This window comes from Streptomyces sp. NPDC090106, from assembly GCF_044747265.1.
Lineage (GTDB): Bacteria > Actinomycetota > Actinomycetes > Streptomycetales > Streptomycetaceae > Streptomyces.
Genome location: NZ_JBIVDS010000006.1, coordinates 459,591 through 516,240 on the forward strand (window position 1 = coordinate 459,591; position 56,650 = coordinate 516,240).

Consider the following 56,650-nt stretch of genomic DNA (forward strand, 5'->3'; position numbering starts at 1 on the left):
GTCCCCGGTCGTCGTACCGGCGAACGGAGTCGGCACTGCGTCGCCCGGGCGGGGCGGGGCCCCGGACTACTACGGCGGGAGTAGCCGGGGAGTTGTCCACAGGGCTGACGCGGCGGTCGGCGCCGCCGTCTACTGTGCCGACATGAGCAGGCGGCCCGTCCTCACCCGCAAGGGACTGGCCGACGCGGCCCTGGCGGTCGTCGTCGGCGCCCTGGTGCTGCCCCTGTCCGTCCTCGGCGGGCACGCCACGGCCGTCGACCACCTGCTCCTGGCGCTGAGCGCCGCCGCCCTCGGCTGCTACCGCCTCCTCCCGCGCGCGGTACTGGCCACCGTCACCGGCCTCGGCGCCGCCTACGTCCTGCACGCCCACGCGGAGCCACTGGTGGCGTTCCCCGTCATCGGCGCCGTCCACACCGCCGCCCGGGTCGGGCACCGGGCCCTCGCCGGCGCGGCGAGCGCCCTGTACCTCGGTGTGTACGTGTCGACGGACCCCGCCGCGGTGGACCTCCTCAAGGAGGCCGCGCTGCTCGCGGGCTGGTTCCTGGCCGCGGTCGTCACCGGCCTCGCCGACCGCAACTGGCAGGCGTATCTGCGCCAGACCGAACAGCGCGCCCTGGAGGCGGAACGCACCCGCGAGGAGGCCGCGCTGCGCCGCGCGGGCGAGGAACGCCTGCGCATAGCAAGGGAGTTGCACGACTCCCTCACCCACAGCATCTCCATCGTCAAGCTCCAGGCGGGCGTCGCCGTCCACCTCGCCCGCAAACGCGGCGAGGAGGTCCCCGCGGCCCTGCTCGCCATCCAGGAGGCGAGCGGTGAGGCGATGCGCGAACTGCGCTCCACCCTGGAGGTGCTGCGCAGCGACGAACCCACCGGCACCCCCGCCCTCCTCGTCGAGCGCGCCCGCTCCGCCGGACTGCCGGTCGAACTGACCGTGACGGGACAGGAACGCCCGCTGGCCGCGCCCGTCGACCGCGCGGTGTACCGCATCGTCCAGGAGGCGCTGACGAACGCGGCACGGCACGCGGGCGCGGCCAAGGTCAGCGTGCGCCTCGCGTACGCCGACGCCGGCCTGACCGTCTCCGTGGACGACGACGGCACCGCCGACCCGGCCCGCCCCGTGGTGCCCGGGATCGGCCTGACCGGGATGCGCGAGCGGGTCACCGCGCTCGGCGGCGACCTGCACGCCGCACCCCGCGAGGAGGGCGGCTTCTCCGTACGGGCACGGCTGCCCCGGGAGGTGCCCGCGTGATCCGGGTGGCCCTCGTCGACGACCAGGCGCTGATGCGCGCCGGGTTCCGCGCGCTCCTCGACGCCGAGGACGGCATCGAGGTCGTCGGCGAGGCCCCGGACGGCGAACAGGGCGTCGCCCTCGTCCGCGCGCAGGTGCCCGACATCGCCCTGATCGACGTGCAGATGCCGGTGATGACCGGCATCGAGGCGACCCGCAGGATCGCGACGGACCCGGCGCTGCGCACCGTCCGCGTGGTGATCCTCACCAACTACGGCCTCGACGCGTACGTCTTCGAGGCGCTGCGGGCGGGCGCCAGCGGCTTCCTCCTCAAGGACACCGAACCGGCCGACCTGCTCCAGGCGATCCAGGTCGTGGTCCGCGGCGAGGCCCTGCTCTCCCCGTCCGTCACCCGCACCCTCATCGGCGAGTTCGTCGCCCGGCCCCCCGACCGCGCCACCGCCCCCGGCCTCGAAGCCCTCACCCGCCGCGAACGCGAGGTCACCGCGCTGGCCGCGCGCGGGCTGAGCAACGAGGAGATCGCCGGGCACATGGTCATCAGCCCCTTCACCGCCAAGACCCATGTGAGCCGGGCCATGACGAAGCTGGGCGCCCGCGACCGCGCCCAACTGGTCGTGTTCGCCTACGAGTCGGGGCTGGTGACGGCACGCGGCGGATGACCGGGGCGCCGGCCGCGGCCCGAACGAGCGCCGCACCCCGCCCCCTCCGCGCCGGCACATCCGATCGATAACCTGACCGGCGGCCGGAGAGACGACCGGCCCGAAGACCGACCGGACGCGCGCGGACTCAGCGAGGTGCCACTTGCCGTTCACCACCCGACCCACCCTCCAGGGCACCTTCGGCATGGTGTCCTCCACACACTGGCTCGCCTCGCAGTCCGCGATGGCCGTGCTGGAGGACGGCGGCAACGCCTACGACGCCGCCGTGGCGGGCGCGTTCGTCCTGCACGTCGTCGAACCGCACCTCAACGGACCCGCGGGGGAGGTGCCGATCCTGCTCGCACCGGCGGGCGGCGAGGTCCGCGTGCTGTGCGGCCAGGGCGTCGCACCGGCCGGGGCGACCGTGGCGCACTACAAGGCGCTCGGCCTCGACCTCGTCCCCGGCACCGGACCCCTCGCCGCCGCCGTCCCCGGCGCCTTCGACGCGTGGATGCTGCTGCTCCGCGACCACGGCACCAAGTCCCTCGCCGACGTCCTGAAGTACGCCGTCGGGTACGCCGAGGACGGGCACGCGCCCGTGGAGAACCTCGGCGCGACCGTCGAGGCCGTACGGGAACTCTTCGAGACCGAGTGGACCTCCTCGGCGGAGGTCTATCTGCCCGGCGGCAAGGCCCCGCGGCCCGGCGAGCTGTTCCGCAACCCCGCCCTCGCCGCCACCTGGAGGCGCCTGCTCGACGAGGTCGCCCCCGCCGGGGACCGCGTCGCGCAGATCGAGGCCGCGCGCGAGGTGTGGCGCACCGGCTTCGTCGCCGAGGCCCTCGTGCGCCAGGCCGCGCGGCCCACCCTGGACACCAGCGGCGCACGGCACACCGGCACCCTGACCGCCGCCGACCTCGCCGGCTGGTCGGCGTCCTACGAGGAACCGGCGACGTACGACTGGAACGGCTGGACCCTGTGCAAGGCCGGGCCCTGGAGCCAGGGGCCCGTGCTGTTGCAGCAGCTCGCGCTGCTCCCCGACGAACTGCCCGCGTACGGGTCCGCCGCGTACGTGCACCTGCTCGTCGAGGGGTGCAAGCTCGCCATGGCCGACCGGGAGGCCTGGTACGGGGACGCCGCCGACGTGCCGCTCGGGGAGCTGCTCGCGGACGGCTACAACGCCGGGCGGCGCGCCCTCGTCGGCGAGCGGGCCTCGCACGAACTGCGCCCCGGCAGCCCCGGAGGGCGCGCGCCGCGCCTGTGCGCCCACGCGCGCGTGGTGGCCACCGACGACCCCGGGTCCGACCCGATGGGCGCGGGCGAACCGACCGTGGCCCGGCACCCGCACCCGGTGCCGGGCGAGCCGGAGACCGGCGCCGACGGGCTGACCCGGGGCGACACCTGCCACCTGGACGTCGTCGACCGCTGGGGCAACATGGTCGCGGCCACCCCGAGCGGCGGCTGGCTCCAGTCGAACCCCGTCGTGCCCGAGCTGGGCTTCCCGCTCGGCACCCGGCTCCAGATGACCTGGCTGGAGGAGGGGCTGCCGACCACGCTCACCCCGGGCCGCCGCCCCCGCACCACCCTCACCCCGTCGCTCGCCCTGCGCGACGGCGTGCCCGTCCTCGCCTTCGGCACCCCCGGCGGCGACCAGCAGGACCAGTGGCAGCTGCACTTCTTCCTCGCCGTCGCCCTGCGCCCGCCCGTGCGCGGCGGCCTCGACCTCCAGGGCGCGATCGACGCCCCGAACTGGCACAACGACAGCTTCCCCGGCTCCTTCTACCCGCGCGGCATGCGGCCGGGCAGCGTCACGGTCGAGGCGCGCACGGACGAGGGCGTGATCCGGGAGCTGCGGCGGCGCGGGCACGACGTGACCGTCGGGGACGCCTGGTCGGAGGGGCGGCTGTGCGCCGTCGCGCGGGACCCGGAGACGGGTGTCCTGTCCGCCGCCGCCAACCCGAGGGGAGCACAGGGGTACGCGGTGGGCCGCTGACCCCGCACCCGGGAGTTCACGCCGATTCCATCCGGTATCCATCCCGCCGGTAGGGATTGTCAGTGGCGCGTGCTCTCATGGAGGCATGATCGAACACACGGAAACCATCGACGAGTTTCTCGCACACCGCTTCGACGACGTGGAAGCAGCCGTGCGTGAAGCCGCCGCGGCCGAGATCCTGCCCCGCTTCCGGCGTCTGGCCGCGCACGAGATCGACCAGAAGAGCGGACCGCACGACCTGGTGACGGACGCCGACCGGCTGGCCGAGCAGCGTCTGACCCGCGCGCTCCCCGCGCTGCTGCCCGGCTCCGTCGTCGTCGGCGAGGAGGCCGTGGCCGCCGACCCGACGCTGTACGAGGCGATACGCGGCGACGCCCCCGTCTGGATCGTCGACCCCGTCGACGGCACCCGGCAGTTCGTGCACGGCGACCCCGGTTTCTGCACCCTGGTCGCGCTCGCCCACCGCGGCGTCCTCCTCGCCTCCTGGACCTATCTGCCCGCCCACGACCGGCTCGCCACCGCCGTCCGCGGCCAGGGCGCCTTCCTGGACGGCGAGAAGCTGCACGCGGGAGCCCCCGACCCCGGCCGCAGCCTCTCCGTGGCCACCTCCCACCCCGACTACACGACCGACGCCCAGAAGCGCGCCCTGCTCGGCCTGTGGACCGAGGGCGTGGCCCCGCGCCCCTGCGGCTCGGCCGGCCTGGAGTATCTGAACGTCGCCACGGGCGAGTTGGACGCCACCGCCTTCTCCTGGGAGCTGGCCTGGGACCACGCGGCCGGACTGCTCCTCGTCGAGGAGGCCGGCGGCACCCATCTGACCGCGACCGGCGACCCCTTCCGCGTCACGGGCGGGAACACCCTCCCGTTCACCGCGGCCCGCGACGAGGCGACGGCCCGCCGCGTGGCGGGGCTCCTGGCGGGGGCGGAGCCGGCGGAGGGGGAGGAGCGGGCCGCCTGAACCCGGTGTCGACCCGGCGCCCCTGCTCCGTCGGTGCCCCGGCATATCCTGACCCCCGGTGGCCGTCCGGCTGACAAAGGGGTCCGAAGGTGTCGTCGATGCTCGATGCGGTCGTGGTGGGAGCGGGGCCGAACGGACTGACGGCCGCCGTGGAACTGGCGCGGCGCGGCTTCTCCGTGGCCGTGTTCGAAGCCCGCGACACCGTGGGCGGGGGAGCCCGCACCGAGGAACTCACCCTCCCCGGCTTCCGGCACGACCCGTGCTCCGCCGCCCACCCGCTCGGCGTCAACTCGCCCGCCTTCCGGGCCCTGCCGCTCCAGCGGTACGGACTGGAGTGGCTGCACGCCGGGCTGCCCATGGCGCACCCGTTCCCCGACGGCACCGCCGCCGTGCTGTCCCGCTCGGTCGCCGAGACGGCCGCCTCCTTCGGACCGCACGACGCGGGCGCCTACCGCAGGCTCGTCGAACCGTTCCTGCCCAAGTGGGACACGCTCGCAGGGGACTTCATGGCGCTGCCGCTGACCGCGCTGCCCCGCGACCCGGTCACCCTCGCCCGCTTCGGCCTCGTCGGACTGCCCCCGTCGAGCCTGCTCATGCGCCGCTTCCGCGACGAGCGGGCCAAGGCCCTGTTCGCCGGTCTCGTCGGCCATGTGATGGCCCCCCTGTCCGGCCTCGCCACCGGGGCGATCGGCCTGGTCTTCGCGCTCGCCGCGCACGCGCGCGGGTGGCCCGTCGCCAAGGGCGGCTCCCAGGCGATCTCGGACGCCCTCACGGCCCACCTCAAGGACCTGGGCGGCGCCGTCCACACCGACTACGAGGTCAAGCGGCTCGACGACCTGCCGCCCGCCCGCGCCTACGTCTTCGACACCTCACCGACCGCCCTCGCCCGGATCGCCGGCTTCGGCGACCACTACGCCGGATACCGGTACGGCGCGGGCGTCTTCAAGGTCGACTACGCGCTCGACGGCCCCGTGCCCTGGACGGCGCCCGAGGCGAGGATCGCGGGCACCGTCCAGATCGGCGCGAGCAGCCGCGAGATCGACACCGCCCTGCGCGCCGTCTCCCGGGAGGGCCGCGCCCCCGACAAGCCGTTCATGATCACCGTCCAGCCCAGTGTCGTGGACCCCACCCGCGCCCCCGAGGGCAAGCACGTCTTCTGGGCGTACGGCCATGTCCCGAGCGGCTGGACCGGTGACCTCACCGACGCCCTGGAGCGTCAACTGGAACGCTTCGCACCGGGGTTCCGCGACCGGGTCCTGGCGCGCGCCACCGCGGGCCCGCCCGAACTCGCCGCCCGCAACGCCAACTACGTCGGCGGAGACATCGGCTCCGGCGCGTTCACCGGCCTCCAGGCCCTGCTCCGCCCGAGGCTCTCCCTGCACCCGTACGCCACCCCGCACCCGGCCGTGTTCATCTGCTCCTCGGCCACCCCGCCCGGCCCCGGTGTGCACGGCATGTCGGGCCACAACGCGGCGAAGGCGGTGTGGCGTCGGCTGCGCGAGCAACGGAGCTGAACCCCTGCCGGACGTGCTGCTATACAGACCGGCATGACCACCATCACCCTCGTCCTCGGGGACATCACCCGCGAGAGCGCCGACGCGATCGTCAACGCGGCCAACTCCTCGCTGCTCGGCGGCGGAGGAGTGGACGGAGCGATCCACCGGCGCGGCGGCCCGGAGATCCTGGAGGAGTGCCGGCGGCTGCGCGCCGCCCATCTCGGCGGCGGGCTGCCGACGGGACAGGCGGTCGTCACCACGGCGGGACGGCTCGACGCCCGCTGGGTCGTCCACACCGTGGGCCCCGTCTTCAGCGCGAGCGAGGACCGCTCCGGCCTCCTCGCCTCCTGCTACCGGGAGTCCCTGAAGGCCGCCGACGGACTCGGCGCCCGCACGGTCGCCTTCCCGGCGATCTCGACGGGCGTTTACCGCTGGCCCATGGACGACGCGGCCCGCATCGCCCTGGAGACGGTGCGGGCCGCGCGGACCTCCGTCGAGGAGGTCAGGTTCGTGCTCTTCGACCAGCGGGCGTACGACGTGTTCGCCGCGCGGATCGGCTGATCAGCCCGTCGGGACGGGCAGCGAGGGCAGCGAGGGCAGCGCGGGCACGGACGGCGCCTCCGGGAGCGAGGGCACCGCGGGCAGGTCCGGCAGCCCGCTGCCCAGCAGGTCGGTCACCGCGCCGGTCACGGAACCGAGCAGATCGGTCACCGCGCCGAGCACCCCGCCGAGATCCAGCGAGGTCAGCGAGGCGAGCAGATCCTGGACGGCCGACTGGACCGTGGCGAGCAGATCGGCGACCGGGTCGGCCGCGCCCGGCGCCGCCGCGCGGTCCGTGTCCGAGGAGCGCAGCCGCTCCTCGACGGCCGCCTCCCAGGCCCTCACCTCCCCGGCGTACGCGGAGGCGGCGGCCGGGTCGAGCCGGCCGGCGTGCGTCTCGTCGCGGAGGGAGTCGAGCAGCGTGTCCGCCCCGGCGACGGCCCGCGCGGCGGCCTCGGCGGCACGGACTCCGGGCGCCTGGGCGCCCGCGTCACCGACGGCGGCTGCGGTGCCGACCGGCCCGAGGAGCAGGGCGGCACAGACCAGGGACGGCACTATGAGGCCGCGGGAGACAAGGGCGCGCATGGTGTTTCCTTTCGAAGCGCCAGAGGCCGCACGAAACCGCGGCCCCTGCCGCCCACGGTGGGAAGCGCCCCGGCGCCCCGCAACCGGTTCCGGGCCCGGCGCCCGCCCTCTCGCCCCTCCCCGCCGACCCTGACCAGGACGTTCCCCCACCGCCCCGCCCCGCGCGGCGAGAGGCGGCCGTTGGTCCGTCAGGGTGTGTCACCCTCGCCGGGCGATCGCGGGCCCGTCGTAGGACGGGTGTGGGCGCGGCCCGTGTGAGGTGCACGTGCCGCGCTTCCACCGGATCATGGGAATCCGGTCCGAGCGCGGGAGGTGCCTGTGGGGCCAGCCCCGCCGTTGCCCTGGGGCCTGCTGCGGGACGTCCTGGAGGGCGGCGCCGCCGTCGTCGCCGTGCTCGACACCCGGCTGCGCCATCTGTACGTCAACCCCCACATGGCCCGTGTCACCGGCCTGCCCGCCGAGGCGCACCTCGGGCGCACCCTCGCCGAGATCGTCCCCGGCGTCGAGCGGCCCGACGAGGTCCTGCGGGCGGTTCTGCGCGACGGCAGACCGCGCGACCTGCTCGTCTCCGCCCGCATCCGCGGCCGGCAGCGGGAATGGCAGAGCACCTACCACCGGCTCGCCGACGAGCGCGGCACGATCATCGGGCTCGCGGGCATCGGCGTCGAGGTCACCGAGCGGCGCCGTTACCTGAGCGAGCTGGAACGGGCGCACGGCCGGATGGCGATGGTCCACGAGGCGACCCTGCGGATCGGGACGACGCTGGACCTGGAGACCACCTGCCGGGAACTCGTCGAGTTCGTCACCCGCGACCTCTCCGACGCCGCCGCCGTCGAACTGGTGGTCGACAACGATCCGGCCCGGCCCACACCCCCGGGCGTCACCCGGCTGCGCCGCGCCGCCGGAAGCGCCCGGCCGGCCGTCGCCGCCGGTCTCGGTGACTGGGTCACCCGGCACACCGTCAGCGACCACGTCCCCGACTCCCCGGTCCGCCGCTGCCTGGACAGCGGACGCCCCCGGCTGACGTCGGCCTCCCGCGAGGCCACGGCACCCCCCGGCGCGCCGCTCACCGAACGGCACGCCCTCTACCGCGCCGCCGGCGTCCACTCCGCCCTGCTCGTGCCCCTGACCACCGACTCCCGCACCGTCGGCGTGCTCGGCATGCTCCGCACCGGGACGTCCCCGCCGTTCACCGCCGAGGACGCCTCCGTCGCCCAGGAACTCGCCGACCGCGCCTCCCGCGCCATGGAACGCGCCCGCCGCTACGACCGCGAGCACACCATGGCCCTGGAGCTCCAGCGGGCCCTGCTCAGCGAACCGACCCTCCCGCACCCCGACCTGGAGACCGCCTCCCGCTACCTCCCCGCCGACGACAGCACCGTCGTCGGCGGCGACTGGTACGACTCCCTCGCCCTCCCGCAGGGCCGCAACCTCCTCGTCATCGGCGACGTCATGGGCCATGGCGTCGAGGCCGCCGTAGCCATGAGCCACTACCGGTCCATGCTGCGTGCCCTCGCCTCCTCCGGGCCGCCCCTGCACGAGCTGCTCGCCCAGGCCGACCGCATGATCGCCGGCTCCGGCTTCGACCGCGTCGCCACCTGCCTGCTCGCCCTCGGCGACCCCGAGGCGGGCACGATGAGCTACGCCAACGCCGGGCACCTGCCGCCCCTGAAGGTCCTCCCGGACGGCGTCGTCGAACTGGTCCCGCTGACCGTGGGCCCGCCGCTGGGCACCGGACTGGGCGCCTACGAGACCGTCACCCGCCCCGGCCTGCCCGGCGCCACCCTGCTGCTCTACACCGACGGCCTCGTCGAACGCCGGGGCGAGGACATCGACGTCTCCCTGCGCCGGCTGACCTCCCTCAGACTGCCGCCCGGCGGCACCCTCGACGAGATCCTCGACGGCGTCCTCGCCCACGCCGCGGCCGGCGCCACCCACGACGACATCGCCCTCCTGGCCGCCCGGCCGCGCACCAGGTGATCCGGACCGGCGCGGCGAGCGGCACGTCCATGTCGGATTCCCGCCAGCCGAGCCCCCGGGGCTGCCGCATGCTGGACGCATGCAGATGGGGATGCACACCGACACCGAGCGCTGCGTGCGCGCCGTCCGGTCGAAGGACGCCCGCTTCGACGGCTGGTTCTTCACCGCCGTCCTGACGACCCGCATCTACTGCCGCCCCAGTTGCCCCGTCGTCCCGCCCAAGCCCCGGAACATGACGTTCTACCCGAGCGCCGCCGCCTGCCAGCAGGCCGGGTTCCGGGCCTGCAAGCGCTGCCGGCCCGACACCAGCCCCGGCTCCCCGGAGTGGAACCAGCGCGCCGACCTCGTCGCCCGCGCGATGCGGCTCGTCGCCGACGGCGTCGTCGACCGCGAGGGCGTGCCCGGCCTCGCCGCCCGGCTCGGCTACAGCACCCGGCAGGTCGAACGCCAGCTCCTCGCCGAACTCGGCGCCGGACCGCTCGCCCTGGCCCGGGCCCAACGAGCCCAGACGGCACGGCTGCTGATCGAGACGACCCCGCTGCCCATGGCGGAGATCGCCTTCGCCGCCGGGTTCTCCTCCATCCGCACCTTCAACGACACGGTCCGCGAGGTCTTCGCGCTGTCCCCGAGCGAACTGCGCGCCAAGGCCCCGCGCGGTTCGCTCGGGGCCGGCGGCGGACCCGCGGCGGGCACCCCGGGGGCGATCACCCTCCGGCTGCCGTTCCGCACCCCCCTCAACCCCGACAACCTCTTCGGCCACCTCGCCGCCACCGCCGTACCCGGCGTGGAGGAGTGGCGCGACGGCGCCTACCGGCGCACCCTGCGCCTCCCGTACGGCCACGGCATCGTCGCCCTCACCCCGCGCCCCGACCACATCGCCTGCCGGCTCACCCTCGGCGACCCGCGGGACCTGACCGTCGCCATCAGCCGGTGCCGTCGGCTGCTCGACCTCGACGCCGACCCGGTCGCCGTCGACGACCAGTTGCGCACGGACCCGGTGCTCGCGCCCCTCGTCGACAAGGCCCCCGGGCGGCGGGTGCCGCGCACGGTCGACGAGGCGGAGTTCGCCGTCCGGGCCGTCCTCGGCCAGCAGGTCTCCACGGCCGCGGCCCGCACCCACGCGGCCCGGCTGGTCCGGGCGCACGGCGACCCGGTGGACGACCCCGAGGGCGGACTCACCCACCTCTTCCCGTCCCCGGAGGCGCTGGCCGCCGTCGACCCGGACACCCTCGCGATGCCCCGTACCCGCCGCGCGACCCTCACCACGCTCGTCACCCGACTCGCCGACGGGGAACTGCGGCTGGGCGTGGAGAGCGACTGGCCGCAGGCCCGCGCCCGGCTGCTCGCCCTGCCCGGCTTCGGCCCCTGGACCGTCGACGTCATCGCCATGCGCGCCCTCGGCGACCCCGACGCGTTCCTCCCCACCGACCTCGGAGTCCGCAAGGCCGCAAGGGAGTTGGGCCTGCCGTCCACGCCGGCCGCGCTCACCGCCCGCGCGGCGGCCTGGCGGCCCTGGCGGGCGTACGCCGTGCAGTATCTGTGGGCGACCGACAGCCACCCGATCAACTTCCTTCCCGCATAAGGACGTTCCATGAACCCGCGCAAGACCCACACCGTGGTCGACAGCCCGTACGGCCCGCTGACCCTCGTCGCGACCGACGGCACCCTGAGCAGCCTCTACATGACGGACCAGCGCCACCGCCCACCCGAGGAGACCTTCGGCGACCGCGACGACGACGGCCCCTTCCCCGAGGCCGACCACCAGCTGAAGGCCTATTTCGCAGGTGAGCTGACGGAGTTCACCCTCGAACTCGACCTCCAGGGAACCGAGTTCCAGCGCAGCGTCTGGCGCCGGCTGCTCCGCATTCCCTACGGCGAGACCCGCTCCTACGGCGAACTCGCCGAAGCCCTCGGCAGTCCCGGCGCCTCCCGCGCGGTAGGCCTCGCCAACGGCAAGAACCCGATCGGCATCATCGTCCCCTGCCACCGCGTCGTCGGCTCCGACGGCAGCCTCACCGGCTACGGCGGCGGCCTGGACCGCAAGCGCCGCCTCCTCGACTTCGAACGCGGCACGGCGCTGTTCTGACCGGGGCTACCCGGCGTCCTCCTCCCGGAGCCGGCGCAGCAGCTTCGGCAGCGCCGTCCCGATGGGCTCGCGGATCACCTCGTCGGCGGCCTCGTCGTACGGCGTGGGCTCGGCGTTGACGATGACCAGGCGGGCGCCGTGACCGGTGGCGACGTCGACGAGCCCGGCGGCCGGATGGACCTGGAGGCTGCTGCCGACGGCCACGAAGACCTGGCAGGCCTTGGTGACGGCCACCGCGTCGCCGAGGACGACCGGGTCGAGCCGCTCGCCGAACATCACGGTCGCGGACTTCAGGATGCCCCCGCACGTCCGGCACGCCGGGTCGTCCTCCCCGGCCGCCACCCGCGCCAGGGCGTCCTCCATCGGCCCGCGCGCGTGGCACCGCGTACAGACCACCTCCCGCGCGGTGCCGTGGAGTTCGAGCACCTTGCGGGCGGGCAGCCCGGCGAGCTGGTGCAGCCCGTCCACGTTCTGTGTGATCACCCGCACCGGCACCCCGGCCCGCTCCAGCTCCGCCACGGCGAGATGCGCGGCGTTCGGCCCGGCCCCCAGCTCCTGGAGCGCCTGCCGCATCCGCCACGAACGGCGCCGGATCTCCGGATCGCCCATGTAGTACGTGTACGTGACGAGCTTCTCGGCGTCGGGTTCCGCACGCCACAGGCCGTGGGGACCGCGGTAGTCGGGAATGCCGGAATCGGTGGAGACGCCCGCCCCGGTGAGGAGCGCGACAAGGGGCTTGGCCATGGGGCGAGCGTAGGGCGGCGGACCGCGCCGGACCAGCGGATATTCGCGCGTTCGCCGCCCCCGGGCAGGCCCTAACCGTCCTTGTCGTCCTTGTCGTCCGCCTCCTGCACCGGGCCGAACGGTTCGATCCTCGGGTTCTCGTAGGGCCCCCGGTAGGCGCCCCGCGCGCCCGGGGCGCCCTGGACGCGCGCCCCGGCGGCCTCGGTCACCAGGAGCGCGTACGTACCGTGGGCCGGGTCGACGGGCACCAGGCCGTACGCCGTGTCGACCTCGTCGTCCGCGAGGCCCAGACGGCGCACGGCGTCGTCCAGCGTCGCCCCCGGCGGCAGGGTCACGGTGACGAGGACGGTGGGGCTCTGGGGAGCCATGGGTCTCCTACAGCTTCGCGTCGGTCTTGCCCAGGCGGCGCAACGCCTCGACGATCGAGGGCGTGTTGATGATGCCGTACCCGTAGTCGAAGTCGTAGCCCCGTCCGCCCGAGTCGTGCGCGGTCCGGCGCAGGAGCGTCCGCATCAGGGACGGGGAGAGGTCCCGGGCCGACAGTCTGGTGCGAATCGCCGCGACGACCCCCGCGGCCACCGGACAGGCCGCCGACGTACCGGAGTCGGGGCTGGCCGGGCCGAACGCCCTGGAGCCGCTGAAGTGCGTGTACGTCGCGATGTCGGGCTTGCGCTCGGTGAGCCGGCCGGGCCCCTGGGAGGAGTAGCCGACCCGGGCGTCGCGGGTGTCCACCCCGGCCACGGACAGCGCCTTGGGGTGCGAGTTCGCCCCGTTGACGGGACGGCTCGGGAAGCCGCAGCGGCCGTCGGGACACTCCGTGCCGCAGTTGCCCGCGGCGAACACGATGTCCGCGCCCGACTGCTCCAGGGCGGCCAGGATCAGGTTGAAGGGGTGCGCCTTGTTGTCGGAGTAGTTGCCGGGATGCCCCGGCGGGAAGTCCCAGCTCGGTTTGAACGAGCCCCAGCTGTTGCTGACGACGAGCCTGCGCCGCTCGCGCGGCATCTGCTCCAGGAGCGACCACAGATGCGCGTAGGCGGAGATCGCGTCGGACAGCACGCCCTCCATCACCGTCGCGCCGGGCCGCTGGGAGAGCAGCACCGGGATGTCGAGGAGGGAGACCTTGCGGGCGACGATCAGCGAGTCGAAGGCGCACATCGTGCCGTGGTGCACGGCGAACTGGCCGAAGGTGCCGTTCACGTCCGGCGGCTTCCAGCTGCGCGTGGCGTCGACCGTGACGGCCGAGCCGAGGGCCTGCGTGAGGTGCGCGACGTTGATGCCGGTGTCGACGATCGCGAGCGGCACCCCGGACCCGTCGAGCCCGTCACCGGCCAGCGCGTCCGTGACGGCCCGCTGGACGTCGTGCCAGTCGCCCACCGGGGCGTCGCCGCCGCACGTGGGCATCGTCCCGACCTGGGGGTCGGAGGAGATCCCGACGATGTCGGGGCGCCTCCCGGCGAGCAAGGCGAGCCGGCTCGCGGCGTCCCGGTCCTCGATCTCGCCGCGCACCAGCACACTGGCGTCGTCCGGGGCCAGCGAGAACGTGAGCGGCTGGTCGAGCGAGAGGGGGTCGCCGTCGGAGTACCTCGGGACCGGCTGCGGCACGGGCACCGGCTCGAAGGAGGTGTCCAGGACGACGCCGGGGAGCGCGCCGGCGACGTCACCGGCCGGCGGGGTGGAGACGGAAGGATCGACGACCGCCTGGACGATGTCGCGTTCTGGTCGCATCTGAACGAGTACCCGCATGATTCCCCCTGTCATGGAACCCGGCGCGTGCGCCTCGGCCCGTCGCCGGCGGCTGCGGACACGGCGAGAGGAGACGCACGCTATTGGGGTGGGTGTAGGGGGTCCGTACGCGCAAGGGCGTAGCTTTCACAGGGGTGTCGGCCGATGTCGCCGCAGGTGGGGGCGGTTCTGGAGAAAGTCCGGGGAATTCTGGAGATTCTGGTAATTCGGGGAGTTCGGAGAATTCTGGGAGTTCGGAGAATTCGGGGAGCCCTGAATTCCCCCAGTCCTCGCGGGTGTTCAGGAAACCCGTCGGCCGTTCTCCAGTTCAGCCGTTCCGGTGCCCTCGTCGAGAACGTCCAGCGCGGCGAGAACCCGGTGACCCAGGGAGCCCAGCAGATATCCCGCCAATTCCTCGCGCGGCACCAGCTTCCACGACAGCAGCTCCTCCTCCTGGAGCCGGATCGCCTCGAAGTCCTCAGCGCCCAGCACTCCGCCGTCGTAGAGGTACGCCACCAGCGGCGGCCAGCCCGCGCGGTAGACCCAGTCCACCGCGAGCAGCGGGCCCAGTTCACGGTCGAGGCCGATCTCCTCCAGGGTCTCGCGGCGGGCGCCCTGCCGGGGCGTCTCCCCGTCGTCGGACTCGATGGTGCCGCCCGGAAGCGCCCAGCCCTCACGGTAGTTGGGCTCGACGAGCAGCACCCGGCCCTCGGCGTCACGGAAGAGAGCGGCGGAGCCGGAGAGGATGCGGGGGAGCCCGGCGATGTACGTGGCGAAGTCCTGAGCAGCGGTCATTCAGGAAGGGTAACCAGCCGCACCGGCCGCTCGGCGAGTTCACTGATCCGCACCCCGTCGAACCCGGACACCGCGCTGCGCATCGTGCCCTCCAGCGGGTCCTTCCACCGCGCCGGGATCGCCGTCAGCGCCCGGTCCAGCGCCTCGCGCTCGGTGCCGGCCGTGAACGCCGCCGAGACCAGCGCCGCCGCCCACATCGCCCCGTACACCCCGTTCGGCCCGGATCAGCGCCCCGATCCACTCCTGGCAGGGGTTCTCGTACGTCGCTGTCAGCGGCGGCTTCAGCCCGTTCACGAGACTGCGGTGGACGGGCCGCTCGGCGGTGTACGTCCGGAGGTACGGCAGCCGCAGCCGAGGACGGCGTGGTCCACGTCGTCGTCCACAGGGGGCATACGCCCGGTCCACCCGATTCCGGCCACCGGCACAGCGGGGACCCAGCGGCTTCTCAAGCTCCGGGCAGGGCATGACGGGGAGGGCGGGCTCCGGTTATGGTCACAGCGGCGCGACTGGCCCTGACATGCGTCGGGCCTGGAGAGCAAGGGGACAGCAAGTGGCTGACGCTGCAGGCAAGAGTGCTCAGAAGGTGCTCATCGCCGCGGACAAGTTCAAGGGATCACTGACGGCCGTCGAGGTCGCCGAGCGTGTGACGGCCGGGCTGCGCCGGGTCGTGCCCGACCTCCAGGTCGAGGCGCTGCCGGTGGCCGACGGCGGTGACGGCACCGTCGACGCGGCCGTCGCAGCCGGGTTCACCCGGCACGAGGCCCGGGTCGCCGGACCGCTCGGTCAGGAGGTGACGGCGGCCTTCGCGCTGCGCGGCGACACCGCCGTGGTCGAGATGGCCGAGGCCAGCGGGCTCCAGCGGCTGCCCAAGGGCGTCTTCGCCCCGCTCACCTCCTCCACCTACGGCTCCGGCGAGCTGCTGCGGGCCGCGCTCGACGCGGGCGCCCGCACGATCGTCTTCGGCGTCGGCGGCAGCGCCACCACCGACGGCGGCGCGGGCATGCTCACCGCGCTCGGCGCCCGCTTCCTCGACAAGGACGGCGAACCGGTCGCCCCGGGCGGCGGCGGCCTCGCCGAGCTCGCCACGGCCGACCTGTCCGGCCTCGACCCGCGCCTCGCCGACGTGGAACTCGTCCTCGCCAGCGACGTCGACAACCCGCTCACCGGCCCCAAGGGCGCCCCCGCCGTCTACGGCCCCCAGAAGGGCGCCTCACCGGACGACGTCGAGGCCCTGGACGAGGCCCTCGCGCACTACGCGCGCGTGCTCGCCGACACCGTCGGTCCGCGGGCCGACGCGTTCGCGGCCTCGCCCGGCGCGGGCGCCGCCGGCGGCATCGGCTACGGCGCCCTGCTGATCGGCGCCCGCTTCCGCGCCGGCATCGAGGTCATGCTGGACGTACTGGGCTTCGCCCCCGCCCTCGACCGGGCCACCCTGGTCATCACCGGCGAGGGCTCCCTCGACGAGCAGACCCTGCACGGCAAGGCCCCCGCCGGTGTCGCCGCCGCGGCCCGCGCCGCCGACAAGGAGGTCGTCGCCGTCTGTGGCCGCCTCGCCCTGCGCCCCGAGGCCCTCGGCCGCGCCGGCATCCGCCGCGCCTACCCCCTCACCGAGGCCGAACCCGACATCGCGAAGTGCATCGCGGAGGCGGGCCCGATCCTGGAACGAGTGGCGGAACAGATCGGCCGCGACTTCCTGAACTGACCGGATGCCTGCGGGGCCGGGGTGGACGGGATCGGGCGGCGCTGAGCGGGCAGATCCCGGCTCGCCCGAGCCGTCCCGAGCCGAGCCGTCCCGAGCCGAGCCGTCCCGTCCCGAGCCGTCCCGAGCCGGCTGTGCAGAGTCCGGCGGGTCGAGCTGAATTCAGCCGGGCTGAGCCGAGACGTTCGCGTCGAGCCGATTCCGGCTGGCCCGAGCTCAGTGGATCCGGGCCGAGCCGTCAGTCGTCCCGAGACCGGTCGCGACGGCCTCGCGCCAGGTCCCGTGGCCGCCCGGCGCCGTGTTCATCTGCGGTTGCCCGACAGGCGGTAGGCGTCCAGGGCCAGTGTCATCTCGATCAGGTCCCGGGGGCGGGCCAGTGAGCGTGAGGTGAGCTGTTCCAGGCGGCGCAGGCGGTTGAAGACCGTGTTGCGGTGGCAGTACAGGCGCGCGGCGGCCCGGCCCGCCGAGCCCTCGCAGGTCAGCCAGACGTCGAGGGTCTCCAGGAGGACGGCCCGGTCGGCCGGTTCCAGCTCCAGCAGCGGGCCCAGGACGTCCGACACCAGCCGGTCGGCCAGCTCCGGCTGGCTCACCACGAGCGCCGTCGGCATCCGCTGGTCCAGGCGCACGACGGACGCGGCGTCCGGCGGGCAGGTGCGCAGCGCCAGTTCCGCGAGCCGCCGGGCCTGGCCCAGCTCGGCCAGGCCCGGCACCACCGGGCTGATCCCACCGGGGCCCGAGCAGCGCCCGTCCAGCGCCCGCGCCACCCCGTCGAGCCCCTGGCCGGGGGAGAGGGCCACCACCCCGATCTCGCCGTCGGCCCGCATCCGCCAGATGAACCGGAACCCGGCCCCGCGCAGCGGACGCTCGGCCGCCTCCCGCCGCTCGGCCCGTAACACCACGACCGCGTACGGCCCGTGCTCCGGCAGGTCGAGCCCCGCGGCGGCCCGTGCCGCGAGCCCCGGGGTCGCCTTGCCCTCCAGCAGCGCGTCCAGGAGCGCCTGCAACTGCTCGTCGGTACGGCGGCGCAGCTCCGCCTCCGTCGCCCGGTACGCCTCCGACGCCGCCTGGGCCTGCGCGTCCACCGCCGACCACACCATCGTCGCCGACCGCATCAGCGCCGCGAGCCGGTCCGGTTTCTGTCCGGCGGTGCCCGCCACGAGCGCGTCCCACACGAGATAGCCCGCGTTGCGGTACGCGTGCACCAGCAGGTCCAGCGGCAGCCCCTGCCGGGCCCGGCGCCGGCCCGCGTCCTCGGCGCACTCCAGGTCGCGGCGCGGCGAGTCCCGGGGCGCCGAGATCGTCTCGATGCCGATCCGTATCGCCTCCTCCGCCTCCCGCCACTGCTGGTCGTAGGGCAGCACCCGCGCGTAGACGGGGGAGTGGTCGAACAGTTGTCCTAGGTGCTCGTCGACCAGCTCCGGCACCCGTTCCAGCAGAGTCGTGCAGGACTCCGCGAGCAGCTTCCAGTCATGACCGGTCGGCGGCCGTCGAGCTCCCATGGCCGGAGGATGCCACCCCGGCCGGGCCGCGCACAGGCCCCTGACACGCGACGTTGTGCTCACGCACAACGTCCGGCCCGTCCCGCTGGGCACCCGCAGCGATTCCGCCGCGGGCCGTGGACGGACGCCTCCGCCGGTGCTGGGGTGAGCGTCACGTCGCCGGTGACAGAGGGGAAGTCCATGGGTGGAGCCGGACTAGTCGTACGAGATCTGTCCGTCGGCTACGGGCCCGTACGAGCGCTGCGCGGGGTGTCCCTCCAGGTGCCGGAGGGGGCCGTGGTGACGGTGCTCGGCGCCAACGGCGCGGGCAAGTCCACCCTGCTGCGGGCGATCAGCCGCACCCTGTCCTTCCACGGCGGCACCGTCGCCGAGGGCGAGATCCGACTGGACGACCGCCGCCTCGACCGGCTCGCGCCGGACCGGGTGGTCGCCGCCGGGGTGTCCCAAGTCCCCGAAGGACGGCAGGTGTTCGCCCGGATGACCGTCGCCGACAACCTGCGCGCGGGCGCCCTCGGCGGGGACCGCGCGGACCGGACCGGGGCACTGGCCCGGGTCCACCAGCTGTTCCCCGTCCTCGCCGAACGCGCCCGGCAGCGCGCCGGGCTGCTCTCCGGCGGCGAACAGCAGATGCTCGCCGTCGCCCGCGCCCTGATGGCCGCGCCGAAGGTCCTCCTCCTCGACGAACCCTCCCTCGGCCTGGCCCCGCTCATGGCCGAGCGGATCGCCGACACCATCCGCCAGATCAACACCCAGGGCACCTCGGTCCTGCTCGTCGAGCAGAACGCCGCGCTCGCCCTGCGCCTGGCGACCCACGCGTACGTCCTCGAGGTCGGCGAGGTCACCCTCTCCGGCCCGGCCGCGGAACTCGCCGCCTCCGACGAGGTCCGCCGCCGCTACCTGGGCGTGGTCGACGAGGACGCCGCCGCCGACGCGGCCCAGCGCACCACGCGGACCCTCACGAGATGGGAGGGATGACGACCGTGGACGCACCGCAGACGCAGGAAGCGCTCGAAGTGCGCGGGCTGACCGTCCGGTTCGCCGGGCTCACCGCCCTCGACGACGTCGGCTTCACCGTCCGCCCCGGCACCGTGCACGCCCTCATCGGCCCCAACGGGGCGGGAAAATCGACCTGCTTCAACGTCCTGTCCGGGGTCTACCGGGCCACCGCCGGCAGCGTCCGCTTCGGCGCACACGAACTCGTCGGCATGCCCCCGCACCGCATCGCCGCGCTCGGCGTCGCCCGCATCTTCCAGAACCTCGCGCTGCCGCCCCGCGCCACCGTCGAGGACAGCCTGCTCCTCGGCCGCCACCGGCTGACCCGGACCGGCTTCCTGGCGGCCGGACTCCGGCTGCCGTCCGCGGCCCGCGAGGAGCGCCGGCACCGTGAACGCGTGCGCGAGATAGCCGAGTTCGTCGGCATCGCGGACTGTCTCGGCCACCCGGCGGGCTCCCTGCCCTACGGGCGGCAGAAACTCGCCGAACTCGCCCGCGCCCTGTGCATGGAGCCGCGCCTGCTGCTCCTGGACGAGCCGGTGGCGGGCATGACGGCCGACGAACGGCGGCGCACCGCCGCCGTGATCGCAGGGGTCCGCGACGGCCTCGGCATCTCGATCGTCCTGGTGGAACACGACATGGGGGTGGTGATGCGGCTCGCGGACGCGGTGACCGTACTCGACTTCGGGCGCCGGATCGCCGACGGCGCCCCGGCCGACGTACAGAACGACCCGGCCGTCGTCCGGGCCTACCTGGGGGCGGGTTCATGAGCACCTTCGCCGAAATCCTGCTGAACGGCGTCTCGTTGGGGTCGGTGTACGCGCTGATCGCGCTCGGCTTCGTGGTGATCTTCCGGGCCACCGAGGTCGTCAACTTCGCCCACGCGTCCCTGCTGCTGGCCGGCGGGTACGTCACCGCGTCCCTCCACGAGGACCTCGGCTTCTGGCCCGCGCTGCTCGTCGGGATCGCGGGCGCCGCGCTGGTCGGGGCGGCCGTGGAGTTCCTGGTGATGCGCCGCTACCGGGGCTCCGACCACAGTGTCCTCGCCATCGTCACCATCGGCGTCGACATCCTCCTCACCACCGAACTGACCCGCCGGATCGGCACGGACGTCCTCGCGCTCGGCGACCCCTGGGGCGACGACGTGCTGCGGATCGGCGCGATCTCCCTCGCCCACACCAGGATCGCCGCGTTCGTGACGGCGGCGCTGCTCATCACCGTCTTCCTGCTGGCCTTCCGCTTCACCTCCTGGGGCGTGGCGATGCGGGCCGCGGCGGAGAGCTCGGAGACGGCCGCGCTGATGGGCGTCCGCCTGGGCCGGGTGTCACTGGGCGCCTGGGCCGTGGCGGGCGGACTGGCCGCCGTGGCCGCCCTGTTCCTCACCGTCTTCCCGACCCCCGGCCTGGAACGGGCCACCTCGCTCGCCGCGCTGAAGGCGTTCCCGGCGGCCATCCTCGGCGGCCTCGACTCCACGACCGGCGCCCTGGTGGGCGGCCTCCTGGTCGGGATCACCGAGTCCCTCGCCACCGGCTACCAGAGCGACCTCACCTTCCTCGGCCGAGGGCTCGGAGACCTCGCCCCCTATCTCGTGATGGTGGCGATCCTGCTCATCCGGCCCGCCGGGCTGTTCGGCACGAAGGAGCTCGCCCGTGTCTGAGACCCTGGCGAGACCCCTGCGCCTGCTGCGCACCCGCACCAGCGCGTGGACGGCCGCGACGGTCGTTCTGCTCGCCCTGCCGTTCTACCTGGACCGGTTCTGGCTCCAGGCGGGCCTGTTCGCGATGGCCGCCGCGATCGGCGCGATCGGCATCAACCTCCTCACCGGGGCGACCGGCCAACTGTCCATGGGCCACGCCTTCTTCCTCGCCGTCGGCGCCTACGCCTACTGCGTGTTCGCCGCCGACGGCGACGACGGACTCACCGGGCTCGGCCTGCCGACCTGGCTCGCGGCCGTCCTCGCGGTCCTCGTCGCCGGCGTGGCGGGCGGCCTGTTCAGTCCCATCTCCGGCCGCCTCAGCGGCGCCTACCTCGGCATCGCCACGCTCGCCCTCGTCTTCATCGGCCAGCACGTGATGTTCAACGCCCATGACCTGACCGGTGGCGCCAACGGCCGTGACGTCCCGCCCCTGAACCTGTTCGGGCTCACCTTCGACGACCGTGAACTCCTCGTCGCCGCCGTCCCGTTCGGCTCGGCGGAGAAGCTCTGGTACGCCGGACTCGCCGCCCTGCTCGCGGGCGCGCTGTTCGCGCGGGGCGTCCTGCGCGGGCGTCCCGGACGCGCCATGAACGCGATCCGCGACCACCGCATCGCCGCCGGCGTGATCGGGGTCCCGGTGGCCAGGCAGCGGGCCGCCGTGTTCGTGCTGTCGTCGATGTACGCGGGCCTCGCGGGCGTGCTGCTCGCGCTGGTCTTCCAGCGGACGGTGCCCGACTACTTCGGCATCACCCTGTCCCTCGAATACCTCGCCATGATCGTCATCGGCGGGCTCGGATCGGTCTCGGGCGCGGTCGCCGGGGCCGTGTTCGTCTCACTGCTGCCGCAACTGCTGACCCGCTACAGCGACGCGCTGCCCCTCGTCTCGGACCCCGGCACGGGCGGCATCGCCCCGGGCGAGGCGTCCCGGTACCTGTACGGGGCCGCCGTCGTGCTGGTGGTGCTGTTCCTGCCCGGCGGCCTGGTCCACGTGGCCGCCCGGCGTCGTACCAGAACCCACTCAGGGGAGGACCGATGAACACGACGTACGTCGCCAGGGCCACGGCGGGAGCGCTTGCCGCTCTGCTGGTGCTGGCCGGATGCAGTTCCAAGGCCAAGGACTCGGAGGACGGCGACAAGGCCGCCGCGGGAGGCGTCAAGACCGGTGAGGGCATCTCCGGCAAGACGATCAACCTCGGCGTCCTCACCGACATGACCGGGGTCTACGCCACCCTCGGCAAGAGCGTCACCCAGGCCCAGCAGCTCTATGTGAAGCAGCTGAACGCCGCCGGAGGCGTCTGCGGCTACAAGGTGGCCCTGACCGTCCGGGACCACGGCTACGACCCGCAGAAGGCCGTCTCCGGCTACACGGAGCTCGAACCGAAGGTGCTGGGCTTCGCCCAGTTCATCGGCTCGCCGTTCGTCGCCGCCGTCAAGCAGCGTATCGACGGCCAGGACAAGGCCCTGGTGCTGCCGCAGGCGTGGTCCTCGGCGCTGCTGGGCAGCCCGTACATCCGGGTCATCGGATCGACGTACGACCTGGAGACGATCAACGCCGTCGACTTCCTGATCAAGGAGAAGGGCATCGCCAAGGGCGACAAGATCGGGCACGTGTACTTCGAGGGCGACTACGGCGAGAGCGCCCTGGTCGGCTCCAAGTACGCGGCGAAGGAGGCGGGCCTGACCGTCGTCGAGCAGAAGATCAAGCCCACCGACAACGACATGACCGCCCAGGTCACCGCGCTCAAGAAGGCCGGGGTCAAGGCGATCGTGCTGAGCGCGGGCCCGCGCCAGGCGGCGTCGCTGGTGGGGGTCGCCGCCGCGGCCGGCTTCGACGTGCCGGTCATCGGCAACAACTCCGCGTTCGCGCCCCAGCTGCTCGCCACCCAGGCGGGCCCGGCCCTGGAGAAGAACTACTGGGTGGCCTCGCCGTCGCTGCCCATCGGCGCGGACACCCCGGAGGCGAAGAAGCTCGTCGCCGACTACCGGAAGGCGTACCCGAAGGACGCCCTCGACAACGGCATCGTCGCGGGCTGGACCGCCGCGTCCGTGTTCGGCGAGGCGCTGAAGAAGGCCTGCGCGAGCAAGGACCTGACCCGTGAGGGCGTCGACAAGGCCCTGCTGACGCTCGCCTCCTACGACAACGGCTTCGGCGTCGACCAGGACTTCAGCGACCCGGCGTCCGCCTCCTCCCGGCAGAGCGTGATCCTCCAGCCCGACAAGAGCGCCACGGGCGGCATGACGGTCGTCCAGGAGGCCGCCGCCTCCGAGGCGGCCGAGGGCTACACCCCGCAGGCCTGAGAAACCGCCGAGGGCCCGAACCGGATGTCCGGTTCGGGCCCTCGGCGGTTGGTACGGCGACGGCGACGGCTACGGGAGCTGAGCCCGTGCCTCGCGACGGTTGTCGCGGAAGTTGTTCACCCGGCGGGCCGTGGCGAACAGCGGGATGACCGCGCCCATGACGAGCTGGAGCGCGCAGCCGGTCTGCAGGAGCAGCTGGCCGCTCGGGGCGTCGAAGGCCCAGGCGGCGAGCAGACCCATGGAGACGACGATCCAGGAGAGCATCGCGACCGCGAGGCGGCCCCGCGGCTTCGGGTACTCGACCCGGCTCACCATCAGCCAGGCGGTGCCCAGGATCGCCAGGAGCGTCGCCACGAAGGGCAGCTCCAGGAGCACGATCGAGACGACCGTCAGCGCGCCGAACGGCGAGGGCATGCCCTGGAACATGCCGTTCGGGACCGTCACGCACGAGAAGCGCGCGAGGCGCAGCACGACGGCCAGGAGCACCACGATCGCCCCCACCGCCGCCACCCGCTGGTGCGCGTCGTCGGCGACCATGCCGTAGACGAGGACGAAGTACGCGGGCGCCAGACCGAAGCTGATCAGGTCCGACAGGTTGTCCAGCTCCGCGCCCATGGGCGAGGAGCGGAGCTTGCGGGCCACCAGGCCGTCGAACAGGTCGAAGACCGCCGCGCAGAGCATCAGGATGACGGCGGTGGCCGCGCTGTGGCGGGCCATGCCGGATTCCTGGCTGCCGGTGAGGTGCGGGATCAGGATGCCGGTGGTGGTGAAGTACACCGCCATGAAGCCGCACGTGGCGTTGCCGAGGGTGAGGGTGTCCGCTATCGACAGACGGAGAGAAAGAGGCATCTCCTCCTCTTCGTCGACCTCGTCGGCCTCGGGCACCCAGCCCGCCTGTGTCTCAGGATCAATCACGGTCAATGCGAGTCACCCCCGCCACGGTCTTCTGCCCGACCTCGACGCCGACCTCCACGCCCTCGGGCAGGTAGATGTCGACGCGCGAGCCGAAGCGGATCAGACCGATGCGGTCACCCTGCTCGACCTTCGTGCCCTGCGGGATGTACGGCACGATGCGGCGGGCCACCGCACCGGCGATCTGGATCATCTCGATGTCACCGAGTTCGGTGTCGAAATGCCAGACTACGCGCTCGTTGTTCTCGCTCTCCTTGTTGAACGCCGGAACGAACCCACCGGGGATGTGCTCGACCGAGGTCACCGTGCCGGAGAGCGGCGCGCGGTTGACGTGGACGTTGAGCGGGCTCATGAAGATCGCGACGCGGGTGCGGCCGTCCTTCCACGGCATGATGCTCTGCACCACACCGTCGGCGGGCGAGATGACCAGGCCCTGGGCGATCTCGCGCTCGGGGTCGCGGAAGAACCACAGCATGCCCGCCGCGAGCGCGGTGGCGGGCACGGCCACCGCCTTGGCGACGCCGGAGCGGCGTGCCTTGACGAGGCTCAGGGCTGCGGTGGCGACGGTCGGGAAGAGCCACGGCGATGCTCCGCGCGCGAGGCGTACGCCGGCCCGGCTGTCGCGAGGTGCAGAGGTTTGGCTGTGGGGCATGGATGACCTTCGTAGCGGATGATGCCGCGCTTCGTTCGGGGGACGGCGGCTTTCCGGGATCGTACCGGTCACGGGCCACAACTGGGCAAGCCAGGAAGCCGAGTCGGCGGCCGAAGAGGGTTGACGGGGTGTGACCTTCTTCTCCAAGAAAACACCCCGTATCCGGACAATCAGCCCTGGAATCGATACTCTTCGAGCAGCCTGCGACCGATGATCATTTTCTGGATCTCGGCGGTACCTTCGCCGATCAGCAGCATCGGAGCCTCCCGGTAGAGCCGCTCGATCTCGTACTCCTTGGAGAAGCCGTAGCCGCCGTGGATCCGGAAGGCGTCCTCCACGACTTCCTTGCAGTATTCGGAGGCGAGGTACTTCGCCATCCCTGCTTCGAGGTCGTTTCGCTCACCGGAGTCCTTTTTGCGTGCAGCGTTGACCATCATCGCATGCGCGGCCTCGACCTTGGTAGCCATCTCGGCCAGCTTGAACTGGATGGCCTGGTGCTGGGCGATCGCCTTGCCGAAAGTGTGACGCTGCTGGGCGTACCGGACGCCGAGTTCGAAAGCACGCTGAGCGACACCGCAGCCACGCGCCGCCACATTGACGCGGCCCACCTCGACGCCGTCCATCATTTGGTAAAAACCTCGGCCCGTGACGCCGCCGAGCACGCGATCGGCCGGAATGCGCAGGCCGTCCATGATCAGTTCGGTGGTGTCGACGCCCTTGTAGCCCATCTTGTCGATCTTCCCGGGGATGGTGAGGCCGGGGCGGACCTCACCGAAACCGGGCTCCTTCTCCACCAGGAAGGTCGTCATCGACTTGTGCGGCTTGGCGGCCGCCTCCTCGGGGGAGTGTCCTTCGTCACTTCGGACGAGAACGGCGACCAGACTTGACGTCCCGCCGTTCGTCAGCCACATCTTCTGACCGTTCAGGACGTACTCGTCACCGTCCTTGACCGCCTTGGACGTGATGGCCGACACATCGGAACCCAGGCCCGGCTCCGACATGGAGAACGCGCCCCGGACGTCACCCGCCGCCATCCGCGGCAGGAAGTGCTCCTTCTGCTCCCGCGTGCCGTGCTGCTTGAGCATGTAGGCCACGATGAAGTGGGTGTTGATGATGCCGGACACCGACATCCACCCGCGGGCGATCTCCTCCACGCACAGCGCGTACGTCAGGAGCGACTCGCCCAGACCGCCGTACTCCTCCGGGATCATGAGCCCGAACAGGCCCAACTCCTTGAGGCCGTCGACGATCTGCTGCGGGTACTCGTCGCGGTGCTCCAGCTCGGTGGCGACCGGGATGATCTCCTTGTCCACGAAGTCGCGGACGGTGGAGAGGATTTCCTGCTGGATGTCGGTCAGACCGGCGGTCTGGGCGAGGCGTGCCATCGGGCTCAGCCCTCCTGAAGTTCCGGGCGGCCGGGCTGTTCGCCGCCGCGCTCCTTGATGTACGTCTCGGTCGGCACCATGACCTTGCGGCGGAACACGCAGACCAGCGTGCCGTCCTGCTTGTAGCCCTTGGTCTCGACGTGGACGATCCCGCGGTCGTTCTTCGACTTCGACGGCCACTTGTCCAGCACGGTCGTCTGGCCGTAGATCGTGTCGCCGTGGAAGGTCGGCGCCACGTGCTTGAGCGACTCGATCTCCAGGTTGGCGATCGCCTTCCCGGAGACGTCCGGGACGCTCATGCCGAGCAGCAGCGAGTAGATGTAGTTGCCCACGACGACGTTCTTGCCGAAGTCCGTGGTCTTCTCGGCGTAGTTGGTGTCCATGTGGAGCGGGTGGTGGTTCATGGTGAGGAGACAGAACAGGTGGTCGTCGTACTCCGTGACCGTCTTCCCGGGCCAGTGCTTGTAGACCGCCCCGACCTCGAACTCCTCGTAGGTGCGCCCGAACTGCATGGCCTCACGCCTCCGGAATCTCGAACTTGCTGGTGCGCCGCATGCCGGCCGCCCGCCCCTTGCCGGAGATGACCAGCGCCATCTTGCGGCTGGCCTCGTCGATCATCTCGTCGCCGAGCATCGCGGAGCCCTTCTTGCCGCCGGCCTCGGACGTGCACCAGTCGTACGCGTCCAGGATCAGCTCGGCGTGGTCGAAGTCCTCCTGCGACGGCGAGAAGATCTCGTTGGACGCCTCGACCTGCCCCGGGTGCAGCACCCACTTGCCGTCGAAGCCGAGCGCGGCGGCGCGCTGCGCGACCTCGCGGTAGCCGTCGACGTTGCGGATCTGGAGGTAGGGGCCGTCGATCGCCTGGAGGTCGTTGGCGCGGGCCGCCATCAGGATCTTCATCAGGATGTAGTGGTAGGCGTCCGCCGGGTAGCCGGGCGGCTGCTCACCGACGACCAGCGACTTCATGTTGATCGACGCCATGAAGTCGGCCGGGCCGAAGATGATCGTCTCGACGCGCTGGGAGGCCGTCGCGATCTCGTTGACGTTGTTCAGGCCCTGCGCGTTCTCGATCTGCGCCTCGATGCCGATCTTCCCGACCTCGAAGCCCATCGTCTTCTCGATCTGGGTGAGCAGCAGGTCCAGGGCGACGATCTGCTGGGCCGTCTGCACCTTCGGCAGCATGATGCAGTCGAGGTTCTGCCCGGCGCCCTCGACGACGGTCACGACATCGCGGTACGTCCACTCCGTCGTCCAGTCGTTCACGCGGACCACACGCGTCTTGCCGGTCCAGTCGCCCTCGTTGAGGAACTTCACGATGGTGTGCCGCGCCTCGGGCTTGGCGAGGGGGGCGCACGCGTCCTCCAGGTCCAGGAAGACCTGGTCCGCCGGGAGGCCCTGCGCCTTCTCCAGGAAGCGGGGGTTGCTTCCCGGCACCGCGAGACACGAGCGGCGGGGACGCAGACGGTTGACGGTCATGCGGGGACCTCCAGGGGGTCGAGCTTGTTCGCTTTCCGGATCTCGTCGACGATGCGGCCGATGATCCCGGTGATGTCGAAGTCCTTCGGGGTGAAGACGGCGGCCACTCCGGCGGCCCGGAGCTGCTCGGCGTCCCCATTCGGGATGATGCCACCGGCGATCACCGGGATATCTGTGGCACCGGCCACATGGAGCCGCTCCAGCACGTCCGGCACCAACTGCGCGTGCGAGCCGGACAGGATGGACAGCCCGACCGCGTGCACGTCCTCCGCGAGCGCCGCGTCCACGATCTGCTCCGGGGTGAGCCGGATGCCCTGGTAGACCACCTCGAACCCGGCGTCACGCGCGCGGACGGCGATCTGCTCGGCGCCGTTGGAGTGCCCGTCCAGGCCCGGCTTGCCGACCAGGAAGCGCAGCTTGCCCACGCCCATGTCCTTCGCCGTCGCCTCGACCTTGCGGCGCACCTCGGCGAGCGGCGAGCCCTCCTCGGCGGGCACCGCGACGGGCGCCGAGGAGACGCCCGTGGGCGCGCGGAACTCGCCGAACACCTCGCGCAGCGCCCCGGCCCACTCGCCGGTCGTCACGCCGGCGCGGGCGCACTCCAGGGTGGCCTCCATGAGGTTGCCGGTGCCCTTCGCGGCCTCCTTCAGCCGCTCCAGCGCCTTGCACGGGCGCGGGTGGTTGAAGGGCGGCTGGTAGCGGGTGTCCCGCCAGGCCGCCAGGCCCGAGATCACCCGGGCCTCGACCGCCGGGTCCACCGTCTGGATCGCGGTGTCCAGGTCGGACGTCAGCGGGTTGGGCTCGGTGGTCTCGAAGACGTTGACGCCGATGATCTTCTCCTGGCCGGACTCGATCCGGGCCCGGCGCTCGGCGTGCGAGGAGACCAGCTGCGACTTCAGGTAGCCGGACTCGACGGCGGCCATCGCGCCGCCCATCTCCTGGATCCGCTCCATCTCGGCCAGGGACTCCTCGACGAGCTGGGCGACCTTCGCCTCGACGACGTGCGAGCCGTCGAAGATGTCCTCGTACTCCAGCAGGTCGCTCTCCAGGGCGAGCACCTGCTGGATGCGCAGCGACCACTGCTGGTCCCAGGGCCGGGGCAGGCCCAGCGCCTCGTTCCAGGCCGGGAGCTGGACGGCACGCGCGCGTGCGTCCTTGGAGAGGGTCACGGCCAGCATCTCCAGGACGATCCGCTGGACGTTGTTCTCCGGCTGCGCCTCGGTCAGGCCGAGCGAGTTGACCTGGACGCCGTAGCGGAAGCGGCGCTGCTTGGGGTTCTCGATGCCGTAGCGCTCGCGGGTGACCTGGTCCCAGATGCGGCCGAAGGCGCGCATCTTGCACATCTCCTCGATGAACCGGACGCCCGCGTTCACGAAGAACGAGATCCGGGCGACGACGTCACCGAACTTCTCGGCGGGCACCTGACCGGAGTCGCGCACCGCGTCCAGCACCGCGATCGCCGTCGACATGGCGTACGCGATCTCCTGGACCGGCGTGGCCCCGGCCTCCTGCAGGTGGTAGCTGCAGATGTTGATCGGGTTCCACTTGGGGATGTGGGAGACCGTGTACGCGATCATGTCGGTCGTCAGCCGGAGCGAGGGTCCCGGCGGGAACACATGGGTGCCCCGTGACAGGTACTCCTTGACGATGTCGTTCTGGGTCGTGCCCTGGAGCCGGGTGATGTCGGCGCCCTGCTCCTCGGCGACGACCTGGTAGAGCGCCAGCAGCCACATGGCGGTGGCGTTGATCGTCATCGAGGTGTTCATCTGCTCCAGGGGGATGTCCTGGAACAGCCGCCGCATGTCACCGAGATGGGCCACCGGCACCCCGACCCGGCCGACCTCGCCGCGGGCGAGGATGTGGTCGGAGTCGTAGCCGGTCTGGGTCGGCAGGTCGAACGCGACCGACAGACCGGTCTGGCCCTTGGCGAGGTTGCGCCGGTACAGCTCGTTGGACGCCTCGGCCGTGGAGTGACCGGCATACGTGCGCATGAGCCACGGCCGGTCCTTCTCCTTCTGCGCCCGCGGCGCGGACTCCGTCGCCACGTCGGCGTTCTGACGCTCAGTCATCTATGACCCCGGGTGTCTCAGATGTTGCGGAAGCGGTTGATGGCGTCGATGTGCCGGGCGCGCATCTCCTCGTCGCGCACGCCGAGACCTTCCTCGGGGGCCAGGCAGAGCACGCCGACCTTGCCCTGGTGGAGGTTGCGGTGCACGTCGAAGGCCGCCTGGCCGGTGTCCTCCAGGGAGTACACCTTGGACAGGGTCGGGTGGATCTTTCCCTTCGCGATCAGCCGGTTGGCCTCCCAGGCCTCGCGGTAGTTGGCGAAGTGCGAGCCGATGATCCGCTTCAGCGACATCCACAGGTAGCGGTTGTCGTACTCGTGCATGTAGCCCGAGGTCGAGGCGCAGGTGGTGATGGTGCCGCCCTTGCGGGTGACGAAGACGGAGGCGCCGAAGGTCTCGCGGCCCGGGTGCTCGAAGACGATGTCGATGTCCTCGCCGCCGGTCAGCTCGCGGATGCGCTTGCCGAACCGCTTCCACTCCTTGGGGTCCTGGGTCTGCTCGTCCTTCCAGAACCGGTAGCCCTCGGCGTTGCGGTCGATGATCGCCTCGGCGCCCATGGACCGGCAGATGTCCGCCTTCTGGTCGCTGGAGACGACACAGATCGGGTTGGCGCCGCCCGCGAGCGCGAACTGCGTGGCGTAGGAGCCGAGTCCGCCGCTCGCGCCCCAGATCAGGACGTTGTCGCCCTGCTTCATGCCGGCGCCGTTGCGGGAGACCAGCTGCCGGTAGGCGGTGGAGTTGACCAGGCCCGGGGCGGCGGCCTCCTCCCAGCTGAGGTGGTCCGGCTTGGGCATCAGCTGGTTGGACTTGACCAGCGCGACCTCGGCGAGACCGCCGAAGTTGGTCTCGAAGCCCCAGATGCGCTGCTCGGGGTCGAGCATCGTGTCGTTGTGGCCGTCGGACGACTCCATCTCGACGGACAGACAGTGCGCGACGACCTCGTCACCGGGCTTCCAGGCGTTCACGCCGGGGCCGGTGCGCAGGACGACGCCCGCGAGGTCGGAGCCGATGATGTGGTAGGGCAGGTCGTGCCGCTTGGCCAGGTCGTTGGTGCGGCCGTAGCGCTCCAGGAACCCGAAGGTGGAGAGCGGCTCGAAGATCGAGGTCCACACCGAGTTGTAGTTGACACTCGATGCCATGACGGCGACCAGGGCCTCGCCCGGGCCGAGTTCGGGCACCGGCACGTCGTCCAGGTGGATCGACGTGCGCGGGTCCTTGTCGCGGGACTCCAGCCCCGCGAACATCTCGGTCTCGTCCTTGTGCACGGTGATCGCGCGGTACGACTCGGGCAGCGGCAGGGCGGCGAAGTCGGCCGGGGTCGAGTCCGGCGACTGGATCGCTTCCAGGATGTCCTTGGTGGTCACGGTGTTGCCTCCGGCGATACGCGCCCTGAGGGAGGGGCGCTGAGGGTTACGTCGGTGCCGTCGGTTCGGCGGTTGATTGCGGTGCGGCAGCGCTTTGTGGCGCGGGAGGTTGCCTGTGACGCAGGCGTCCGGGCGGGCAGGTCGATGACTTGCTGGGACAGCCGGCGTGCGCATGGTCTCTGCACGCCGGCCGCCCGGACTCCTTCAACGTATGACACCGCGTGTCACCCCGCAAGGCACTGAGTGCCAGAGATTGCTCTCAGGTGAAATCTTTACGTAACAAATGAGCGATGATCGATCGAACGGGGTGGGAAAGGTGCCTGAAAAGCGCCTCTGACATGGCAAAACGGCCACCCCGAAGGGTGGCCGTCATCACAGGGAGGGGAGGGGCTCGGTGGGGCTCAGCGGTCCTTGAGGGCCTCTTCGATGGTCCGCATGACCTCGTCCAGCGGCGCGTCCGTGCGCGCGACCGCCACCAGGACCTCGCCCTGGGCGGAGACCGTCGCGGCCGACGGCACCGGGGCGCCGGCGCCCGAACGGCCCGCCCCTATGCCCGTCCCGAAGGTCTTGCGGACGATCGCGAACGCGTGGTCCAGCTGCGTCTCGACGTCGCCCTGGCCGCCGGCCCGCAGCCAGCGCCGCAGCACGTGGTTGTGGGCGGTGACCACCGCGGACGCGGCGACCTCCGCCAGCAGCGGATCGTCGTTGGCGTCGTCGTCGTGCGCGTGCTCGTCGAAGTGGCCGAGGAGGTAGCGGGTGAAGAGCCGTTCGTAGCGGGCCACCGACGCGATCTCCGCCTCGCGCAGGGTGGGCACCTCGCGGGTCAGCTTGTAGCGGGCGACCGAGATCTCCGGCCGGGCCGCGTACATCCGCATGACCTCCTTGATGCCGTTGCACACCGTGTCGAGCGGGTGCTCGTGCGGGGGAGCCGCGTTGAGCACGGCCTCCGCACGGATCAGGGTGTCGTCGTGGTCCGGGAAGATCGCCTCTTCCTTGGAGCGGAAGTGGCGGAAGAAGGTGCGCCGCGCGACCCCGGCCCGGGCCGCGATCTCGTCGACGGTGGTCGCCTCGTACCCCTTCGTGGCGAACAGTTCCATCGCCGCCGCCGCCAGTTCGCGGCGCATCTTGAGCCGCTGGGCCGCCGCGCGACTGCCCGCGGCACTTTCCGGCGCGTCGGGCGTGGCGGGGGTACGTGAGGACCTGGCGGGCTGGGGCATGACCCGAACGTACTGCATCGGCGCAGGTTGGCGCTCATGTCCGGGGATCCCGGGGCCCTCGGGGCACCCCCCGCCCGCGCGGAGCGGGGGGTGCGCGGTGGGGTCGAGCAGCCCGCCCCAGTCCTCACGGCGCCCGGACCGGTCGCCGACGCGGTCAGCGGCGGGCATATTCGCGGAAACCCCGGCCCGTCTTGCGGCCGAGGCAGCCCGCGGCCACCAGGTGCTCCAGGAGGGGCGCGGGGGCGAGACCCGGGTCGCGGAACTCGCGGTGCAGGACCTTCTCGATGGCGAGCGAGACGTCGAGACCGACGACGTCCAGCAGCTCGAAGGGCCCCATCGGGTAGCCGCCGCCGAGCTTCATCGCGGCGTCGATGTCGTCCAGGGAGGCGTAGTGCTCCTGGACCATCTTCACCGCGTTGTTCAGATACGGGAACAGCAGCGCGTTCACGATGAACCCGGCGCGGTCGCCGCAGTCCACGGCGTGCTTCCTGATCCGGCCGCAGACCTCGCGGACCGTCGCGTGCACGTCCTCGGCGGTCAGCACCGTGCGGACGACCTCGACGAGCTTCATCGCGGGCGCCGGGTTGAAGAAGTGCATGCCGATCACGTCCTGGGGACGGGAGGTGGCCCGCGCGCAGGCGACGACCGGGAGGGAGGAGGTCGTGGTGGCCAGCACCGCGCCCGGCTTGCAGACCTTGTCGAGCGCCTGGAAGAGCTGGCGCTTGATCTCCAGGTCCTCGGCGACCGCCTCGACGGCCAGGTCGACGTCCGCGAACGCCTCGTACGAGCCCGCGGGGGTGACCAGCTCCAGGGTCGCGGCGGCGGCCTCGGCCGTCATCCGGCCCTTGCCGACGGACCGTGCGAGGGACGTGCCGATCCGGGCCTTGGCGGCCTCCGCCTTCTCCTCGCTGCGGGCGGCGAGGACGACCGCGTACCCGGCCTTGGCGAAGACCTCGGCGATCCCGGACGCCATGGTGCCGGAGCCCGCGACACCCACGGAACGGACCGTACGGCCCGCCGTGCCGGAACCGGCGGCGGACGGCGTCGCGGCGTCGGCCACGACCGTCGCGCTGCCCGGGGCCTCGTACGTGTAGAAGCCGCGGCCCGACTTACGGCCCGTCAGCCCCGCCTCGCTGAGCTGCTTCAGGATCGGCGCGGGCGCGTGCAGCCGGTCCTGGGACTCGGTGTACATGGCGTCCAGGACGGTCCGCGCGGTGTCGATGCCGATCAGGTCCAGCAGCGCGAGGGGGCCCATCGGCAGACCGCAGCCGAGCCGCATCGCCGCGTCGATGTCCTCGCGGGAGGCGTACTTCGCCTCGTACATCGCGGCGGCCTGGTTGAGGTACCCGAACAGCAGCCCGTCCGCGACGAACCCGGGCCGGTCGCCGACCGCGACGGGCTCCTTGCCGAGGTCGAGCGCGAGGTCGGTGACGGCGGTGACGGCGGCCGGCGCGGTGAGCACCGAGGAGACGACCTCGACCAGCTTCATCGCGGGCGCCGGGTTGAAGAAGTGCAGGCCGAGAACCCGTTCGGGGCGGGCCGAGTCGGCGGCGAGCCGGGTCACCGACAGCGCGTTGGTGCCGGTCGCGAGAATCGTCTCCGGCCGCACGATGCCGTCGAGTTCACGGAAGATCTGATGCTTGATCTCGTACGACTCCGGCGCGACCTCGATGACGAGATCCGCCTCGGCTGCGGTTGCCAGGTCGGTGGAGGTGCGGACCCGGGCGAGGATGTCCGCCCGTTCCTCGCCGGTCAGCCGGCCGCGCTCCACGGCCCGCGCGGTCGAGGACTCCAGGGCGGTGACGGCCTGGCCGGCGGCGGCCTCGCTGATGTCGATGCCGATGACCGTGCGGCCGGCCTTGGCGAGGACCTCGGCGATGCCGGTGCCCATGGTGCCGAGGCCGACGACGGCGACGGTCCGGATCGGGGACAGAGGGGTGTCGGACGACAGGTCGGACAGGGGAGCGGCCATCGCGGGACTCCAGGAATGAGGGTGACGACTGGGAGCGCGACCCGGTGCGCCGAAGGGGCGCACCGGGTGCGGAGAGACACGGGTGCAGCGGATGCGATGCGGGTGGTGCCGGGCTACTGGCGCACACGCCCGGGATGCCGTCGCCGCGAGCGCGCACACGCTCGGACGGACGGTGGGAATCGACCGGCTCTGTCCCGAAGCCACGTCGTACATCAGGTACTTGGCGTACCGAACCGACTGCTCTCCCGGCGGCTGCGTCACCAGGCCGCCGAGAGGAAGTTCCACGAGTGGGTAACTCGCTCGATTGAGCTTAACCGGCGGGTAACGAGCGCGCCACCCCCTGGGCTTTGTGATGTACGCCCCAGGCGCGGGCGACCCGCCTAGGCTGCGTGTCATGGACGAAGAGTTGCGATCGCTCACGGAGCGCTTACGGCAGGAGTCCGGGAAACCGGAGGCGTACGAGCGTCTGGAGGCGACCGGGGACCTGGACGAACTGGCGTCGGTGCTGACCGCGCCGGGGCAGCCGCTGTGGGCCCGGGAACTGGCGGCCTTCCGGCTCGGGGTGGCGGGGGACCGGCGTGCCTTCGAGTCCCTCGTCCTGTTCCTGAACCACCGTGACCCCGCGCGCTGCGTCTCCGCCGCCCATGCCCTGGCCCGCCTCGGCGACCCGCGCACGGCGCGCGCCGCCGCCGCGCTCGCGACCAACGAACTCCGCGTCGCCTACGCCCTCGTCCCGGTCCGGCTCCTCGCCGACCTGGGGGCGCCCGAGTCGGTCCCCGCCCTCATCACCACCCTGGAACGCCGGCTGACCCCGCACGACCCCTACCGCCGCGTGGCCCTCGCCTGTGTCGAGGGCCTCGGCTCCCTGGGCGACACCCGGGCCAGACCGGTCCTGACCGAGGCCCTGGCCCACCCGTCCCTGGCGGAGGCGGCGGTCCACGCCCTGGCGCGGATCCCGGCTCAACGCTGACCGGACGGCTCCCGGACGTACCGCTCCGCGAGGGACGCGGGAGATGGCGCTCGGTTCACGTCGAGGGGGCTCCATGGTGTGCAGGACCGAGGGGGAGGGGCGATCGGCGGCGAAGCGCAACGGTGCGGCTTCCCGGACATGGGTGCGTCCCCGTGCCTTTGACGCGTGGGCAGGGAGAGCACATGTATGGCGCACAGTCGCGCAGTCGGCTTCTGAAGGGCGCGGCTCACCGGCCTTTCAAAGGGGGCAGCCCCCTTGGGGATGCCCCCGCCCCGCTCGGTGACGGGCTTCGTCGCTCTCTCGTCAACTGCTGAGGCTCTTCCCGCGCCTCCCAGCCTCCCGCGCCCCATGGCCGCAGCCGGCGAGCGCCATGTCGCGGATCTGGGCGCCGGTCACGGTGACACGATCGCGAAGGCCTCGATCTCCATCAGGAACTCGGGGCGGATCAGCGCGGCGACCTGGACGGCCGAGGCGGCGGGGAGGCGGTCGTCGGGGATGTGGGCGGTGCGGGCCTCGCGGACGGCCGGCATATGGGCCATGTCCGTGACGAAGTAGGTGAGTTTGACGACGTCGTCGAAGGTCGCGCCCGCGGAGGCGAGGCAGCGGCGGAGGTTCTCGAAGACCTGGCGGGCCTGTGCCGCCGGGTCGTTCTCGCCGACGAGGCCGCCGTGCTCGTCCAGGGCGAGCTGGCCGGAGACCGCGACGAAGCGGCCGGTGCCCAGGACGACATGTGTGTACTGGGAGGCGGGCGCGAGCCCGTCGGGGGCGGGGATCCTGGTCAGCTCACTCATGGCTCCATGGTGGACCATGGGTCTGACACCCCGCCCCCGACAGGGGGTTCAGCCGCGGAAGCCGAGCATCCCGTGCAGCGTCGAGGCCCGCGCCGACGGTGAGGCCGCCGCGGAGGCCGGCGGCTTCGGGTCGGGCAGCGCGTCGCACACCGCGTCGGCCTCGCCGGCGCCGCGCGGCACCGTGCCGTCGGTGAGATACGCCGCCAGGTGCTTGTCCAGGCAGACGTTCCCGCTGAGCGAGATCCCGTGGTTCCCGCCGCCCTGCTCGACCACCAGGCTGGAGCCCTTGAGCAAGCGGTGCATGGTCGCGCCGCCCTCGTACGGGGTGGCCGCGTCGTTCGTCGCCTGGAACAGCAGCACCGGCGGCAGATGGCCGTTGGCCACGTTCACCGGTCGCTGCGCGTTCGTCGGCCAGAACGCGCACGGCGCGTTGTACCAGGCGTTGTTCCAGGTCAGGAACGGTGCCTTCTTGTACGCCGCCCAGTTGTCGTTGCGCCACTGGCTCCAGTCGCGCGGCCAGGACGCGTCACGGCACTGCACCGAGGTGTAGACGCTGTAGCCGTTGTCGCCCGAGGCGTCGACGGCGGCGAAGCTCTCGTACGCCTCCACCAGCGGATCGGCGTTCTTGCCGTTCACGTACGCGGAGAACGCCTCCGCGAGGTACGGCCAGTAGCCGTTGTAGTAGCCGCCCGGCAGGAAGGTGTCCTCCAGCTCGGCCGGGCCCACCTTGCCGCCCGCCGCCTTCTTGGCGACGGCCGCCCGCATCGCGTACCACTTCGCCTCGACCTTCGCCGGATCGGTGCCCAGCTTGTACGTCGTGTCGTACTTGGCGACCCAGGCCATGAACGCGAGGTGGCGGTCGTTGAAGGCGTAGTCCTGGTCGAGGTTGTCGTCGTACCAGACACCCGTCGGGTCGACGATGGAGTCCAGGACCAGCCGGCGCACCCGCTCCGGGAAGAGCTTCGCGTAGACCGCGCCCAGATAGGTGCCGTAGGAGTAACCGAAGTAGTTGATCTTCTTGGAGCCGGTCGCCGCACGGATCGAGTCCATGTCCCGCACGGTCTGCACCGTGTTGATGTACGGCAGCACATCGGCGTACTTCTTGCCGCAGGCGGCGGCGAACGCCTTGGCGCGGCTCAGGTTCGCCTTCTCGACCGCCGCGGTCACCGGCACCGAGTCCGGCCGCACCGGGTCGAAGTGCCCCGGCTTGCAGTCCAGCGCCGGCTTGCTCGCGCCCACGCCGCGCGGGTCGAAGCCGATCACGTCGTACTGCGCCGCGACCGCCTTGGGCAGCGAGGAGGCGACGAAACCGGCGAGCGAGAGGCCGCTGCCGCCGGGGCCGCCGGGGTTGACCAGGAGCGGGCCCTGGTACGTGGCGGCGGTGTGCGGGACGCGCGACAGGGCGAGGGTGATCTGCCGCCCGCGCGGGTCGTCGTGGTCGAGCGGGACCTTGAGGGACGCGCACTGGAGCGTCGGATAGTCCGTGGTGCCGCACTTCTTCCACGTGAGTCTCGTGACCGCGGCGGTCCCCGCGGCCCGCGGGGTGCTCGCGTCGGCGGGGAGCGCGGTGACGGACCCGGCCAGGACGGCGGCGGCGCCGCACAGCACGGCTGCGCGTTTTCTCATGAAGTCCTCCCAGGACGGAGGTTGCCCGGACCGTGAGTGCCACGGTCCACGGCGCATCGTCCCGGAAAGCACGCCCGGAAGAACGCGTTCTGGCGAGACATGACCCGATTGGGCCGCCGTTTGCCCCCGAACGCTCTCAGATCAGCGTCAGTTGGGTTCCTCCGGGCGCTTCGGACGCCTCGGGCCCGGCCGGCTCGGGTTCCCGGATCCGGCGCGGCATGCCGTCCCCGGCGGGGCCGATGCCGTACTCCCCGGCCAGCTCGTGGACCTGCCGGGTGACGCGGCGCTGGTACCACTTCGGGGCGTAGGCGCCCTCCGCGTACAGGCGCTCGTAGCGGCGCACCAGGTACGGGTGGTGCCGGGCCAGCCAGGCCATGAACCACTCCCGCGCGCCGGGCCGCAGGTGCAGCACCAGCGGGGTCACCGAGGTCGCCCCGGCCGCCGCGATCGCCCGTACGGTGGCGCGCAGTTGGGCCGGTTCGTCGCTCAGGAACGGGATGACCGGCGCCATCAGCACACCGCACCCGATGCCGTGCTCGGCGAGCGTGCGGACGACGTCCAGGCGGCGTTCCGGCGAGGGCGTGCCCGGCTCGACGCTGCGCCACAGGACCGGGTCGGTGAAGCCGACCGAGACGCTGATCCCTACGTCGGTGACCGCGTGCGCCTGCTTGAGCAGGTCGAGGTCGCGCAGGATCAGCGTGCCCTTGGTCAGGATCGAGAACGGGTTCGCGTGGTCGCGCAGGGCGCCGATGATCCCCGGCATCAGGCCGTAGCGGCCCTCCGCGCGCTGGTAGCAGTCGACGTTGGTGCCCATCGCTATGTGCTCGCCCTGCCAGCGGCGGGAGCCGAGCTGGCGGCGCAGCAGCTCCGGCGCGTTCACCTTCACCACGATCTGCGAGTCGAAGCCGAGCCCGGTGTCGAGGTCCAGATAGCTGTGGGTCCTGCGGGCGAAGCAGTACACGCACGCGTGCGTGCAGCCGCGGTAGGGGTTCACCGTCCACTGGAAGGACATCCGGGAGACCGCGGGCACCCGGTTGATGATCGAACGGGCTCTGATCTCGTGAAACGTGACGCCGGCGAACTCGGGCGTGTCGAACGTCCGGCGGGTCACGGAGTCGGCCCCGAACAGGGCGGTGTCGGCCCGGCCGTGTTCGGCGGGCTCGGTGAGGTTCTCCCAGCGCATGAGGCCTCCTCGGTAGCACTGCCCCCAGAATAGAACACATGTTCCCTTGATCGTGCGACCCCGATTTTGGCGGCATGGCGCGGGGGTGGTTGGCTTGGCCCGGCACCCGAAACCGAAGGTCCTGGAGGAGTTCAATGGCGCAGGTCGAGGCCACTACGGAGCGCGTCGTCGCCGCGGACGCCGAGACGGTGTTCGACACCCTGGCCGACTACAGCGGCACCCGCGCGAAGCTGCTCCCCGAGCACTTCAGCGAGTACGAGGTGCGCGAGGGCGGCGACGGCGAGGGCACCCTCGTCCACTGGAAGCTCCAGGCCACCAGCAAGCGGGTGCGCGACTGCCTCCTGGAGGTCAGCGAGCCCACCGACGGTGAACTGGTCGAGAAGGACCGCAACTCCTCCATGGTGACCACCTGGCGGGTCACCCCGGCCGGCGAGGGCAAGTCCCGTGTCGTCGTCACCACCGTCTGGAACGGCGCCGGCGGCATCGGCGGCTTCTTCGAGAAGACGTTCGCCCCCAAGGGCCTCGGCCGGATCTACGACGAGGTGCTCGCCAAGCTCGCCGCCGAGGTCGAGAGCTAAGTCCCGCACCACCGCCGGGCGTTGATCTCCGGCCTCGTCCCTCACCGGATCGAGTGGATCTCCGTCCGTCGGCCTGATCTGCCGTAACTCGTCGCGCTTGCTCGTAGTTGTCGCATTAAGCGGGAATTGTGCGGGCGCGACGAGGGAGCGGTACGTGGGCGGGACCACGCTGGTGCGGGACGAACTGCGCGACGGACGGAGCGGACCCGCCCCGGACTCCCCGCCCGTCCCCGGCCCCGCGCCGGCCGGCCCCGGCGAACTCGGCCCGCGCCGCGTCCGGTTGGTCTTCATCGGGCTGATGCTCGCGCTGCTCCTCGCCGCGCTGGAGCAGATGATCGTCGCCACCGCGCTCCCGAAGATCGTCGGTGAGCTGCACGGCCTGGACAAGATGTCCTGGGCGATCACCGCCTATCTGCTCACCGCCACCGTCGGCCTGCCGGTCTACGGCAAACTCGGCGATCTCCTCGGCCGCAAGGGCGTCTTCCAGTTCGCCATCGTCGTCTTCGTCATCGGCTCCGCCCTCGCGGGCCGCGCCACGAGCATGGACCAGCTCATCGCCTTCCGCGCGGTCCAGGGCGTCGGCGCGGGTGGGCTCATGATCGGCGTGCAGGCGATCATCGCCGACATCGTCCCGCCCCGCGAACGCGGCCGGTTCATGGGCCTCATCGGCGCGGCGTTCGGTCTCGCCTCCGTCGCCGGACCCCTGCTCGGCGGCTACTTCACCGACCACCTCTCCTGGCGCTGGTGCTTCTACTTCAACGTCCCCTTCGGCCTGGTCACCCTCGCCGTCGTCACCGTCGTGCTGAAGCTGCCCAAGCCGCAGGGGCGGCCCCGGCTCGACGTCCTCGGCGCGCTGCTGCTGGCCGCCGCCTCCACCTGCCTGGTCCTGCTGACCAGTTGGGGCGGCACCGAGTACGCCTGGGGGTCCCGCACGATCCTCGGACTCGGCGCGGGCGCCGTCGCCGCCACCGTCCTCTTCCTCGTCGCCGAGCACCACGCCCCCGAACCCCTCATCCCGCTGCGGCTGTTCAGGGACTCCGTGTTCAACACCACCGCCCTGATCGGCCTGGTGGTCGGCGTCGCCCTCTTCGGCGCCGCCAGCTATCTGCCCACCTTCCTGCAGATGGTGGACGGCGCGAGCGCCACCGAGTCCGGACTGCTCATGCTGCCCATGATGGGCGGCATCGTCGGCGCCTCCATCCTCTCCGGCCAGCTCATCAGCCACACCGGCCGCTACCGGATCTGGCCCGTCCTCGGCGGCGCCCTGTCCGTCCTCGGCATGTGGCTGCTGTCCCGCCTTGAGGCCGACACGCCCCGGCTGCACTACAGCCTCTGGATGGCCGTCCTCGGCGCCGGCATCGGCATGGTGATGCCCGTCCTCGTCCTCGCCGTGCAGAACTCCGTGCGCCCCGCCGACCTCGGCACCGCCACCAGCGCCAACAACTACTTCCGGCAGATCGGCGGCAGCGTGGGCGCCGCCGTCTTCGGCACCCTCTTCGCCGACCGGCTCACCGACGCCCTCGCCCGGCGCCTGCCCGCGCGGGAAGGGCTGCCCGACGCCGAGGCCATCACCCCGCAGCTCGTCCACGCCCTGCCGCCGCGCCTGCGGGACGCCTACATCCAGGCGTACGCCGACGCCATGCCGCGGATCTTCCTCTACCTGGTGCCCGTCCTCGTCCTCGGCCTGCTCATCGCCTTCTTCCTCAAGGAGAAACCCCTGATGACCCATGACGCCGCCGAGACCGGGCCCGCGGACCTCGACACCTCCCTCAACGCCCCCGTCCCGCAGGCCCGTTCGCCGCACGGCGCCGGATTCCCCGTCCGGGGCACGGTCCAGCACCCCGACACCACCGTCGTCCCGCGCGCCGCGCTCACCCTCATCGACGCCGCCGGAACGCAGGTCGGCCGGGGCGCCAGCGGCGAGGACGGGCGGTACGCGCTCGCCACGCCCGGCCAGGGAACCTACGTCCTGATCGCCGCGGCGGGCGGACACCAGCCGCAGGCCGTCTCCGTCAGCGTCGGCGAGCACCCCGTCGATCTCGACATCGTCCTCGGCGGCACCGGACGCCTCGCGGGGACCGTCCTCACCGCCGACGGCGGCCCGGTGCGCGACGCCACCGTCACCCTCACCGACGCGTACGGCGAGGTCGTCGCCACCACCCGCAGCGGACACGAGGGCGGATACGTCGTCACCGAACTCGTCGCCGGCGAGTACACCCTGGCGGCCGGCGCCCCCACGTTCCGCCCGGCCGCCCTCCCGGTCACCGTCCGGGCCGCGCGCGAGACCCGCCAGGACATCGAGCTCGCGGGCGGCGCCGTCCTGCGCGGCACCGTGCGCGCTACCGGCGGACGCGCCGTCCAGGACGCGCGCGTGACCCTCCTCGACGCCGCGGGCAACGTCGTCGCGACCCTCACCACCGGCGCCGACGGGGCCTTCCGGTTCGCCGACCTGTCCTGCGGCGAGTACACCGTCATCGCCGCCGGGTACCCGCCGGTCGCCACCGTCCTCCAGGTCGCCGGCGGGGGGCGCACGGAGCGCGATCTCCAGCTCGGCCACGACGACTGACCCGCACCCGGCACCGCCCTCGGAGCGGGAACGCCCGTTCGGGAACGGATCGGACGCACCGGCGGAAAGACCGCTCACGCCCCCACCGCGCCCGCAAACGGCACTTTCCGTCCGGCCGGGCGCACAGGGGGCGTGCGCCGCGCGGACCGGCTCGGTCAATTCCCGTATTGCCGCACATCACAACCGGCCACGGTCGTACGGTGGAACGGTCGGCACAGATCTTGCGGAGCCGTGTGGAAAGAGGGCCTGGGGCATGGACCGTGGCAGTGAGAGGGGCGCACCTCTTGGCCGCGGCGCCGGGGACGGCGCGGCGGGCCGCATCCCGCTGGCCGTGGTCGTGGTCGACCGCGAGGGCCTGGTGTCCCACTGGAGCAGGGGCGCACGCCGGTTGTTCGGCGTCGCCAAGGAAGAGGCCATCGGCCGTCCCGCGGTCGACCTCCTCCCGGTCTCCGGCGCCCTGCCCGACGACGACGAACCGGAGCCCTACGCCGAGTTCGCCGCCTACGACGGCCTCGGCCCCGACCTGGAGAACTCCCTCGACGGCAGGCTCTCCTACCCGGCCGCCGGACGCGCCCGCCTCACCGTCGCCGACCGCGGCAGGCTCGACGTCCTGTGGTGGGCCTACCCGCTGATCGGCCCCGGCTCCGAACGGCTGCTGGTGCTCGCCGCCGACACCGACGCCCTCGGCGTGGACGACGCCGAGGACGAGATCGCCGTCGAGCGCATCGCACCCGCCTTCGCCCTGCACACCGACTTCCCCGGCGCCGAGGAACTGGCCCGCAGGCTCCCCGAGATCCTGCCCAGCATGAGCGTCGACGAAGGCGCCCGGATCGTCTCGCAGGTCCTCGAACTGGGCTATCCGATCCTGGAGTTCAGCCAGAACGACCGGGTCCCGGTGACCCCCGACTGGGGCGTGCCCCGGCGCACCGAGCGCAAGGCGCGCCGGGAGCGGGCCGCGCGGGCCGCCGCCGAAGGGCTGTCCCTGCCGCCGGGCGACGCCGACGAGGTCGAGGACCTCGAGTACGCCGCCGTCCGCGAGCACCTGGAGTTCCTCAACGAGGTCAGCGGACGCATCGGCACCTCGCTCGACCTGTCTCGCACCATCATCGAGGTCAGCCGGGCCGTCGTGCCCCGCTTCACCGACGTCGCAGGCACCTATCTGCGCGAACAGGTCGTCGCCGGCGAGGGGTTCCCCGACGGCGTGCCGGACACCACCACGATGTGGCACCGGGTCGCCGTCGAGCACACCGACGAACCCGGCCGCTGGGACGACGTCGTGCCCGTCGGCGAGGCCATGCCGTTCCCGGCGCACACCCCGTTCTTCCAGTGCATGACCACCGGCGAACCCGTCCTCGTGCCGCGCATCGGCGAGGAGCTGGGGCACGCGATCGCCGCGCAGTTCGAGAAGCGCGACATCCGGCCGCTGATCACCCACCGCTCGATGCTGGTCGTGCCGCTCAAGGCCCGCAACGTGGTGCTCGGGTTCATGATCCTGCTGCGTCACCCGGAGCGGCCCGTCTTCAACGACATGGACCGGGTCACCGGCGCCGAACTCGCCGCCCGCGCGGGCCTGGTGCTCGACAACGCGCGCATGTACACCTACCAGGAGTCCGTCGCCGAGACCCTCCAGGACAGCATGCTGCCGCACATCCCGCCGCGCATGGCGGGCTGCGACATCGCCACCCGCTATCTGCCCGGCACCCTCCTCGGCCGGGTCGGCGGCGACTGGTTCGACTCCGTGAAACTGCCCGGCGCCCGCACCGCGCTCGTCGTCGGCGACGTCATGGGCCACGGCCTCAACTCCGCCGCGATGATGGGCCAGTTGCGCACCGCCGTCCAGACCATGGCCGCCATGGACCTGCCGCCCGCGCAACTGCTGCGCAACCTCGACGACCTCGCCCAGCGCCTCGGCGACACCTACCTCGCCACCTGCCTGTACGCCGTGTACGACCCGATCGCCGGCGAACTGCACATCGCCAACGCCGGGCACATCCCGCCCGTCCTGGTCCGCGCCGACGACGGCCGCAGCGAACTGCTCGACCTGCCCACCGGCGCCCCGATCGGCGTCGGCGGCGTGCCCTTCGAAGCCGTCCGCGTGTCGGTGGAGCCCGGCGACCGGATCGTGATGTGCACCGACGGACTCGTCGAGGTGCGCGGCGAGGACATCGGCGTCGGGCTCGCCACGCTGTGCGAGTCCGCCGCCCACCCCGCCGCGTCCATGGACGACGCCTGCGACACCATCATCCGCGCCCTCAACACCCGCGGCGGACGCAAGGACGACGTGGCCCTGCTGATGGCCCGCCTCAACGGCATCGTGTCCGACGACGTCGCCGAGACGCTCTTCCCCCTCGAACCGGCCGAGGTCGGCCGCGCCCGCGCGACGGTCCGCGAACAGCTCCACACCTGGGGGCTCGGCAAGCTCGCCGACACCACCGAACTCATGGTCAGCGAACTCGTCACCAACGCCGTACGCCACTCCCACGGCCGCCCCGTCCAGCTGCGCCTGGTGCGCGGCGACACCCTGCTGTGCGAGGTGGACGACGACGACCACGAGCTGCCCACCCTGCTCAACGCCAAGCCCACGGACGAGTTCGGGCGCGGTCTGCGGGTCGTCAGCACCCTCGCCCGGGAGTGGGGCACCAGCCGCACCGGCGCGGGCAAGACCGTCTGGTTCGAACTGACCCTGCCCCGCCGCTGATCCGCCCCGAGGGCGCGCCAGGGGCGCGCGAGGTACGGACGGCGTGCGTGAGACGCACGGGTGGTGAAGGAATGCGCCACCCGCTTGTCGCCATGACCCCGGCGCGATAGACCGTACTGGCCCGTCAGCTCGGTGACGGACCGCTACGCATCCCTGGGGAGTTGGGCATGAGCGTGACGAGTCGCTACCGCGACGCTTGGGAGAGTTTCTGGCGGGCGGCGCCGCAGGAGACGGGGGCGGTCTTCTGGGACGCGGAGCCCGCGCTGACCGCCGGACCCCATCTCGCCCTGTTCGAGCCCCGGTTGACCGACCCGGGCCTGCCCCTGGTCGACCTGGGCTGCGGCAACGGCACCCAGACCCGTTATCTCGCCGACCGGTTCCGGCGCGTCGTCGGCGTCGACCTGTCCGCCGCGGCCGTCGAGAAGGCCCAGCGGGGCGACCCCGCCGGGCAGGCGGCCTACCGGGTCCTCGACGCCGCCGAGAAGGGCGCCGCCGAGGCCCTGCACGCCGAACTCGGCGACGCCAACGTCTATATGCGGGGCGTCCTGCACCAGTGCGAGCCCGAGGACCGCCAGCCCCTGGTCGACGGCGTCGCGACCCTCGTCGGCTCGCGCGGCCGTGCCCTGCTCGTCGAACTGTCCGAGGCCGCGAAGCCGATCCTGCTCGGCCTGGCCCGGAGCCCCGACGGTCCGCCGCCGAAGCTCGCCCCGGTCCTCCGGCACGGCATCGCCCCCGGCGAGGTGTCCGACGACGCCGTGCCGGGCTATCTGGAAGCGGCCGGCCTCACCGTCGTCGCGAGCGGTGAACTGCCCCTGACGACAACGGAGTACGGGCCCGGCGGGGCGCGCATCGAACTGCCGTCGAGATGGCTGGTGGTGGGACGCGGCGCCTGACGGTCAGGGCGCGTCCCGCGCGGCCGGTTCCCGCGCCGCGACCGTGCGGACGTGCTCGCCGACGAGCTCCACGATCCGCGGGACGAGGGGCGCGGCGAAGTCGTGTCCCATCCCCGGGACGATCCGCAGCCGGGCGCCGGTGATCGCGTGGAGGGTGGCCGCGCCGCCGCTGGGATGCACCATGCGGTCGTCGTCGCCGTGCACGACGAGCGTCGGGGCCAGCACGCGCCGCAGCTCGGCCGTCCGGTCGCCGCTGACCCGGATCGCGGCGATCTGGCGGGACAGCCGGGCCCGCGGATCGACGCCGGCCTCCAGCCGGGCCTGCGAGGCGGTCACGCTCCGCCGGGCCTCCTCCGCGTCGAAGGGGAAGCCCCGCGAGGCGATGTGACGGCGCAGCGCGACCTCGCGGGCCACGGCCGCCTGACGGGTACGGGCCGGCGGGCGGCCCAGCATCAGCATCGTCGACAGGGCCGTGCGGCCCACCCGGGGATGCCCGGTGGTGGAGAAGACCGAGGTCAGCGACGCGACCCGGTCCGGATGCCGGGCCGCGAGCGTCTGCGCGATCATCCCGCCCATCGACATGCCGACGACATGCGCGCGGCCGATCCCGAGATGGTCCAGCAGCCCCACCGCGTCGCCCGCCATGTCGGCGAGGTCGTACGGCGCCTCGCGCAGCGTCCCCGTCATCAGCCGCAGCGTGGGCGGCGCCGGGGCGTCGACCGTCGAGGACCGGCCGCAGTCGCGGTTGTCGAACCGGACCACGCGCAGGCCCCGCCCGGTCAGGCCGGACACCAGGGTCCCGGGCCACGCGGACAGGTCGAAGCCGATGCCGCCCACCAGCAGCACCGGGTCACCGTCCGCCGTGCCGTCCACGCGGTAGCAGAGCCGGATGCCGCCCGGCAGCGCGCAGAACGCGTCGGTGCCCGTCACACCGCCGCCTTCGCGGGGCGCTGCGCGGACGACGTGAAACGCAGGTGGGGGTCGTCGACCGGGCCGTGCCGCAGCAGCTTCACGTCGCTCGGGTAGTCCCGGGACGTCAGCCACGGGAAGCCCGGCCCCTGCTTCGGCAGCCGGTCCAGGGCGCGCAGCACGTACCCGGCCTCGAAGTCGAGCAGCGGGCGCGTCGCGAGGCCCGGCGGCAGCACCGGAGCGCAGGTGTCGTGGCCGTGCGCGTCCATGTGCGCGAGCAGCCGCACGAAGTGCTCGCACAGCAGCCCCACCTTCAGCGTCCAGGACGAGTTGGTGTAGCCGATGGCGTAGGCGAAGTTCGGTACGCCGGTGAGCATCATGCCCTTGAAGGCGACCGTCCCGGTCAGGTCGACCGGCGCCCCGTCGACGGTCAGGTCGATGCCGCCGAAGGCCTGGAGGTTGAGTCCCGTCGCGGTCACGACGACGTCGGCGTCGAGATGCTTGCCGCTCGTGAGCCGGACGCCGGTCGCCGTGAACGTGTCGACGGTGTCGGTCACCACGGACGCCGTACCCGCCGAGAGGGCCTTGAAGAGGTCGCCGTTCGGGACCACGCACAGCCGCTGGTCCCACGGGTCGTAGCGCGGGTTGAAGTGCTCGTCGACCGGATAACCCGGCGGCAGGCTCCGGGCGTTGAGCCGGCGGATCACCCGCCGGGCCGCCCGCGGGTAGCGCTGGCACAGCCGCCAGGTCACCCGCTGCGTCCACACGTTCTTGGCGCGGATGAGCGCGTGGGCGCGCCCCTCCGGCAGCACCTTGTGCAGGGCGTTCGCGATCCGGTCCTTCGCCGGGAGCGGCACCACGTAGGTGGGGGAGCGCTGGAGCATCGTGACGTGCCCGGCCTCCCCGGCCAGCGCCGGGACGAGCGTGACGGCGGTGGCGCCGCTGCCGATGACGACGACCCGCCTGCCCGTGTGGTCGAGATCCTCGGGCCAGTGCTGCGGGTGGACCACCGTCCCGCCCGCCGCCTCGAACTCCGCGCGGCCCGCGAACTCGGGGACGTAGCCCTGGTCGTAGCGGTAGTAGCCGGTCGCGGCGAACAGCCAGGCGCATCTGATCCGGCCGCGCTCCCCGGTCGCCGTGTTCTCCGTCTCCACGGTCCAGCGCGCCTCGGCGCTGGACCAGGACGCGCCGGCGATCCTCGTCCGGAAGCGGATGCGGTCGTGGATGCGGTTCTCGTCGGCGACCTCGCGCAGATAGCCGAGGATCGAGCCGGCGGTCGCGATCGCGTCGCCCCGCCAGGGCTTGAACTCGTAGCCGAAGGTGAACAGGTCCGAGTCCGAGCGGACGCCGGGGTAGCGGTGCAGGTCCCAGGTGCCGCCGAGGGCGTCACGCGCCTCGACCACGGCGTACGTCGTGTCCGGGAGATCGCGCTGGAGGTAGTACGCCGCGCCGAGGCCGGAGATGCCGGCGCCGACGATCAGCACGTCGACGTCGAGGTCGACCTCGGTGTCCGGGGGCGGGGCAGAGGCTGCGGCGGTCATATCGCGGCTCCAGGATCCGTTTCCGGCGACGGGCTCGGCGCCGGGGTGCGGTGCGGTCGGCGGCGTGGTCGGCGGGTTGTTCCGCCGGCCGTTCTGCGGGCTGCTCTCCATGATCTCCGTCCGGGCTGAGCGGGCGAGGTGCACACGGCCCGGATCCAGCGGCGGGTGGTGCACAGTGCACCACCCGCCGTACGGTGGGCCGCATGTCATGGCCCACGCCGTCCGCCCGGGTGCGGGACCTCATCCGCCGGGGCGCGGAGATCGCGCTGAGCGCGCCGCCGGAATGGTTCGACGAGATCATCACCGCCTCCCTCGCCGCCACCGCGATGCGCCGCGTCGCCGACGACCCCGAGCTGCGCGCCTTCACCGTGCGCGGCACCCGCGCCAATCTGATCCACTGGGCCGCCGCCAACGTCCGCAACCCCGGCGCGCCCGTGCCCGCCAACACCGAGGAGCCGATCGAGGCGGCCCGCAACCTCGTCCGCCGTGGCTACGACGAGACCGGTCTCGACGCCTACCGGCTGGGCCGCAACGTCGCCTGGCGGCGGTGGATGCAGATCGCGTTCGAGCTCACCGACGACCCGGACGACCTGCGGGAGCTGCTCGACGTCAGCGCGCGGTCGATCGACGAGTTCATCGACGCGACCATCGCGGCCACCACCGCCCAGGTCCGCGAGGAGCGCGAACAGCTCACCCGCGGTCTCGATCCCGAGCGGCGGGAGATCGCCGCCCTGCTGGTCAACGGCGCCCCGGTCGGCCGGCAACGCGCCGAGCGCACCCTCGGCTACCCGCTCGACCAGGCGCACACCGCCGCGGTCGTGTGGACCACGGCCCGTCACCCCGCCCTCGCCGAACTGGAGGGCGCCGCCGAGGCGTTGGCGCGGCACACCCGGGCCCGCAGCCATCTCCGGGTCGTCGCGAGCGCGGGCACCGTGTGGGTGTGGCTCGGCGGTGCCGTGGCGCGCGACCTGGACCGGCTGCTCGATCCCGGCTCCGGGGTGCATGTGGCGGTCGGCTCGACCGGGCCGGGGCTGGACGGGTTCCGGGTCTCGCACCTGGACGCGGTCAGCACCCAGCAGATGATGACCCGCCTGGACACGCCCCAGCGCGTCGCGACCTTCGCCGACGTCGAGGGCGTCCTGCTGCTGACCGCCGACCCCAGCCGGGCGGACCGTTTCGTGGCCCGCACCCTGGGGCCGCTGGAGACCGCGGCGCCCGCCCTGCGGGAGGCGGTGCGCGCCTATCTGCGCGAGCAGTGCAACGCCTCGCGGGCCGCGACCCGGCTGTTCACCCACCGCAACACCGTCCTGCGACGGCTCGCCCGCGCCGGCGAACTCCTGCCGCGCCCGCTGGGCGAGGACGGCGTGAACGTGGCGATGGCCCTGGAGATCATGCACTGGCGCGGCGTGAGCGGTACCGCCGCGCCAGGCCGCTGACCTCGCCGTCACGCCCCGGGGCGCGGTGCCCCTCCGTGCGAGAATGCGGACGCTCCCGGCTGTACCCGTCCCACCCCGTCGATCCCCCGAGGCCCCTGTGTCCAAGCCCGTCGTCCGTGCGCCGCTGCGCAGCAACGCGCGGGCGAACCGGGCGCGCATCCTGGCCACGGCCCGCCGGGAACTGGGCCGCGACCCGGACGTCACGCTGGAGGAACTGGCCCGCGCCGCGGGTGTCGTACGGCGGACCCTGTTCGGGCATTTCCCCGGGCGGGCCGCGCTCCTCGAAGCCCTCGCCGACGAGGCGTCCGAGACGCTGCGGGACGCGGTCGTGGACGGGGCGCTGCGGGCCGAAGGGGAGTCGGCGGAGCGGGTACTGGCCCGGCTCGTGTGCGCGATGTGGCCGGTGGGCGACCGCTACCGGATGCTGCTGGCGCTGGCCCGGCGTGATCTGGGCGCGGAACGGGTGGCCGAGGTGCTCGCCCCGGCCCGCGCGGAGACCGCGCGGGTGCTTGAGCGCGGCCAGCGGGACGGGGTCTTCCACACGCATCTCCCGGCCGACGTGCTCGCCGCGGGCCTGGAGGCGATGACCGTCGCGCTCCTCGAAGCGGTCAACACCGGTGCGCTGGAGGACGACGGCGGCCGGCAGGTGGCCGTCGTCACGCTCATCGCGGCCGGGGTGCCTCAGGAGCGGGCGTGCGTCGTCGCGGCGGAGACCGCGACGGCCGTGGCGGCGGAGGCCACCACGGCCGGGGAGTGAACCGGGCCCCTCAGCGGGTGCCGGAGGCGGCGTCCTCACGGACCTCCGGCTCCTCCTCCCGCCGCACGGGCTTGTGCGCGCTGCGGCGGCCGGGCAGAACGGCGAGGACGACGACCGTCCCGGCGGCCATGATGATCCCGCCCACCAGGCTCGTCCGCGCGATGCTGTGCGCGAACGCCTCCTGGACCGCGCCGACCAGGGCCTGAGCCTGCTGGGCGCCGCCCGCCGGGTCCGCGGCGATCCGCTCGGCGACCGCGAGGCCGCCGCCCACCGAGTCCTTCGCCGTCTCCAGCGCGGCGGCCGGCAGCCGCCCGCCCACCAGGTCGGTGAGCTCGTCCCGGTACGCGGTGCCCAGCAGCGAGCCCAGCAGGGCGATGCCGAGGGAGCCGCCGAGTTCCACCGCGGTGTCGTTGGCGCCGCCGCCGACGCCCAGGTCGGACTCCGGGAAGGTGCCCATGATGGTGTCGGTGGCGGGGGAGACGCTCAGTCCGATGGCGAAGCCCAGCATCGCCATCGGGGCCAGGAAGTCCGGGTACGTCGAGGTCCGGTCGATCTGCGTGAGCAGGAGGACGCCGGCCGTGCCGATCAGCATGCCGGTCACCACCATCGCCTTCACCCCGAGCCGCGGGGTCAGCCGTCCGGTGAGCGCGGCGCCCACCACGACGGCACCGGCCAGCGGCAGCAGTCGTACGCCGGTCTCCAGCGGGTCGTAGCCGAGGACGAACTGGAGGTACTGGGTGGAGTAGTAGATCGCGCCGAAGGTGCCGAAGAAGAAGAACAGCACCGCGATCATCGACCCGGTGAAGGGGCGCAGCGCGAACGTGCGGACGTCCAGCATGGGGTGGGGGTGGCGCAGCTCCCAGAGCACGAAGACGGCCAGGCCCACCCCGGCGACGACGGCCGCGGCGACCGGTCCCGCGCCCCAGCCGAAGTGCGGGCCCTCGATGGTCGCGTAGACCAGGGAGCCGATGGAGACGATCGACAGCAGGCCGCCGACGTAGTCGATCCGGCCCATGTCCCGCGCCCGGGACGGCGGCACCAGCACCAGCGCGCCGATGACGGCGGCGACGGCGATGGGCACGTTGATCAGGAAGGTGGAGCCCCAGGCGTGGTCCTCCAGCAGCCAGCCGGCCAGCAGCGGGCCGACCGCGATGGCGAGGCCCGAGGTGGCCGACCAGGCGGTGATCGCCTTGACGCGTTCGCCGCGCGGGAACATCGCGACCAGCAGCGAGAGGGTGGCCGGCATGACGACTGCGGCGCCGACGCCCATGACCGCGCGGGCGGCGATGACCAGGCCCGTCCCGTGCACGAGGCTGCCGGTGACCGCACCGGCGGCGAACAGCAGCAGCCCGGTGATCAGGGCGCCGCGGCGGCTGTACTTGTCGCCGATCGCGCCCAGCACCAGCATCAGCGCGGCGTAGGGGACGGTGTAGCCGTCGATGACCCACTGGAGGTCGCTGCTGGACAGGCCGAGGTCCCGGGTCATGTCGGGCGCGGCCACGATCAGGGACGTGTTCGCCATGACGACGATCAGCAGGCTCAGGCAGAGCACGATCAGGGCCCACCAGCGCCGGGGGTAGGGCCCGCTCATCTTCTCGACGGGGGTGGTGGCAACGAAGGGCACGGGGGCTCCCAGGGCACGAGTTAATTGCACATCGATGAGCAGGTTAGTTTCTTGCTCGCCGGTGTGCAAATACTGGTCGTAGGAACTTCGCGCCGCTGCGCGTACCGTGAGGCCGCATGAAGATCCTCATCAGCGCGGACATGGAAGGCGCCACCGGTGTGACCTGGCCGGCCGATGTGCTGCCGGGGACACCCCAGTGGGAGCGCTGCCGCCCGATGTTCACCTCGGACGTGAACGCCGCCGCCCTGGGCTTCCTCGACGGCGGCGCCGACGAGGTTCTCGTCAACGAGGCGCACTGGACCATGCGCAACCTGCTCCTGGAACGCCTCGACGACCGCGTCCAGATGCTCACCGGCCGCCACAAGGCGCTGTCCATGGTGGAGGGCGTGCAGCACGGCGACGTGGACGGCATCGCCTTCGTCGGCTACCACGCGGGCGCCGGCACGGAGGGCGTCCTCGCCCACACCTACCTCGCCAACTCGATCACCGGGGTCTGGGTCAACGACGTCCGGGCCAGTGAGGGTCTGCTCAACGCGCACGTGGTCGCCGAGTTCGGGGTACCCGTCGTCCTCGTCACCGGCGACGACGTGGCCTGCGAGGACGCCCTCGGGTACGCGCCCGAGGCCCTCAAGGTCGCGGTGAAGGACCATGTGTCGCGCTACGCGGCCGTGTGCCGGACACCCGCGCGCACCGCCGCCGACATCCGCGCCGCGGCCAAGGAGGCAGCCGCCCTGGCGGTCCGTCACGAACCGCTGCGCGCGGGGCCGTTCACCGTCGCCCTGGAGTTCGACGCCGAGCACCTCGCGATGGCCGCCACCGTCGTCCCCGGCGTCGACCGCGTCGGCGAACGCAAGGTGGCCTACACGCACGACACCATGTACGAGGGCATCCGCACCTTCAAGGCGGTCACGACGATCGTCTCCGCCGCGATCGAGGAGCAGTATGGCTGACCGGCAGGCACTCGACGAGGTCGTGGCCTTCACCTCCGACCTCATCCGCATCGACACCACCAACCGCGGCGGCGGCGACTGCCAGGAGCGGCCCGCCGCCGAGTACGCGGCCGAACGGCTGGCCGGCGCGGGCCTGGAGCCGGTGCTGCTGGAACGGACCCGCGGCCGGACCAACGTCGTCGCCCGCATCGAGGGCACCGACCCCTCGGCGGACGCGCTGCTCGTCCACGGCCATCTGGACGTCGTCCCCGCGGAGGCCCGCGACTGGAGCGTCCACCCCTTCTCCGGGGAGATCCGCGACGGTGTCGTCTGGGGCCGGGGCGCCGTCGACATGAAGAACATGGACGCGATGATCCTGGCGGTGGTGCGGAGCTGGGCCCGCCAGGGCGTGCGCCCCCGGCGGGACGTCGTCGTCGCGTTCACCGCCGACGAGGAGGCCAGCGCCGTCGACGGCTCCGGGTTCCTCGCCGACGCGCACCCGGAGTTGTTCGAGGGCTGCACCGAAGGCGTCAGCGAGTCCGGGGCGTTCACCTTCCACGACGGGACCGGCCGCCAGATCTACCCCATCGCCGCCGGTGAACGCGGCACCGGCTGGCTGAAGCTGACCGCGCGCGGCCGGGCAGGACACGGCTCCAAGGTCAACCGGGAGAACGCGGTCACCCGCCTCGCCGCCGCCGTGGCCCGCATCGGCGAGCACGAGTGGCCGCTGCGGCTCACCCCGACCGTGCGCGCCGCCCTCACCGAACTCGCCGCCCTGTACGGCGTCGCACCGGACCTCGACGACGTCGACACGCTGCTGAAGAAGCTCGGCCCCGCCGCGAAGCTCGTCGAGTCGACTGTCCGCAACAGCGCCAACCCCTCGATGCTGGAAGCCGGTTACAAGGTCAACGTGATCCCCGGCGAGGCCGTGGCCTACGTCGACGGCCGCTATCTCCCGGGCGGCGAGGACGAGTTCCGCACCACCCTCGACCGGCTCACCGGACCGGACGTCGACTGGGAGTTCCACCACCGCGAGGTCGCCCTCCAGGCACCGGTCGACTCACCGACGTACGCCCGGATGCGGGCGGCCGTCGAGGAGTTCGCGCCCGAGGGGCACGTGGTGCCGTACTGCATGTCCGGCGGCACCGACGCCAAGCAGTTCTCGCGGCTCGGCATCACCGGCTACGGCTTCGCCCCGTTGAAGCTCCCCGAGGGCTTCGACTACCAGGCGCTCTTCCACGGCGTGGACGAGCGCGTCCCGGTCGAGGCGCTGCACTTCGGCGTCCACGTCCTCGACCGGTTCCTGCGAACGGCCTGATCTCATGGGGGAATCGATGCAGACCCTGGCGTACGGCTCGTGGCCCTCGCCCATCGACGCGGCCCTGGCCGCCGCGCACGACGGACACCCCGAGTTCGTGGGATTCGTCGGCGACGAGGCCTGGTGGACCGAACCGCGCCCCACCGAGGGCGGCCGGCGCGCCCTCGTGCGGCGGCGCGCGGACGGCACCCGGGAGACGGTGCTGCCCGCCCCGTGGAACGTGCGCAGCCGCGTCATCGAGTACGGCGGACAGCCCTGGGCCGGCGCCGAGACCGACGGCACCCCGCTCGTCGTGTTCGTCGACTTCGCCGACCAGCGGCTCCACCGCTACGCGCCCGGCACCGACCCCGTCCCGCTGACCCCCCTCTCCGCGGTGGGCGGCGGACTGCGCTGGGCCGACCCGGTGCTGCGGACCGACCTCGGTGAAGTGTGGTGCGTGCTGGAGGAGTTCACCGGGGACGGACCCGGTGACGTGCGCCGGGTCATCGCCGCGGTGCCGCTGGACGGCTCGGCCGCCGAGGACCGCGCCGCCGTGCGCGAACTCACCGACGACCGGCACCGGTTCGTCACCGGGCCCCGCGTCTCGCCCGACGGGCGGCGCGCGGCCTGGATCGCCTGGGACCATCCGCGGATGCCCTGGGACGGCACGGAACTGCTCGTCGCCCCCGTCACCGAGGACGGCACCTTCGGCGAGCCCCGCACGGTCGCCGGCGGGCCCGAGGAGTCCGTCGCCCAGGTCGACTGGGCCCGGGACGGCGGCCTGCTGTACGCCAGCGACCGCACCGGCTGGTGGAACCTCTACCGCGACGGGCAGCCGCTGTGCCCGCGCGAGGAGGAGTTCGCCGGCCCCCTGTGGAAGCTGGGCCAGCGCTGGTTCGCCCCGCTGGACGGCGGCCTCATCGCCGTCGCGCACGGCCGGGGCGCCACCGCGCTCGGGATACTCGACCCCGAGACCGGCGAGGTCGTCGACGCGGCGGGCCCCTGGACGGAGTTCACCCCCACCCTCGCCGTGCACGGCGAACGCGTCGTCGCCGTCGGGGCCAGCCCGCGCAGCGCCCACGAGGTCGTCGAACTCGACCCGAGGACCGGCCGGGCCCGGGTGATCGGCGCCGCCCACGACGACGCCGTCGACCCGGCCCACTACCCCGAACCGCAGATCCGCACCTTCGCCGGCCCCGACGGACGGGACATCCACGCCCACGTCTACCCGCCCCACCACCCCGGCTGCGTCGCCCCCGACGACGAACGGCCGCCGTACGTGGTCTGGGCGCACGGCGGACCCACCGGCCGCGCCCCCCTCGTCCTCGACCTGGCCATCGCCTACTTCACCTCGCGCGGCATCGGCGTCGCCGAGGTCAACTACGGCGGCTCGACCGGATACGGCCGCGCGTACCGCAACCGGTTGCGCGAACAGTGGGGCGTGGTCGACGTCGAGGACTGCGCGGCGGTCGCCCTCGCCCTGGCCGACGAGGGCACCGCCGACCGGGACCGGCTCGCCGTCCGCGGCGGCAGCGCCGGCGGCTGGACCTCGGCGGCCTCCCTCGCCACCACCGACGTCTACGCCTGCGGCACCATCGTCTACCCGATCCTCGACCTCACCGGCTGGGGCGACGGCGAGACCCACGACTTCGAGTCCCGCTACCTGGAGACCCTGGTCGGCCCCCTCGCCGAGGTGCCCGCCCGCTACGCCGAACGCTCACCGGCCGAGCACGCCGACCGGGTCACCGCGCCCTTCCTGCTGCTCCAGGGACTGGACGACGTGATCTGCCCGCCCGTCCAGTGCGAACGGTTCCTCGCCCGGATGGAAGGGCGGGGCGTGCCGCACGCGTACCTCGCCTTCGAGGGGGAGGGCCACGGCTTCCGCCGCGCGGAGACGATGGTCCGCGCGCTGGAGGCCGAACTCTCGCTGTACGTCCAGGTCTTCGGCCTGCACCGGACCGACGTGCCCACCCTGGAACTGCGCACATGACGGACATGAGGGAACGGAAGCCGCGCACATGACAGAGCTCGTCCGGCCGCGCCGGCTCGCCCCCGGCGCCCGGGTCGCCGTGGTCGCGCCCAGCGGCCCCGTACCCGGGGAACGGCTCCTGGCCGGGCTCGACGTGCTGCGCGGCTGGGGCCTCGACCCGGTCGTCGCACCCCATGTCCTGGACCGGCACCCGCAGTTCGGCTACCTCGCGGGCACCGACGCCGACCGGGCCGCCGACCTCCAGGACGCCTGGTGCGATCCGGCGGTGGACGCCGTGCTGTGCGCCCGGGGCGGCTACGGCACGCAGCGGATGGCCGACCTGCTGGACTGGGAGGCGATGCGGGCGGCCGGGCCGAAGGTGTTCGTCGGCTTCAGCGACATCACCGCGCTGCACGAGGCGTTCGCCGTCCGGCTCGGGCTGGTCACCCTGCACGGGCCGATGGCCGCGGGCCTCGACTTCGTCAAGAACGCGCGCGCCCAGGAGCACCTGCGGGCCACGCTGTTCGCGCCGGAGACCGTCCGCGTCATCACCTCCGGCGGCCGGGCCCTGGTGCCGGGACGGGCCCGGGGTGTCACGCTCGGCGGCTGTCTGTCCCTGCTCGCCGCCGAACTGGGCGGCGAGCACGCCCGTACGTCGGCGCGCGGCGGACTGCTGTGCCTGGAGGACGTGGGGGAGGAGACGTACCGGCTGGACCGCTGCCTCACCCAACTCCTGCGCGCCGGACGGTTCGACGGGGTCCGCGGGGTGCTCCTCGGCTCCTGGCAGGACTGCGGTCCCTACGAGAAGGTGCGGCCCCTGCTCGCCGACCGGCTCGGCGGGCTCGGCGTGCCGGTCGCCGAGGAGTTCGGG

At 72.7% G+C, this 56,650-nt stretch carries 47 protein-coding genes and 1 pseudogene (1 of these 48 running past the window's edge); 26 read left to right on the forward strand and 22 right to left on the reverse strand.

What is annotated here, in order from left to right:
* The first annotated feature begins 142 nt into the window (after positions 1–142).
* The 6 genes from ACIPSE_RS22145 (at position 143) to ACIPSE_RS22170 (ending at position 6,892) form a co-directional block, all read left to right on the forward strand.
* Positions 143–1,249: a sensor histidine kinase gene (locus ACIPSE_RS22145; RefSeq protein WP_401664853.1), complete on the forward strand. Its 1,107-nt coding sequence runs from the start codon at positions 143–145 to the stop codon at positions 1,247–1,249.
* Entirely contained in the window at positions 1,246–1,908 is a 663-nt protein-coding gene (locus tag ACIPSE_RS22150; RefSeq protein WP_401664855.1) for a response regulator, read from the forward strand. The genes ACIPSE_RS22145 and ACIPSE_RS22150 overlap by 4 nt, the downstream gene beginning before the upstream one ends.
* Before the next feature lie 184 nt (positions 1,909–2,092).
* Entirely contained in the window at positions 2,093–3,877 is a 1,785-nt protein-coding gene (locus ACIPSE_RS22155) for a gamma-glutamyltransferase family protein (RefSeq protein WP_401665050.1), read from the forward strand.
* A gap of 85 nt (positions 3,878–3,962) precedes the next feature.
* Positions 3,963–4,835, forward strand: a complete 873-nt coding sequence (locus ACIPSE_RS22160) for an inositol monophosphatase family protein (protein ID WP_401664856.1) — start codon at positions 3,963–3,965, stop codon at positions 4,833–4,835.
* Between the two features lie 98 nt (positions 4,836–4,933).
* Positions 4,934–6,349, forward strand: a complete 1,416-nt coding sequence (locus ACIPSE_RS22165; protein ID WP_401664857.1) for a phytoene desaturase family protein — start codon at positions 4,934–4,936, stop codon at positions 6,347–6,349.
* A gap of 33 nt (positions 6,350–6,382) precedes the next feature.
* Complete coding sequence (locus ACIPSE_RS22170) at positions 6,383–6,892, forward strand: O-acetyl-ADP-ribose deacetylase (protein WP_401664859.1); 510 nt, start codon at positions 6,383–6,385, stop codon at positions 6,890–6,892.
* On the opposite strand, the gene ACIPSE_RS22175 is transcribed toward ACIPSE_RS22170, so the two are convergent.
* Positions 6,893–7,456, reverse strand: a complete 564-nt coding sequence (locus tag ACIPSE_RS22175; RefSeq protein ID WP_401664860.1) for a hypothetical protein — start codon at positions 7,454–7,456, stop codon at positions 6,893–6,895.
* 318 nt (positions 7,457–7,774) lie between these two features.
* Between ACIPSE_RS22175 and ACIPSE_RS22180 the strand changes: the two genes are divergently transcribed.
* The 3 genes from ACIPSE_RS22180 (at position 7,775) to ACIPSE_RS22190 (ending at position 11,522) form a co-directional block, all read left to right on the forward strand.
* Complete coding sequence (locus ACIPSE_RS22180) at positions 7,775–9,436, forward strand: SpoIIE family protein phosphatase (protein ID WP_401664862.1); 1,662 nt, start codon at positions 7,775–7,777, stop codon at positions 9,434–9,436.
* A gap of 79 nt (positions 9,437–9,515) precedes the next feature.
* Entirely contained in the window at positions 9,516–11,018 is a 1,503-nt protein-coding gene (locus ACIPSE_RS22185; RefSeq protein WP_401664864.1) for an AlkA N-terminal domain-containing protein, read from the forward strand.
* Positions 11,019–11,027: 9 nt separating this feature from the next.
* Positions 11,028–11,522, forward strand: a complete 495-nt coding sequence (locus tag ACIPSE_RS22190) for a methylated-DNA--[protein]-cysteine S-methyltransferase (protein ID WP_401664865.1) — start codon at positions 11,028–11,030, stop codon at positions 11,520–11,522.
* Positions 11,523–11,528: 6 nt separating this feature from the next.
* Here the strand turns inward: ACIPSE_RS22190 and ACIPSE_RS22195 are convergent, their stop codons facing one another.
* The 5 genes and pseudogenes from ACIPSE_RS22195 to ACIPSE_RS22215 form a co-directional block, all read right to left on the reverse strand.
* Positions 11,529–12,266 (reverse strand): SIR2 family NAD-dependent protein deacylase, encoded by a 738-nt coding sequence (locus ACIPSE_RS22195; protein ID WP_401664866.1) that lies wholly within the window; start codon positions 12,264–12,266, stop codon positions 11,529–11,531.
* A gap of 71 nt (positions 12,267–12,337) precedes the next feature.
* Complete coding sequence (locus ACIPSE_RS22200; protein WP_401664867.1) at positions 12,338–12,634, reverse strand: hypothetical protein; 297 nt, start codon at positions 12,632–12,634, stop codon at positions 12,338–12,340.
* 7 nt (positions 12,635–12,641) lie between these two features.
* On the reverse strand, positions 12,642–13,991 hold the full coding sequence (locus tag ACIPSE_RS22205; RefSeq protein WP_401664868.1) for a S8 family peptidase: 1,350 nt from the start codon (positions 13,989–13,991) through the stop codon (positions 12,642–12,644).
* Positions 13,992–14,288: 297 nt separating this feature from the next.
* Positions 14,289–14,783, reverse strand: coding sequence for an NUDIX domain-containing protein (locus ACIPSE_RS22210; RefSeq protein WP_401664869.1), 495 nt, complete (start codon positions 14,781–14,783; stop codon positions 14,289–14,291).
* Positions 14,780–15,134, reverse strand: a pseudogene (locus tag ACIPSE_RS22215) (hypothetical protein); the annotation flags it as partial. The gene ACIPSE_RS22210 and the pseudogene ACIPSE_RS22215, both read right to left, overlap by 4 nt.
* A gap of 232 nt (positions 15,135–15,366) precedes the next feature.
* On the opposite strand from ACIPSE_RS22215, the gene ACIPSE_RS22220 reads away from it, so the two are divergent.
* Positions 15,367–16,485, forward strand: a complete 1,119-nt coding sequence (locus tag ACIPSE_RS22220) for a glycerate kinase (protein ID WP_401665052.1) — start codon at positions 15,367–15,369, stop codon at positions 16,483–16,485.
* A 299-nt stretch (positions 16,486–16,784) separates the two neighbouring features.
* Here the strand turns inward: ACIPSE_RS22220 and ACIPSE_RS22225 are convergent, their stop codons facing one another.
* A complete protein-coding gene (locus tag ACIPSE_RS22225; RefSeq protein ID WP_401664871.1) occupies positions 16,785–17,981 on the reverse strand; it encodes a PucR family transcriptional regulator in 1,197 nt (398 codons plus the stop codon).
* 180 nt (positions 17,982–18,161) lie between these two features.
* Here ACIPSE_RS22225 and ACIPSE_RS22230 point away from each other — a divergent pair, with 180 nt between their 5' ends.
* The 5 genes from ACIPSE_RS22230 to ACIPSE_RS22250 are packed head-to-tail and all read left to right on the forward strand — an operon-like array spanning position 18,162 to position 22,968.
* Complete coding sequence (locus ACIPSE_RS22230; RefSeq protein WP_401664872.1) at positions 18,162–18,956, forward strand: ABC transporter ATP-binding protein; 795 nt, start codon at positions 18,162–18,164, stop codon at positions 18,954–18,956.
* Complete coding sequence (locus ACIPSE_RS22235) at positions 18,953–19,744, forward strand: ABC transporter ATP-binding protein (RefSeq protein ID WP_401664874.1); 792 nt, start codon at positions 18,953–18,955, stop codon at positions 19,742–19,744. Before ACIPSE_RS22230 ends, ACIPSE_RS22235 begins: the two co-directional genes overlap by 4 nt.
* Positions 19,741–20,631, forward strand: a complete 891-nt coding sequence (locus ACIPSE_RS22240) for a branched-chain amino acid ABC transporter permease (RefSeq protein WP_401664875.1) — start codon at positions 19,741–19,743, stop codon at positions 20,629–20,631. The genes ACIPSE_RS22235 and ACIPSE_RS22240 overlap by 4 nt, the downstream gene beginning before the upstream one ends.
* Positions 20,624–21,706 carry a branched-chain amino acid ABC transporter permease gene (locus tag ACIPSE_RS22245; RefSeq protein WP_401664876.1) on the forward strand — a complete coding sequence of 361 codons (1,083 nt, stop codon included), beginning with the start codon at positions 20,624–20,626 and terminating at the stop codon, positions 21,704–21,706. Before ACIPSE_RS22240 ends, ACIPSE_RS22245 begins: the two co-directional genes overlap by 8 nt.
* The gene (locus ACIPSE_RS22250; protein WP_401664877.1) at positions 21,703–22,968 is read left to right on the forward strand and encodes an ABC transporter substrate-binding protein; all 1,266 of its coding nucleotides are present in this window, start codon (positions 21,703–21,705) and stop codon (positions 22,966–22,968) included. The genes ACIPSE_RS22245 and ACIPSE_RS22250 overlap by 4 nt, the downstream gene beginning before the upstream one ends.
* A gap of 69 nt (positions 22,969–23,037) precedes the next feature.
* On the opposite strand, the gene pssA is transcribed toward ACIPSE_RS22250, so the two are convergent.
* The 9 genes from pssA to ACIPSE_RS22295 all read right to left on the reverse strand — a co-directional run bounded on the left by pssA (position 23,038) and on the right by ACIPSE_RS22295 (position 34,012).
* Positions 23,038–23,853, reverse strand: a complete 816-nt coding sequence (pssA, locus tag ACIPSE_RS22255) for a CDP-diacylglycerol--serine O-phosphatidyltransferase (RefSeq protein WP_401665053.1) — start codon at positions 23,851–23,853, stop codon at positions 23,038–23,040.
* Positions 23,854–23,875: 22 nt separating this feature from the next.
* Positions 23,876–24,532, reverse strand: a complete 657-nt coding sequence (locus tag ACIPSE_RS22260; RefSeq protein ID WP_401665055.1) for a phosphatidylserine decarboxylase — start codon at positions 24,530–24,532, stop codon at positions 23,876–23,878.
* Positions 24,533–24,702: 170 nt separating this feature from the next.
* Positions 24,703–25,917, reverse strand: coding sequence for an acyl-CoA dehydrogenase family protein (locus ACIPSE_RS22265; RefSeq protein ID WP_401664879.1), 1,215 nt, complete (start codon positions 25,915–25,917; stop codon positions 24,703–24,705).
* Positions 25,918–25,922: 5 nt separating this feature from the next.
* Complete coding sequence (locus ACIPSE_RS22270) at positions 25,923–26,429, reverse strand: MaoC family dehydratase (protein ID WP_401664880.1); 507 nt, start codon at positions 26,427–26,429, stop codon at positions 25,923–25,925.
* Between the two features lie 4 nt (positions 26,430–26,433).
* Positions 26,434–27,393 carry an HpcH/HpaI aldolase/citrate lyase family protein gene (locus ACIPSE_RS22275; RefSeq protein WP_401664882.1) on the reverse strand — a complete coding sequence of 320 codons (960 nt, stop codon included), beginning with the start codon at positions 27,391–27,393 and terminating at the stop codon, positions 26,434–26,436.
* Positions 27,390–29,462, reverse strand: a complete 2,073-nt coding sequence (locus ACIPSE_RS22280) for a protein meaA (RefSeq protein WP_401664883.1) — start codon at positions 29,460–29,462, stop codon at positions 27,390–27,392. Before ACIPSE_RS22280 ends, ACIPSE_RS22275 begins: the two co-directional genes overlap by 4 nt.
* 17 nt (positions 29,463–29,479) lie before the next feature.
* Positions 29,480–30,823, reverse strand: coding sequence for a crotonyl-CoA carboxylase/reductase (gene ccrA, locus ACIPSE_RS22285; protein ID WP_401664884.1), 1,344 nt, complete (start codon positions 30,821–30,823; stop codon positions 29,480–29,482).
* A 401-nt stretch (positions 30,824–31,224) separates the two neighbouring features.
* The gene (locus tag ACIPSE_RS22290) at positions 31,225–32,040 is read right to left on the reverse strand and encodes a TetR family transcriptional regulator (protein ID WP_401664886.1); all 816 of its coding nucleotides are present in this window, start codon (positions 32,038–32,040) and stop codon (positions 31,225–31,227) included.
* A gap of 154 nt (positions 32,041–32,194) precedes the next feature.
* Positions 32,195–34,012: a 3-hydroxyacyl-CoA dehydrogenase family protein gene (locus tag ACIPSE_RS22295; protein ID WP_401664887.1), complete on the reverse strand. Its 1,818-nt coding sequence runs from the start codon at positions 34,010–34,012 to the stop codon at positions 32,195–32,197.
* A gap of 394 nt (positions 34,013–34,406) precedes the next feature.
* On the opposite strand from ACIPSE_RS22295, the gene ACIPSE_RS22300 reads away from it, so the two are divergent.
* Positions 34,407–34,982, forward strand: a complete 576-nt coding sequence (locus ACIPSE_RS22300; RefSeq protein ID WP_401664889.1) for an adenylosuccinate lyase — start codon at positions 34,407–34,409, stop codon at positions 34,980–34,982.
* A gap of 392 nt (positions 34,983–35,374) precedes the next feature.
* Here the strand turns inward: ACIPSE_RS22300 and ACIPSE_RS22305 are convergent, their stop codons facing one another.
* The 3 genes from ACIPSE_RS22305 to ACIPSE_RS22315 form a co-directional block, all read right to left on the reverse strand.
* Positions 35,375–35,773 carry a RidA family protein gene (locus tag ACIPSE_RS22305; RefSeq protein WP_401664890.1) on the reverse strand — a complete coding sequence of 133 codons (399 nt, stop codon included), beginning with the start codon at positions 35,771–35,773 and terminating at the stop codon, positions 35,375–35,377.
* A 48-nt stretch (positions 35,774–35,821) separates the two neighbouring features.
* Positions 35,822–37,399 (reverse strand): alpha/beta hydrolase, encoded by a 1,578-nt coding sequence (locus ACIPSE_RS22310; RefSeq protein WP_401664891.1) that lies wholly within the window; start codon positions 37,397–37,399, stop codon positions 35,822–35,824.
* A gap of 136 nt (positions 37,400–37,535) precedes the next feature.
* Positions 37,536–38,582, reverse strand: a complete 1,047-nt coding sequence (locus ACIPSE_RS22315; protein ID WP_401664893.1) for an Rv2578c family radical SAM protein — start codon at positions 38,580–38,582, stop codon at positions 37,536–37,538.
* Between the two features lie 134 nt (positions 38,583–38,716).
* Between ACIPSE_RS22315 and ACIPSE_RS22320 the strand changes: the two genes are divergently transcribed.
* The 4 genes from ACIPSE_RS22320 (at position 38,717) to ACIPSE_RS22335 (ending at position 45,317) form a co-directional block, all read left to right on the forward strand.
* Positions 38,717–39,160: an SRPBCC family protein gene (locus ACIPSE_RS22320; RefSeq protein ID WP_401664895.1), complete on the forward strand. Its 444-nt coding sequence runs from the start codon at positions 38,717–38,719 to the stop codon at positions 39,158–39,160.
* Between the two features lie 154 nt (positions 39,161–39,314).
* A complete protein-coding gene (locus ACIPSE_RS22325; protein ID WP_401664897.1) occupies positions 39,315–41,726 on the forward strand; it encodes an MFS transporter in 2,412 nt (803 codons plus the stop codon).
* A gap of 253 nt (positions 41,727–41,979) precedes the next feature.
* On the forward strand, positions 41,980–44,424 hold the full coding sequence (locus ACIPSE_RS22330; RefSeq protein ID WP_401664898.1) for a SpoIIE family protein phosphatase: 2,445 nt from the start codon (positions 41,980–41,982) through the stop codon (positions 44,422–44,424).
* Positions 44,425–44,591: 167 nt separating this feature from the next.
* Positions 44,592–45,317: a class I SAM-dependent methyltransferase gene (locus tag ACIPSE_RS22335; protein WP_401664899.1), complete on the forward strand. Its 726-nt coding sequence runs from the start codon at positions 44,592–44,594 to the stop codon at positions 45,315–45,317.
* A 3-nt stretch (positions 45,318–45,320) separates the two neighbouring features.
* On the opposite strand, the gene ACIPSE_RS22340 is transcribed toward ACIPSE_RS22335, so the two are convergent.
* Positions 45,321–46,247 (reverse strand): alpha/beta fold hydrolase, encoded by a 927-nt coding sequence (locus tag ACIPSE_RS22340; protein ID WP_401664901.1) that lies wholly within the window; start codon positions 46,245–46,247, stop codon positions 45,321–45,323.
* Positions 46,244–47,767: a flavin-containing monooxygenase gene (locus ACIPSE_RS22345; protein ID WP_401664902.1), complete on the reverse strand. Its 1,524-nt coding sequence runs from the start codon at positions 47,765–47,767 to the stop codon at positions 46,244–46,246. Before ACIPSE_RS22345 ends, ACIPSE_RS22340 begins: the two co-directional genes overlap by 4 nt.
* A gap of 203 nt (positions 47,768–47,970) precedes the next feature.
* On the opposite strand from ACIPSE_RS22345, the gene ACIPSE_RS22350 reads away from it, so the two are divergent.
* Both ACIPSE_RS22350 and ACIPSE_RS22355 read left to right on the forward strand, forming a co-directional pair.
* Positions 47,971–49,203 (forward strand): PucR family transcriptional regulator, encoded by a 1,233-nt coding sequence (locus tag ACIPSE_RS22350; RefSeq protein ID WP_401664903.1) that lies wholly within the window; start codon positions 47,971–47,973, stop codon positions 49,201–49,203.
* 97 nt (positions 49,204–49,300) lie between these two features.
* Positions 49,301–49,960 carry a TetR/AcrR family transcriptional regulator gene (locus ACIPSE_RS22355; RefSeq protein WP_401664904.1) on the forward strand — a complete coding sequence of 220 codons (660 nt, stop codon included), beginning with the start codon at positions 49,301–49,303 and terminating at the stop codon, positions 49,958–49,960.
* Positions 49,961–49,970: 10 nt separating this feature from the next.
* Here ACIPSE_RS22355 and ACIPSE_RS22360 read toward each other — a convergent pair whose 3' ends face one another.
* Positions 49,971–51,584 carry an MFS transporter gene (locus ACIPSE_RS22360; protein WP_401664905.1) on the reverse strand — a complete coding sequence of 538 codons (1,614 nt, stop codon included), beginning with the start codon at positions 51,582–51,584 and terminating at the stop codon, positions 49,971–49,973.
* A 116-nt stretch (positions 51,585–51,700) separates the two neighbouring features.
* On the opposite strand from ACIPSE_RS22360, the gene ACIPSE_RS22365 reads away from it, so the two are divergent.
* The 4 genes in view from ACIPSE_RS22365 to ACIPSE_RS22380 are tightly spaced (at most 28 nt apart) and all read left to right on the forward strand, a layout consistent with a single transcriptional unit that may run on beyond the window.
* Complete coding sequence (locus ACIPSE_RS22365; RefSeq protein ID WP_401664907.1) at positions 51,701–52,534, forward strand: M55 family metallopeptidase; 834 nt, start codon at positions 51,701–51,703, stop codon at positions 52,532–52,534.
* Entirely contained in the window at positions 52,527–53,831 is a 1,305-nt protein-coding gene (locus tag ACIPSE_RS22370) for a M20/M25/M40 family metallo-hydrolase (RefSeq protein ID WP_401664909.1), read from the forward strand. The genes ACIPSE_RS22365 and ACIPSE_RS22370 overlap by 8 nt, the downstream gene beginning before the upstream one ends.
* 16 nt (positions 53,832–53,847) lie before the next feature.
* Positions 53,848–55,800: an LpqB family beta-propeller domain-containing protein gene (locus ACIPSE_RS22375; RefSeq protein ID WP_401664910.1), complete on the forward strand. Its 1,953-nt coding sequence runs from the start codon at positions 53,848–53,850 to the stop codon at positions 55,798–55,800.
* Between the two features lie 28 nt (positions 55,801–55,828).
* Positions 55,829–56,650, forward strand: partial view of an LD-carboxypeptidase gene (locus tag ACIPSE_RS22380; RefSeq protein ID WP_401664912.1) — the 5' portion only. 102 nt of this gene lie beyond the right edge of the window; the window shows 822 of its 924 coding nt (coding positions 1–822); the start codon lies at positions 55,829–55,831; the stop codon falls past the right edge of the window.

What these genes read in the sequence shown, in the direction of transcription:
- ACIPSE_RS22145 (WP_401664853.1), top strand. Translation starts at nt 143, where the DNA reads ATGAGCAGGCGGCCCGTCCTCACCCGCAAGGGACTGGCCGACGCGGCC.
- ACIPSE_RS22155 (WP_401665050.1), top strand. Translation starts at nt 2,093, where the DNA reads ATGGTGTCCTCCACACACTGGCTCGCCTCGCAGTCCGCGATGGCCGTG.
- ACIPSE_RS22160 (WP_401664856.1), top strand. Translation starts at nt 3,963, where the DNA reads ATGATCGAACACACGGAAACCATCGACGAGTTTCTCGCACACCGCTTC.
- ACIPSE_RS22165 (WP_401664857.1), top strand. Translation starts at nt 4,934, where the DNA reads ATGCTCGATGCGGTCGTGGTGGGAGCGGGGCCGAACGGACTGACGGCC.
- ACIPSE_RS22170 (WP_401664859.1), top strand. Translation starts at nt 6,383, where the DNA reads ATGACCACCATCACCCTCGTCCTCGGGGACATCACCCGCGAGAGCGCC.
- ACIPSE_RS22175 (WP_401664860.1), bottom strand. Translation starts at nt 7,456, where the DNA reads ATGCGCGCCCTTGTCTCCCGCGGCCTCATAGTGCCGTCCCTGGTCTGT.
- ACIPSE_RS22185 (WP_401664864.1), top strand. Translation starts at nt 9,516, where the DNA reads ATGCAGATGGGGATGCACACCGACACCGAGCGCTGCGTGCGCGCCGTC.
- ACIPSE_RS22190 (WP_401664865.1), top strand. Translation starts at nt 11,028, where the DNA reads ATGAACCCGCGCAAGACCCACACCGTGGTCGACAGCCCGTACGGCCCG.
- ACIPSE_RS22195 (WP_401664866.1), bottom strand. Translation starts at nt 12,266, where the DNA reads ATGGCCAAGCCCCTTGTCGCGCTCCTCACCGGGGCGGGCGTCTCCACC.
- ACIPSE_RS22200 (WP_401664867.1), bottom strand. Translation starts at nt 12,634, where the DNA reads ATGGCTCCCCAGAGCCCCACCGTCCTCGTCACCGTGACCCTGCCGCCG.
- ACIPSE_RS22205 (WP_401664868.1), bottom strand. Translation starts at nt 13,991, where the DNA reads ATGCGACCAGAACGCGACATCGTCCAGGCGGTCGTCGATCCTTCCGTC.
- ACIPSE_RS22210 (WP_401664869.1), bottom strand. Translation starts at nt 14,783, where the DNA reads ATGACCGCTGCTCAGGACTTCGCCACGTACATCGCCGGGCTCCCCCGC.
- ACIPSE_RS22225 (WP_401664871.1), bottom strand. Translation starts at nt 17,981, where the DNA reads ATGGGAGCTCGACGGCCGCCGACCGGTCATGACTGGAAGCTGCTCGCG.
- ACIPSE_RS22230 (WP_401664872.1), top strand. Translation starts at nt 18,162, where the DNA reads ATGGGTGGAGCCGGACTAGTCGTACGAGATCTGTCCGTCGGCTACGGG.
- ACIPSE_RS22235 (WP_401664874.1), top strand. Translation starts at nt 18,953, where the DNA reads ATGACGACCGTGGACGCACCGCAGACGCAGGAAGCGCTCGAAGTGCGC.
- ACIPSE_RS22240 (WP_401664875.1), top strand. Translation starts at nt 19,741, where the DNA reads ATGAGCACCTTCGCCGAAATCCTGCTGAACGGCGTCTCGTTGGGGTCG.
- ACIPSE_RS22250 (WP_401664877.1), top strand. Translation starts at nt 21,703, where the DNA reads ATGAACACGACGTACGTCGCCAGGGCCACGGCGGGAGCGCTTGCCGCT.
- ACIPSE_RS22260 (WP_401665055.1), bottom strand. Translation starts at nt 24,532, where the DNA reads ATGCCCCACAGCCAAACCTCTGCACCTCGCGACAGCCGGGCCGGCGTA.
- ACIPSE_RS22265 (WP_401664879.1), bottom strand. Translation starts at nt 25,917, where the DNA reads ATGGCACGCCTCGCCCAGACCGCCGGTCTGACCGACATCCAGCAGGAA.
- ACIPSE_RS22270 (WP_401664880.1), bottom strand. Translation starts at nt 26,429, where the DNA reads ATGCAGTTCGGGCGCACCTACGAGGAGTTCGAGGTCGGGGCGGTCTAC.
- ACIPSE_RS22275 (WP_401664882.1), bottom strand. Translation starts at nt 27,393, where the DNA reads ATGACCGTCAACCGTCTGCGTCCCCGCCGCTCGTGTCTCGCGGTGCCG.
- ACIPSE_RS22280 (WP_401664883.1), bottom strand. Translation starts at nt 29,462, where the DNA reads ATGACTGAGCGTCAGAACGCCGACGTGGCGACGGAGTCCGCGCCGCGG.
- ACIPSE_RS22290 (WP_401664886.1), bottom strand. Translation starts at nt 32,040, where the DNA reads ATGCCCCAGCCCGCCAGGTCCTCACGTACCCCCGCCACGCCCGACGCG.
- ACIPSE_RS22295 (WP_401664887.1), bottom strand. Translation starts at nt 34,012, where the DNA reads ATGGCCGCTCCCCTGTCCGACCTGTCGTCCGACACCCCTCTGTCCCCG.
- ACIPSE_RS22300 (WP_401664889.1), top strand. Translation starts at nt 34,407, where the DNA reads ATGGACGAAGAGTTGCGATCGCTCACGGAGCGCTTACGGCAGGAGTCC.
- ACIPSE_RS22305 (WP_401664890.1), bottom strand. Translation starts at nt 35,773, where the DNA reads ATGAGTGAGCTGACCAGGATCCCCGCCCCCGACGGGCTCGCGCCCGCC.
- ACIPSE_RS22310 (WP_401664891.1), bottom strand. Translation starts at nt 37,399, where the DNA reads ATGAGAAAACGCGCAGCCGTGCTGTGCGGCGCCGCCGCCGTCCTGGCC.
- ACIPSE_RS22315 (WP_401664893.1), bottom strand. Translation starts at nt 38,582, where the DNA reads ATGCGCTGGGAGAACCTCACCGAGCCCGCCGAACACGGCCGGGCCGAC.
- ACIPSE_RS22320 (WP_401664895.1), top strand. Translation starts at nt 38,717, where the DNA reads ATGGCGCAGGTCGAGGCCACTACGGAGCGCGTCGTCGCCGCGGACGCC.
- ACIPSE_RS22330 (WP_401664898.1), top strand. Translation starts at nt 41,980, where the DNA reads ATGGACCGTGGCAGTGAGAGGGGCGCACCTCTTGGCCGCGGCGCCGGG.
- ACIPSE_RS22335 (WP_401664899.1), top strand. Translation starts at nt 44,592, where the DNA reads ATGAGCGTGACGAGTCGCTACCGCGACGCTTGGGAGAGTTTCTGGCGG.
- ACIPSE_RS22345 (WP_401664902.1), bottom strand. Translation starts at nt 47,767, where the DNA reads ATGACCGCCGCAGCCTCTGCCCCGCCCCCGGACACCGAGGTCGACCTC.
- ACIPSE_RS22350 (WP_401664903.1), top strand. Translation starts at nt 47,971, where the DNA reads ATGTCATGGCCCACGCCGTCCGCCCGGGTGCGGGACCTCATCCGCCGG.
- ACIPSE_RS22365 (WP_401664907.1), top strand. Translation starts at nt 51,701, where the DNA reads ATGAAGATCCTCATCAGCGCGGACATGGAAGGCGCCACCGGTGTGACC.
- ACIPSE_RS22370 (WP_401664909.1), top strand. Translation starts at nt 52,527, where the DNA reads ATGGCTGACCGGCAGGCACTCGACGAGGTCGTGGCCTTCACCTCCGAC.
- ACIPSE_RS22375 (WP_401664910.1), top strand. Translation starts at nt 53,848, where the DNA reads ATGCAGACCCTGGCGTACGGCTCGTGGCCCTCGCCCATCGACGCGGCC.